Below are 57,671 nucleotides of genomic sequence, written 5' to 3' on the forward strand. Positions count from 1 at the left end.
GCGCAGGTCACCGCGGAGGCGGTGACCGAGGCCTTCGGCTTCAGCCGGCTGATCGGGGTCATGGCCGCGAGCGAGGGCAAGGACGTCAAGGGGGTCCTGGAGGCCTTCGAGCCGATCTTCGCGGAGATCGTCGTCACGGAGAACTCCAGCCACCGGGCGATGACCGCGGACGCGCTGGCGGCCGTGGCGGTCGAGGTCTTCGGGCCGGACCGGGTACAGGTGGAACCGCGGCTGGACGACGCCCTGGAGGCGGCGATCACCCTCGCGGAGGAAGAGGCCGAGTACGGAGGGGCCGGGGTCCTGGTGACCGGTTCCGTGATCACGGTGGGCGAGGCCCGCCTGCTGCTGAAGAGGGGCTGAGGGATGCGCACGCTGTGTGCTTCGACGCTGATCGGCGAGTTCTTCGTGATCGGTTTCGCGGGCCTGGTGGCCATGAAGAACCCGGATCTGACCCAGGCCACGGTGTGGACGGTCTGCGGGATCGCCATGCTGCTGTCGGTGCTGCTGTGCGGGATGCTGTCGCGTCCGGGCGCGGTCCAGATCGGCTGGGCGCTGCAGATCGGGCTGATCCTGAGCGGGTTCGTCGTCCCGATGATGTTCTTCCTCGGCGCGGTGTTCGCGGCGCTGTGGTGGTGCTCCGTGCACTACGGCGCCAAGATCGACGCGGTCAAGGCGCGCTGGGCGGCCCAGAACGAAGCCCAGGCCTGAGGCCGGTCCCGCCGCCCGCGGCCCCGGCCCGCGGCCCCGGCCGCCGGGGGCACGGGGCTCCGCGCAAGGGCCCCGCTGACTCCCTGTAGCCTCGTCGGACCGCACCCGTATGCCGCAAGGAGCCGCAACATGACCCAGCGCACGCTCGTCATCCTCAAGCCCGACGCCGTCCGTCGAGGCCTGATCGGCGAGATCATCGGCCGCATCGAGCGGAAGGCCGGCTGGACCGTTCCCGCACTGGAGCTGCGCACGCTGGACCAGGAGACCCTGGAGGCGCACTACGGCGAGCACAAGGGCAAGCCCTTCTACGAGCCCCTCATGGGCTTCATGGCGAGCGGCCCGGTCGTGGTCCTCGTGGTGGAAGGGGAACGCGTGATCGAGGGTGTCCGCCAGTTGGCCGGACCCACTGACCCGATCGCCGCAGCGCCCGGCTCCATCCGGGGGGATTTCGGCACCATCACCCGGGAGAACCTGATCCACGCCTCGGACTCCGAGGAGTCCGCCGAGCGCGAGCTGAAGCTGTTCTTCCCCTCGCTCTGATGAGTCCTTCCTGACGCAACATCAGCCGAATAGCGCTCATGACCTGGGGCGACCGAAGTAATTTCGGTCGCCCCTCGGTATTACCGGGCGCGAGCGGGAACGCATGTGCAGGACACGTCGTCACCACTAGGGGGCGGGTTTCCGTTCCGGCGGGATTGCCGGAGTCCCGTCGCGCGGTGTTCATACTTGCGGCACTACGATGGGGCCTCCACCCACACACCCACCTCGCCGACCTGACAGCAGCCGCTATCAACTGGAAGGCCAGACGCTCCTCATGGGGAACAAGGGGAACAACATGTCGTTCATCGGCCGTGACATGGCGATCGACCTCGGGACCGCCAACACGCTGGTGTACGTGAGGGGCCGGGGGATCGTCCTGAACGAGCCGTCCGTGGTCGCCATCAACACGAACACCGGCGGCATCCTGGCGGTCGGCTCCGAGGCGAAGAAGATGATCGGCCGGACGCCCGGCAACATCGTCGCCGTACGGCCCCTCAAGGACGGCGTGATCGCCGACTTCGAGATCACGGAGCGTATGCTCCGGTACTTCATCCTCAAGATCCACAAGCGCCGCTACCTGGCCCGTCCGCGCGTCGTGGTCTGCGTCCCCTCCGGCATCACCGGAGTGGAGCGCCGCGCCGTCATCGAGGCGTCCACGCAGGCCGGCGCCCGCCAGGTGCACATCATCGAAGAGCCCATGGCCGCCGCCATCGGCTCGGGCCTGCCCGTCCACGAGGCCACCGGCAACATGGTCGTGGACATCGGCGGCGGCACCACCGAGGTCGCCGTCATCTCCCTCGGCGGAATCGTCACGGCACAGTCCATCCGGGTGGCCGGCGACGAGCTCGACAACGCGATCATCCAGCACATCAAGAAGGAGTACTCGCTCCTCCTCGGTGAGCGCACCGCCGAGCAGATCAAGATCACCATCGGGTCGGCGTACGACCTCGACAAGGACGAGCACACCGAGATCCGCGGCCGGGACCTGGTCTCCGGCCTCCCGAAGACGGTCGTGATCTCCGCCGCCGAGGTCCGCAAGGCGATCGAAGAGCCGGTCAACGCCATTGTCGACGCGGTCAAGACGACCCTCGACAAGTGCCCGCCCGAGCTCTCCGGCGACATCATGGACCGCGGCATCGTGCTGACCGGCGGCGGCGCCCTGCTGCGCGGCCTCGACGAGCGGCTGCGCCGCGAGACGGGCATGCCGATCCACATCGCCGAGGATCCGCTCGACTCCGTCGCCCTCGGCTCCGGCAAGTGCGTGGAGGAGTTCGAGGCGCTCCAGCAGGTTCTGGACGCCCAGCCCCGGCGCTGATACAGACCCCCGCCAGGGGGCCATGCGGAACACAAGGATCCGCCGTATGGGTGCTGCCGCGCCCGTGCGGCGGATCGTTGATATACAGACCAAGACCCGGTGTAAGCACCGGCTCCACCGGAGCCGGCTTCGCCGGCACGACACACGGGAAGGCACGGCCGCCGCACGTGAGGGACACACGAGAAAGCCGGCTGCTCCTGGTGCTCCTGATCGCCATCGCGTTCGCATTGATCACGGTGGACATCAGGGCAGGCGAGGAGTCTCCGGTCGACGGCGCCCGGCAGGCCGCCGCAGCGGTCTTCGGCCCGGTCGAGAAGAGCGTCGCGACCGCGGTCGATCCCGTCGCCAACGCCATAGGGGCCGTACGGGACTCCGGCGAACGGCACAACCGCATTGCCACGCTGGAGCGCGAGAACGCCGCCCTGAAGGCGAAGCTGGGCAGCGACGACCAGACCCGCAGCCGGATCCACGAGCTCGACGAGATGCTCAAGCGGGCCGGCGCCGGACAGTACGGCATCAAGGGCGCCGAGGTCATCGCCATAGGAGCGGCCCAGGGCTTCTCCTGGACCGTCACCATCGACGCCGGCAGCAAGGACGGCATCGAGCGCGACATGACCGTGCTCAACGGGGAGGGACTCGTCGGCCGGGTCGCCACCGTGGGCCCCGACACCGCCACGGTCGTCCTCGCCAACGACCCCGACTTCACCGTGGGCACCCGCCTGGAGAAGACCGGCGAGCTCGGCTTCGCCACCGGACAGGGCGACCGCGCCCTGTCCGTCCAGATGCTCAACGGCAAGGCCAAGGTCAGCCCCGGCGACCGGCTCGTCACCTTCGGCTCCCGCGGCAACAAGCCGTTCGTGCCCGGAGTCCCGATCGGCGAGGTCGTCAAGGTCGACCCCTCGCGCGGCGACCTGACCCGCACCATCTGGGTCCGCCCGTTCGTCGGCTTCTCGCGCCTGGACATCGTCGGCGTCGTCGTCATGCCTCCGCGCGAGGACCCCCGAGACGCCGTACTGCCCCCCAAGCCCGAGGTGAAGCCCACCCCGACGGTCACGGTCACGGTCACCCCGTCCCCGTCCGCCAGCGTGCCCGGCAAGCCGGCCGACGAGTAGGAGCTGACCGTCATGCGTTTCAACCGGATCCTGCTCTCGGCCACGCTCGTCGTGGTCGCCCTCGTCGTCCAGGTCTCCGTCCTGGGCCGGCTGCAACTGCCCGGCGCCGTACCCGACCTGGTCCTGCTCACCGTCGTCGCCCTCGCCCTCGTGTACGGGCACCTCAGCGGCGCGCTCATCGGCTTCGCCGCCGGACTCCTCGCCGACCTGGCCCCGCCCGCCGACCACGCCGCCGGGCGGTACGCGCTCGTGCTCTGCGTCATCGGATACGCCGCCGGGCTGGCCCGCCCCGACTCCGGGCGGTTCCGCTCCGCCTGGGGCCCGATGCTGACCGTCGTCGCCGCCGCGATCGGCTCCACCCTGCTCTACGCGAGCGTGGGCGCCCTGGTCGGCGACACCGCCGCCCGCCACGTGGGCCTCACCGGGCTGCTGTTCACCGCGACCCTCTACGACCTGCTGCTCGCCCCGTTCACCGTGCCGTTCATCATGGCGCTGGCCCGGCGCGCCGAGAACGACCCGATGGCCGTCGAGGCGGGCGGCGGCGGCCCGGCCAAGGCCGCCGACGTCTCCTCCGGCTGGCTCGCCGGCGGCACGGGCCTGCGCATCGGCAGCCAGCGCGGCGGCCTGCGGCGCGGGCTCGCGCGCGGCCGCGCCAACAAGGCGGGCCGGATAAAGGGGGTCAAGGCGATCAAGAGTGTGAAGAGCGTCAAGAAGCTGTGAGGGAGGAGCAGGCGTGACCAACAATCCGGAGACCGGCCGCACCCCGCGGGTGCACATCCGGCTGATGATGATCCAGGTCCTCGTCTTCTCCACGCTGTTCACCCTCGGCGGCCGGCTCTGGTTCCTCCAGATCCGCGACGGCGCGGAGTACTACCACGAGGCGAAGAGCAACCACGTCCAGCGGGTCGTCCAGCCGGCCGTGCGCGGTTCGATCCTCGACGCCCGCGGGGTCCCGCTCGCCGACAACGAGACCCGCCTGGTCGTCTCCGCCAGCCGCACCAAGCTCATGAAGATGAAGGACAGGGGCAAGGACGTCATGACCCGCCTCGCCGACGTCCTGGACATGAGCCCCAAGGAGGTCATGGAGAAGGTCCGGCTCTGCGACTCCCAGACCCCCGCGCCCTGCTGGAACGGATCCCCGTACCAGCCGATTCCGGTCACCCTCGAAGCCACCACGCAGCAGGCGCTGCAGCTGCGCGAACGCCCCGAGGAGTTCCCCGGCATCACCGCGGAGCCCACCGCCGTCCGCCGCTACCCGGCCCCCGGCGGGGCCCGCACCGCGCAGGTGCTCGGCTACCTCTCACCGGTCACCGACGACGAGATTCAGAAGGCCAAACACACCGACTCGCCGCATCTGCGCTCCGATCAGGTCGGCCGCTCCGGGATCGAACGCACCTATGACAAGCAGTTGCGCGGCAAGGCGGAAGTCACCTCGTACGAAGTCGACAACCTCGGCCGGGTCATGGGCCAGACCAAGTCCGACCCGGGCGTGGCCGGGGCCACCCTCATCACCAGCATCGACGCGCGGGTCCAGGCCGTCGCCGAGTACGAGCTCCAGCAGGCGATGAAGACCGTCCGCAACGAGACCGACAACATCACCGGCCGCAAGTACGAGGCCGACTCGGGCGCCGTCGTCGTCATGGAGGCCAAGACCGGCCGGGTCGTCGCGATGGCCTCCCAGCCCGACTACGACCCCAACGCCTGGGTCGGCGGCATTTCCGGCAAGGACTACGCCAGGCTCACCAGCAAGAACTCCAACTACCCGCTGCTGAACCGGGCCATCCAGGGCCAGGCCCCCGCCGGCTCAATCTTCAAGGTGGTGTCGGCGAGCGCGGCCGTGCGGGCCGGCTACGACTTCGACGGCAAGTACAACTGCAGCGCTTCCTACAACATGGGCGGCCGGAGCTTCGCGAACTTCGAGTCCAAGGGGCACGGCCCCATCACCCTGGGCGAAGCTCTCAAGTTCTCCTGCAACACCGTCTTCTACGCCCTCGGGCACAAGGAGTGGCAGCGCGACGGCGGCCTCAAGCCGAAGAAGGACGCCCACGACTGGTTCTACCGGACCGCCCGGGAGTTCGGACTCGGCGCCGAGACCCACATCGACCTGCCGAACGAGGTCACCGGCCGTATCCCCGACCGCAGGTGGAAGCAGAGCTTCTGGAAGGCCAACAAGGACTCCTGGTGCAAGCAGGGGAAGAAGGGCGGCACCTACGTCGAGCAGATCGCCTACGAGAGCTGCCTCGAAGGCAATCAGCTGAAGGCCTACGACAGCATCAACTTCGCCATCGGGCAGGGTGACGTACTCGTCACCCCCATCCAGATGGCCACCATCTACGCCGCGATCAGCAACGGGGGCACCCTTTACGACCCCACGGTCGGCAAGGCCCTGATCAGTCCTGACGGCAAGCGCATCGAGATGATCAAGCCGCAGTCCCACGGCAGGCTGCCGGTCGACGCCAAGACCATCGGCGACCTCGACAAGGGCCTGCGCTCCGTCGCCGAGCCGGGTGGCACCGCCGCCTGGCGGTTCATCGGCTGGCCGATGGACAAGATCCCGATGCACGCCAAGACCGGCACCGCCCAGGTATACGGCAAGCAGACCACGTCCTGGCTGGCGACCTACACCAAGGACTTCACGATCGTCATGACGATCTCCCAGGGCGGCACCGGCTCCGGAGCCTCCGGCCCCGCGGTCCGCAACCTCTACAACGCCATCTACGGTCTCGACATGGAGGGCAAGCAGGACCTGAAGAAGGCCCTGCTGCTGGGACCGGAGACCACACTGCCCAAGATCGACCCCGACGGCTCCATCGAATCCCCCGAGATCCGGCCGTACGTGCCAGCGTCGCCGGAGGAGCCGGCCCCCGCGCTCGCCGGGCCGCCCGCCGCGTCCCCCGTACGGCCCGACTGAGGACCGAGAACCGACATGCAGACCGCGAACAAATTCTCCGTATCCCGATACACGCCCGAGCGCGGCGCGATGGCCAAGCTGACCTCGCGCGACTCGGTGCTGCGCCGGCTCGACTGGCCGATACTCCTCTCGGCGCTCGCCCTGTCCTTCATCGGCGCCCTGCTGGTGTGGTCGGCGACCCGCAACCGCACCCAGCTCAACCAGGGCGACCCGTACTACTTCCTGGTCCGGCACGCCCTGAACACCGGCATCGGCCTCGTGCTGATGATCGGCACCGTCTGGCTCGGCCACCGCACCCTGCGCGGCGCCGTGCCGGTCCTGTACGGGCTCTCCCTGGTCCTGATCCTCGCCGTGCTCACCCCGCTCGGCGCCACCATCAACGGCGCCCACGCGTGGATCGTCATCGGCGGCGGGTTCTCGCTCCAGCCCTCGGAGTTCGTGAAGATCACGATCATCCTGGTCATGGCCATGCTGCTGGCCACCCGGGTGGACGCGGGCGACCTCGTCCACCCCGACCACCGCACCGTGGTCAAGGCGCTGTGCCTGGCCGCCGCGCCGATGGGCATCGTCATGCTGATGCCCGACCTCGGCTCCGTCATGGTCATGGTCGTCATCGTGCTGGGCGTCCTGCTCGCCTCCGGCGCCTCCAACCGCTGGGTGGTGGGGCTGATGGGCTCCGGCGCGGCCGGCGCCGTCCTGATCTGGCAGCTCGGCGTGCTCGACGAGTACCAGATCAACCGCTTCGCGGCCTTCGCCAACCCCGAGCTCGATCCCGCCGGCGTCGGCTACAACACCAACCAGGCGCGGATCGCGATCGGCTCCGGCGGCCTGACCGGCTCCGGGCTCTTCAAGGGCTCGCAGACCACCGGCCAGTTCGTGCCCGAGCAGCAGACCGACTTCGTCTTCACGGTGGCGGGGGAGGAGCTGGGCTTCCTCGGCGCCGGGCTGATCCTGGTCCTGCTCGGCATCATCCTCTGGCGGGCCTGCATGATCGCCCGGGAGACCACCGAGCTGTACGGGACGATCGTGTGCGCCGGGATCATCGCCTGGTTCTCCTTCCAGGCCTTCGAGAACATCGGGATGACCCTCGGGATCATGCCGGTGGCGGGACTCCCACTACCGTTCGTCTCCTACGGAGGCTCGTCCATGTTCGCGGTGTGGGTGGCGGTCGGACTGCTGCAGTCGATCAGGGTGCAACGGCCGATGTCGGCCTAGCGGGGCCGATCTTCGGCCGGTTCCGCCGTCGATTCCCCGTTCACCCTGCCGTGGTGATCCGTTCAGGACTAAGTTCAATGCATGGCGGACACGAAACGCGAGATCGAGCGCAAATTCGAGTTCACGACGAGCAAGGCCGCGCGCCGCGGAGTCCCGGACCTGACCGGCACGGCCGCGATCGCGGCCGTCTCCGACCAGGGCACCGTCGACCTCGACGCGGTCTACTACGACACCCACGACCAGCGGCTCGCCGCCGACGGCCTCACCCTCCGGCGGCGCACCGGCGGCGCGGACGCCGGCTGGCACCTCAAACTGCCCGTCTCCCCGGGCGTCCGCGACGAGGTCACCGCCCCCCTCAGCGACACCGTCCCGCGCGCCCTCGCCGCCCTCGTCCGCTCCCGCGTCCGTGACCTCGCCCTGGAACCCCAGGTCCGGCTGGTCTCCTCCCGCCACGTGACCCACCTCCTCGACGCCGAGGGCGCCCTCCTCGCGGAGCTCTCCGCCGACGCCGTCCGCGCCGAACGGGACGAGGCCGCCGCGGCCTGGACCGAGGTCGAGGTCGAACTCGCCGACGGCGTCGACCCCGCGCTCCTCGACGCCGTCGAGAAGAAGTTCCGCAAGGCCGGGCTCAAGGTCTCCGACGCCCCCTCGAAGCTCGCCCGTGCCCTCACCGAGACGGGAACCGAGCCGCCGGCCCGGCCCGGGCCCGCCGCCGCCGAGGGCACCGCGGGCGCGCTGGTCCTCTCGTACCTGCGCGAACAGCGCGACGCGCTCGTCGCCCAGGACCCCGCCGTCCGGCGCAACCTCCCCGACTCCGTCCACCAGATGCGGGTCGCCTGCCGCCGGATGCGCAGCGCCTTCAAGACGTACCGCAAGGTCCTCGACCGCGGCGCCACCGACCCGCTCGGCGAGGAGCTCCGCTGGCTGGCCGCCGAGCTCGGTCTCGACCGGGACCAGGAAGTCCTGTTCGACCGCATCCAGAACCACGTCACCGAGCTCCCCCGCACCCTCGTGGTCGGGCCCGTCCGCGGCCGCCTGCGGACGTGGAACAACGCCCGCCGCTCGGCGACCCGGCGCCGCGCGCTCGCCGCCCTCGACGCCAAGCGGTACGCGGCCCTGCTCGACGCCCTCGACGCACTGCTGGCCGACCCGCCCCTGCTCCCCGGCGCGGCCGAGCCGGCCGCCCGGGCCCTGCCCAAGGCCGTCCTCAAGGACTACGAACGGCTCGCCACCCGGGTCGCCGGCGCCCTGGACCTGGACCCGGGCGAATCCCGCGACCTGGCCCTCCACGAGGCCCGCAAGGCCGCCAAACGCGCCCGCTACGCGGCGGAGGCGGCCACCCCCGAGCTCGGCAAACCGGCAAAACACCTGGCCAAGGCCATGAAGTCGGTCCAGAGCCTGCTCGGTGACCACCAGGACAGCGTCGTCGCGCGCGAAGCCCTGCGCGGCCTCGGCGTCCAGGCGGCCGGAGCCGGAGAGTCCGCTTTCACCTGGGGCGTGCTCTACGCCCGCGAGGAAGCCCTGGCCGCACGGGGTGAGCAGGAGCTTCCGGACGTATGGGGGCAAGCCGCGGACCCCGCCCTCCGGGCCGGGCTCCGCTCCTAGGCGGCGATCATGGCGGCAGGAGGCGGCTGCGCCTCGGGTTACGCTTGAGAGTCGCCCCCTGCCCGCTTCACGAAAGTCGCGTGATGTCCGAGTCGGTCTTCCCACAGCTCGAAGCTCTGCTCCCGCATGTGCAGAAGCCCATCCAGTACGTCGGCGGTGAACTCAACTCCACCGTCAAGCCGTGGGATTCGTGTGACGTCCGCTGGGCGCTCATGTACCCGGACGCGTACGAGGTCGGGCTGCCCAACCAGGGCGTCATGATCCTGTACGAGGTGCTGAACGAGCGCGAGGGCGTGCTCGCGGAGCGCACCTACAGCGTGTGGCCGGACCTCGAAGAACTGATGCGCGAGCACAAGGTGCCGCAGTTCACCGTGGACAGCCACCGCCCCGTGGGCGCCTTCGACGTGTTCGGCCTGTCCTTCTCCACGGAGCTGGGCTACACGAACATGCTCACGGCGCTGGACCTGGCGGGCATCCCGCTGGAGGCCAGGAACCGCACGGTCGACCACCCCATCGTCCTCGCGGGCGGCCACGCGGCCTTCAACCCCGAGCCGATCGCGGAGTTCATCGACTGCGCGGTCATCGGCGACGGCGAGCAGGCCGTCCTCGACATGACCGAGATCATCCGCACGTGGAAGGCCGAGGGCCGTCCGGGCGGGCGCGAAGAGGTCCTCTTCCGCCTGGCCAAGACCGGCCAGGTCTACGTGCCGGGCTTCTACGACGTCGACTACCTGCCCGACGGGCGCATCGCGCGCGTCGCGCCGAACAAGTCGGGCGTCCCGTACCGCGTGTCCAAGCACACGGTCATGGACCTCGACGAGTGGCCGTACCCGAAGCAGCCGCTGGTCCCGCTCGCCGAGACCGTCCACGAGCGGATGTCCGTCGAGATCTTCCGCGGCTGCACCCGCGGCTGCCGTTTCTGCCAGGCCGGCATGATCACGCGCCCCGTGCGGGAGCGAAGCATCACCGGCATCGGCGAGATGGTGGAGAAGGGCCTCAAGGCGACGGGCTTCGAGGAGGTCGGCCTCCTCTCGCTGTCCTCCGCGGACCACACCGAGATCGCCGAGATCGCCAAGGGCCTCGCGGACCGCTACACGGACGATAAGGTGGGCCTGTCCCTGCCGTCGACCCGCGTGGACGCGTTCAACGTGGACCTGGCGAACGAGCTGACCCGCAACGGGCGCCGCTCCGGTCTGACCTTCGCCCCCGAGGGCGGCTCCGAGCGCATGCGCAAGGTCATCAACAAGATGGTCTCGGAAGAGGACCTGATCCGGACGGTGGCCACCGCGTACGGCAACGGCTGGCGCCAGGTGAAGCTGTACTTCATGTGCGGCCTGCCGACCGAGACCGACGAGGACGTGCTCCAGATCGGCGACATGGCGGTCAACGTCATCGCCAAGGGCCGCGAGGTCTCCGGCCAGAACGACATCCGCTGCACGGTGTCGATCGGCGGATTCGTGCCGAAGCCGCACACCCCGTTCCAGTGGGCGCCGCAGCTGTCGGCCGAGGAGACGGACGCGCGCCTGACGAAGCTGCGCGACAAGATCCGCGGTGACAAGAAGTACGGCCGCTCGATCGGCTTCCGCTACCACGACGGCAAGCCGGGCATCGTCGAGGGCCTCCTCTCGCGCGGCGACCGCCGCATCGGCGACGTCATCCGCGCCGTGTACGAGTCGGGCGGCCGTTTCGACGGCTGGCGCGAGCACTTCTCGTACGACCGCTGGATGGAGGCCGCGGAGAAGACGCTGCCGGCCTACGGCGTGGACGTGGCCTGGTACACCACCCGCGAGCGCACGTACGAGGAGGTCCTGCCCTGGGACCACCTGGACTCCGGTCTCGACAAGGACTGGCTCTGGGAGGACTGGCAGGACGCCCTCGACGAGACCGAGGTCGACGACTGCCGCTGGACCCCGTGCTTCGACTGCGGCGTCTGCCCCCAGATGGACACCCAGATCCAGATCGGCCCCACGGGCAAGAAGCTCCTCCCTCTGACCGTGGTGAAGTAACCACCGCCCGAACTGGACCCCCCGCCGCAACGGTCGGGGGGTTTCGGGTGTCCTTAGGGGTATGGAACTCGACAAGCGGCAGCCCGCGGACGGCGGCGAGGGGTGCCTCGTGGGCGTCATCCGGGTGCCCGTCAAGATCGTGGCGCTGATCGTCGTACTGCCCGTACGGGTGGTTTGGGATCTGCTCGTCGCGTTCGGGCAGGCCGTTCGGCGGCACGTGCTGGGCCCCTTCTCCGTGTACGTCCTCCAGCCCCTGCTGCGCGGGATCGGCCTGGTGCTGACGGTGCTGCTCAAGCTGGTGTTCGTCTGGCCCTGGGTCGGGCTGTGGCGGTACCTGGTCCAGCCGGTGCACGCGTACCTCCTCGCCCCCGTCGGGCGGTTCGTGTACGCGTACCTGCTGCGTCCGCTCGGCGAGGCGCTGGCCTGGGCCGGGCGCGGGGGGATGCGGTACCTGCTCGCACCGCTCGCCAAGGGCGTGATGTGGACCCTGTGGGCGCTCTGCATGAGCCTGTTCGTCTGGCCCTGGGTGGGGCTGTGGCGGTACGTGCTCGCGCCCGTCGGGCGGGGGCTGGCGTGGGTCGGCGGGCTGCTCCACCGGTACGTACTCACCCCGCTCGGGCAGGCACTGGCGTGGACCGCGGCCTTCGTCCACCGGTATCTGCTGCGGCCGGTCGGGCTGGGGCTGTGGCGGTACGTGCTCGCGCCGCTCGGGCAGGCGCTCGTCTGGGCCTGGCACGTCGCCGGGCGGATCGTGCGGGCCGTGTGGCGCGGAGTCCGGCTGGTCGGGTGGGTGCTCGTCGGATGGCCCGCGGCGCAGGTGTACCGGCACGTACTGACACCCGTCGGACATGTCGTACGGGACGTGTGGCGCACCGTCCGCACCACCGTCCGCGAGGTCCGCGCCGAGGTGCGAAAGGTGCTGTTCGGGGGCCCCGGCCGGGAACCGGCGAGGTCACGGGCGCGTACTCTGGGTAGTACGACAGCCGTGAGCAACCCGCCCGCCCCCGAGCGCTCCCTGCACAAGCAGGGGTGAGCCGGAGGGCACGGCGTGGCCCGCCGGCTCACCGGACCTCAGGGCGACGCGCGAGCCGCGGAGCCCCGCACAAGGAGAAGAACCACTGGGCAAGCGACAGCCCGAAGGCCCGCCCCCCGCACCGGTGGTGCAGCGCATCCGACTGCGCTACACCAAGCGCGGCCGCCTCCGGTTCACCAGCCACCGAGACTTCCAGCGCGCGTTCGAGCGGGCCCTGCGCCGCGCCGAGGTGCCCATGGCGTACTCGGCGGGCTTCACCCCGCACCCCCGCGTGTCGTACGCGAACGCCGCGCCGACCGGTACCGGCAGCGAGGCCGAGTACCTGGAGATCGCCCTCGCCGAGCCGCGCGACCCCGAGAAGCTCCGCGAGCTGCTCGACGAGTCGATGCCGCTCGGCCTCGACATCACCGAGGCCGTCGAGGCCCGTACCTCCGGACTCGCCGACCGGCTGACCGCCTCCGTGTGGGAGCTGCGGCTGGAGGGCGTGGAGGGCGCCGACGCCCAGCGGGCGGTCGAGGCCTTCCTCGCCGCCGAGGCGGTGGAGGTGCAGCGCCGCACCAAGAACGGCATGCGCACCTTCGACACCCGCGGCGCCGTGGTCAGCCTCGAAGCGGTTCCTGCTCCTGCTGATAGGACGCCGGACAATGCCTGTGCGATACTGCGGCTGGTTGTTCGGCATCTGACACCTGCCGTGCGACCCGACGACGTCCTGTCCGGTCTCCAAGCTGTGGCCGACCTGGCGCCGCCGGTCCCCGCAGCGGTGACCAGGCTGGCGCAGGGGCTCTTCGACGAGGAGTCCGGCACGGTGACCGACCCGCTCGCGCCCGACCGCGAGGCTGTCACGGCCGCCCCACCCACGGCCGCCGTAGCAGCCGACGCGAAGGCGCCGGAAGGTCCCGCCGCGTAGGGATCGTCGTCGTCGCGCAGCCCTGGCACTCGGAGCCACCTGGGTCGGGCCGCGCACAGACCTGAAGACTTCCGCCAGGCCGTACGGACAAGACGTACGGAACCGGCGGCCATGGACTAGAGCTCCCGTGTGGCGAACGCGCCCCGGAGGCCGGATCCGCGCTGATGCGCGAAGCCGTGCCGGACCGGAAGTCAGCCGCGGCGCCCGGGAGCGTGACGGGAGAACCGCCCGCATGCTCAACAACGAAACCAACAACACCACCGGTGGCGCCGACAGCGGCAGCCCGAGCGACAACCTGCCTCCGCGCAGGCGTCGCCGTGCCGCGTCGCGACCCGCCGGACCGCCCGGTGCGACGGCCGCCGCCGCACCCGCCGCCGAGGTGACCGAGGCCGCCCCCGCCGCCGAGGAGGCCGCCCCGGCCGCCGCCCCGGCCCGTACCCGCCGCCGCGCGACCCGCGCCGTGGCCGCCCCGGAGGCTCCGGCTGCCGCCGAGGTCGTCGTGGAGGCCGCTGCTCCGGTTGCCGAGGAGTCCGCCGCTCCGGCGCCGCGTGCCCGCCGCCGTGCCACCCGCGCCGTCGCCGCGCCTGAGGCTCCGGCCGCCGCCGAGGCCGTCGTAGAGGCCGCTGCTCCGGTTGCCGAGGAGCCCGCTGCTCCGGCGCCGCGTGCCCGTCGCCGCGCGACCCGCGCCGTGGCTGCTCCGGAGACCCCGGCTGCCGCCGAGGTCGTCGTGGAGGCCGCCGCCCCGGCCGCTCCGGTTGCCGAGGAGTCCGCCGCTCCGGCGCCGCGTGCCCGTCGTCGCGCCACCCGCGCCGTGGCTGCTCCGGAGGCTCCGGCTGCGGCCGAGGTCGTCGTGGAGGCCGCCGCCACGGCCGCTCCGGTTGCTCCGGTTGCCGAGGAGCCCGCTGCTCCCGCGCCGCGTGCCCGCCGCCGTGCCACCCGCGCCGTCACCGCTCCCGAGGCGCCCGCCGCCGAGGCCGTCGTGGAGGAGCCCGCGCCGAAGGCCACGGTCACCGTCGCCGACGCCGTGGACTCCCCGAAGCGCGGCGGCCGCCGCCGCGCCACCCGTTCCACCGCGTCCGCCGCCCCGGCGGCCCCGGCCGCCGCGCCGGTGCAGCCCGCCGCGGAAGAGCCCGCCGCTCCGGCTCGCGGCCGCCGCGCCGTGCGCCCCGCCGTCGCCGTCTTCCAGGCGCCGGTGTTCGCCGAGCCGATGTTCCAGACCCCCGAGACCGCCGCCATGGCCGCAGCGGCCGCCGCAGCGGCCGTCGAGGCGGAAGAGGTCGAGGAAGAGGAAGAGCTCGCAGCAGAGGCCGAGGCCGTCCAGGCCCCCGCCGCGCAGCCGGCCGGCCGTCGCCGTCGCCGTGGCCGCGGTGCGGTCGAGGCCGCCCCGGTCGCCGAGTCCGCGCCGGTGTCCCTGGCCGACGTGGAGCGCGTCGAGGACGAGGCCGAGGCCGCCGAGCTCGACGAAGAGGGCGCCGAGTTCGAAGAGGGCGACGAGACGGGCGAGCGCCCGTCCCGCCGCCGCCGTCGCGGTGGCCGTCGCCGCCGCCGCGGTGAGGCCGCCGACCTCGACGAGTCCGCCGAGGAAGAGGCCGAGGCCGCCGAGCAGGAGGCGGACGAAGAGGACTCCGCCGAGGAGGACGACGAGGAGACCGGGGCCCTGGGCTCCAGCTCCAGCCGTCGCCGCCGTCGCCGTCGCCGCCGCAGCGGTGACAGCGGTGCCGAGGGCGAAGCGGGCGAGGACGACGGCGTACGCACCGTCGTCAAGGTCCGCGAGCCGCGCCCGGCCCGTGAGAAGGCCGAGCCGTCCGACGAGGTGCAGTCCATCAAGGGCTCGACCCGTCTGGAGGCGAAGAAGCAGCGCCGCCGCGAGGGCCGCGAGCAGGGCCGCCGCCGCGTCCCGATCATCACCGAGGCCGAGTTCCTGGCCCGCCGCGAGGCCGTCGAGCGCGTGATGGTCGTCCGCCAGGCCGGTGAGCGCACCCAGATCGGCGTCCTCGAGGACAACGTGCTCGTCGAGCACTACGTCAACAAGGAAGAAGCCACCTCGTACGTCGGCAACGTCTACCTGGGCAAGGTCCAGAACGTGCTGCCGTCGATGGAGGCCGCCTTCATCGACATCGGCAAGGGCCGCAACGCGGTCCTGTACGCCGGTGAGGTCAACTTCGAGGCGCTCGGCATGGCCAACGGGCCGCGCCGCATCGAGTCCGCCCTCAAGTCCGGCCAGTCGGTCCTGGTGCAGGTCACCAAGGACCCGATCGGCCACAAGGGCGCCCGCCTGACCAGCCAGGTCTCGCTGCCCGGCCGCTACCTGGTCTACGTGCCCGAGGGCTCGATGACCGGCATCAGCCGCAAGCTGCCCGACACCGAGCGCGCGCGCCTGAAGACCATCCTCAAGAAGATCGTCCCCGAGGACGCGGGCGTCATCGTGCGCACCGCCGCCGAGGGCGCGAGCGAGGACGAGCTGCGCCGCGACGTCGAGCGTCTGCAGGCCCAGTGGGAGGACATCCAGAAGAAGTCGAAGCAGATCTCGACCTCTTCGCCGAGCCTGCTGTACGGCGAGCCGGACATGACCGTCCGCGTCGTGCGCGACATCTTCAACGAGGACTTCTCGAAGGTCATCGTCAGCGGTGACACCGCCTGGGAGACCATCCACGGCTACGTGAACCACGTGGCCCCGGACCTGGCCGACCGGCTGTCGCGCTGGACCTCCGAGGTCGACGTCTTCGCGACGTACCGGATCGACGAGCAGCTCGCCAAGGCGCTCGACCGCAAGGTGTGGCTGCCCTCGGGCGGCTCCCTCGTGATCGACAAGACCGAGGCGATGATCGTCATCGACGTCAACACCGGCAAGTTCACCGGTCAGGGCGGCAACCTCGAAGAGACCGTCACCAGGAACAACCTGGAGGCGGCCGAGGAGATCGTGCGCCAGCTGCGGCTGCGCGACCTCGGCGGCATCGTCGTCATCGACTTCATCGACATGGTCCTGGAGTCCAACCGCGACCTGGTCCTGCGGCGGATGCTGGAGTGCCTGGGCCGTGACCGTACGAAGCACCAGGTCGCCGAGGTGACCTCGCTGGGCCTGGTCCAGATGACCCGCAAGCGGGTGGGCCAGGGTCTGCTGGAGTCCTTCTCCGAGACCTGTGTCCACTGCAACGGGCGCGGCGTGATCGTGCACATGGAGACGCCGACCGTGGTCGGCGGCGGTGGCAACGGCAAGCGCGCCAAGCGTCGCGGCGGCCGCGGTCACGAGCACGACCACGAGATCGAGGGCGTCGAGACCGTCGAGGTCCTCGAATCCGAGACCGAGACCGAGGCCGAGGTGGCCGCCGAGCTCGCGGCGCCCGTGGCGCTGCCCGAGCCGGCGTTCGTCGCGGACGAGGAGCTCTACAGCAGCCCGGCGGAGGCGGAGGCCGCGGCCGGCCTGAGCGGCCGCCGCAACCGCCGCCGTGCCACCCGCAAGGCGACCGCTCCGGCGGGCGCCCCGCGCGGTGCGGCCGCCCCGGCGCCGGCCCCCGTGGCCGAGCCCGTGGAGGCGGTCGCCGAGCCCGTCGTCGAGACCGAGCCGGTGACCGAGCCGGCCGACACGGTGCTGGAGCCGGCCACCGAGGTCGTCGCGGAGGCCGTGGAGGCCGCCGAGACGGTCGAGGCCGCGCCCAAGGGCCGGACCCGTCGCCGGGCCACCCGCAAGGCCACGGCCCCGGCCCCGGTGGCCGAGGCTCCCGCCGAGCCGGAGTCCGCACCGGAGCCCGAGGCCGTCGTGGAGGCCCCGGTCGCCGAGGCCCCGGTCGCCGAGGCGCCGGTCGAGGAGGCCCCCGCGGCCGAGGCCGCACCGGCCCGCCCCCGCCGGCGTGCCACCCGTAAGGCCACCGCACCCGCCGGCTCCCCGGCCGGCGCGGCGGAGGCCGCCGTCGTGGTCGTCGAGACCCCCGCCGCCGAGTCCGAGGCCGCCGCGGCCCCGGCCGAGGCAGCGGAGGCCCCCGAGGCCGAGGAGGCCGCCCCGGCGGCCAAGAAGGCGGTCCGCAAGACGGCCGCCAAGAAGGCCCCGGCGAAGAAGGCCACCGCAGCCAAGAAGGCGACGGCGGCCAAGAAGACCGTCGCGAAGAAGGCGACGGCCAAGAAGACCGTGGCGAAGCGGGCGACGAAGAAGACCGCGGCGGCCGAGCAGCAGTCGCTGCCCTCCGTCTCGGCTCCGACCGAAGCCTGATCCGCCGCACGGCCGTGGACCCCGCCCAGCGGCGGGGCCCACGGCCTGCGCGGGGCCCGGTTTGACCCTCCGGAACCGGCCCCGTAACCTAGACCGTCGGCATGTCCTAGATGATTACGTCTAGTGCGCGTCGCGCTCCTGAGCACCTTCCTCCGGCCGGGCCCCGCCCGCAGGAGAGGCCGCTCGTCCAATCCGGATCAGTTCGGTCCCCCCGCAAGAGGGGACTGCCTGAGCGGCTGGCTTCAGGAGCATCCGTCCCGAGTGAGAGAGAGATCCGCGTGTACGCCATCGTGCGCAGCGGTGGTCGCCAGCACAAGGTTGCTGTTGGTGACATCGTTGAGGTTGACAAGATTTCCACTGCCAAGGTTGGCGACACGGTCGAGCTCTCGACCCTGCTCGTTGTCGACGGCGACGCCGTGACCAGCGACCCGTGGGTGCTGGCCGGGATCAAGGTCCAGGCCGAGATCGTGGACCACCACAAGGGCGCCAAGATCGACATCCTGCGCTACAAGAACAAGACCGGCTACCGCCGTCGCCAGGGTCACCGCCAGCAGTACACGGCGATCAAGGTCACCGGTATCCCCACGGCTGCGAAGTAAGAGGGACTGAGACATGGCACACAAGAAGGGCGCATCGTCCACCCGGAACGGGCGCGATTCCAACGCTCAGCGGCTCGGCGTGAAGCGCTTCGGCGGTCAGGTCGTTTCCGCCGGCGAGATCCTCGTCCGCCAGCGCGGCACCCACTTCCACCCGGGTTCGGGTGTCGGTCGTGGTGGCGACGACACGCTGTTCGCGCTGCAGGCCGGTGCCGTGCAGTTCGGCACGCACCGTGGCCGCAAGGTCGTCAACATCGTTCCGGCCGCCTGATCCAGCTCCTGCTGATCAGCGGTACGTAACTTCCCGAGGGCGGATCTCAGCTCTTTCCGGCGCAAGCCGGGAAGAGAGGTCCGCCCTCGGTGCGTTGGCACATAGGAACGCTTAGGCACGTTTAATGGGCAGCAAGGCCTGCCCGGGACATTCCCGTATGTATCTGGAGGAACAACCATGACCACCTTCGTGGACCGCGTCGAGCTGCATGTCGCCGCGGGTAACGGGGGCCACGGCTGCGCCTCCGTTCACCGGGAGAAGTTCAAGCCGCTCGGCGGCCCCGACGGCGGAAACGGCGGCCGTGGCGGCGACGTCATCCTGGTGGTGGAGCAGGCGATCACCACCCTGCTGGACTACCACCACAGCCCCCACCGCAAGGCCACCAACGGCAAGCCCGGCGAGGGCGGCAACCGCTCCGGCAAGGACGGCCAGGACCTGGTCCTGCCCGTGCCGGACGGCACCGTCGTCCTCGACAAGGAGGGCAACGTCCTCGCCGACCTCGTCGGCCAGGGCACCACGTTCGTGGCCGCCGAGGGCGGCCGCGGCGGCCTCGGCAACGCCGCGCTGTCCTCCGCCCGCCGCAAGGCCCCCGGCTTCGCGCTCCTCGGCGTCCCCGGCACCACCGGCGACATCGTCCTGGAGCTCAAGACCGTCGCCGACGTGGCCCTCGTCGGCTTCCCGAGTGCCGGCAAGTCCTCGCTGATCTCGGTGCTCTCCGCAGCCAAGCCGAAGATCGCGGACTACCCCTTCACCACCCTTGTCCCGAACCTGGGCGTCGTCACCGCCGGCTCGACCGTCTACACGATCGCCGACGTCCCCGGCCTGATCCCGGGCGCCAGCCAGGGCAAGGGCCTCGGCCTGGAGTTCCTGCGCCACGTCGAGCGCTGCTCGGTCCTCGTGCACGTCCTGGACACCGCCACCCTGGAGTCCGACCGCGACCCGGTGGCCGACCTCGACGTGATCGAGGAGGAGCTCAAGATCTACGGCGGCGGCCTGGAGAAGCGCCCGCGCCTCGTCGTCCTCAACAAGGTCGACATCCCCGACGGCCAGGACCTCGCCGACATGGTCCGCCCGGACCTGGAGGCCCGCGGCTACAAGGTCTTCGAGGTCTCCGCGGTCGCCCGTACGGGCCTCAAGGAGCTCTCGTACTTCCTCGCCGAGGTCGTCGCCAAGGCGCGCGCCCGCAAGCCGAAGGAGGAGGCGACCCGCATCGTCATCCGCCCGAAGGCCGTGGACGACGCCGGCTTCACCGTCACCTATGACGAGGTCGAGGACGTCTACACGGTGCGCGGCGAGAAGCCGGAGCGCTGGGTCCGCCAGACGGACTTCAACAACGACGAGGCCGTGGGCTACCTGGCCGACCGCCTCAACCGCCTCGGTGTCGAGGACGCGCTGAAGAAGGCCGGCGCCCGCGCCGGCGACGGCGTGGCCATCGGCTCCGACGAGAACGCGGTCGTCTTCGACTGGGAGCCGACCGTGATGGCCGGCGCCGAGATGCTGGGCCGCCGCGGCGAGGACCACCGTCTGGACGCCCCGCGTCCGGCCACCACCCGCCGCAAGGACAAGGAAGCGCAGCGCGGGGACTCGGCGCAGAAGGAGTACGACGAGTTCCGCCCGTTCTGATCTGCCGCTTTGCCGCGCCTTTGCCCCGGACGGCGGAGTTGAAGTGATGTTTACCCCGGTCGCCTAGGATCCACGGGTGAGCAGCACCAACACTCCCAGCGTTTCCGTCGTGGTGATCGCGTACAACGACGCCGTGCTCGTGGGCGAGGCCGTTTCCTCGGCCCTCGCCCAGGGCCCGGTCGTCGCCGAGGTGATCGCCGTGAACGACGCCTCGGCCGACGGCACCGCGCGGGTGCTGGACGAGCTGGCCGCGGTCCACCCCCGCCTGAAGGTCGTGCACCGTACGGAGAACAGCGGCGGCTGCGGTACTCCGCGCAACGACGGGATCGCGGCCGCGAGCTCCCCGTACGTGCTCTTCCTCGACAGCGACGACGTGCTGCCCCCGGGAGCGGCCGACGCCCTCGTGCGCGCCGCCGAGGAGCACCGCGCGCCGGTGACCGTCGGCGCGTGCGTACGCCGTGAGCTGCCCCAGCACCACGACGTGCCGTGGATGCCCGGGCTGTACACCGCGGGCGACGTGATCGAGCGGCCCGCCGACCGTCCCGAACTGGTCCGCGACACCCTCTGCGTCAACAAGCTGTACGAGCGGGCCTTCCTCGACGAGCACGCGATCCGCTTCCCCGACGGCCGGTTCATCTACGAGGACTTCGTCTTCACCGCGCGCGTGCTGGCCGCGGCCCCGCGCATCGCCGTCATCGGCGACCTCGTCTACGTCTGGCACGTGCGCCGCAGCGCCGCCCAGGTGTCGATCTCCCTGGACCGCAAGGACGTCGGCAACTGGCGCTCCCGGATCGAGGCCCACCGCGCGGCCCGCCGGATCATCACCGAGTCCTCCCCGGAACTGGGCCTCGCCTGCCAGGTGAAGTTCCTGGAGTACGACCTGCGCATGTACCTGCGCGAGCTCGGCAAGGACCCCGAGTACCAGGCCGCGTGGTGGACGCTGACCCGTGACTACGTCGCCGGGTTCGACGAGGCCGCCGTCGAGGCCGCCGGGGCGCACGCCCGCTGGATCGTCCGCCTGCTGCGGGCCGGCGCGAACCCGCCCGCCGACGTCGAGCGGCTCACCCGCTTCGCCGCCGAGCCGCCCCGGCTGCTGCCCCCGTACGCGACCGATCCGCAGGGGCAGCCCGTGTGGAGCGAGGAGCTCCCGGTCGTCCTGGACGGGCTGGCCGGGCTGCCGGTGGCCGAACTGCCCGTCAGCATCGACGCCGAACCGCTGGGCGCGGGCCGGCTCCGGATCCGGGTGCGCGACCTGTACGGGCGCCTCGCCGAAGCCGGGCCGCGCACCGCCCGGCTGAGCTTCGTCCCCCGCTCGGGCGGGCAGCCGGTCCAGGACCGGCCGGTGGAGCTGCGCCCCGCCGCCGACGGCGACGGCTGGACCGCCGAACTGCCCTTCCGGCTCACCGGCGTGGCCTCCGCGGGGCGCCGCCAGGGCCGCCGCGGCATGCAGGCGTGGGGCGTCCAGGTGGGCGTGGAGTTCGCCGACGGGAGCTCCCTGCTCACCTCCCCGCGCCCCCTCGACGAGCTCCTGCGCCGCCGCGCCCTGCCGAGCAGCAGGTACGGTGTTCTGCTGGCGCAGCCGTTCCGTACGGGCGGAGGATCACTGGCCCTGCGGCTCGCGCCGGGTGCCGCGGGCGCGCTGAGCCTCGTACGCAACCGTCTCCACCGGGCCCGGGCAGGCCGCGGATCGGAGTGAAGACAGCCGGCGACCGTCAGGCCGCCTGAGATTTCGGACAGGACCCCGGACCCGCTCCGGGGACCCCAGGGAGATACGCATGACTTTTCTGATCACTGGTGGCGCCGGCTACATCGGCTCCCACGTCGTCCGCGCGATGCTCGCCGCCGGGGAGGAGGTCGTCGTCTTCGACGACCTGTCCACGGGCAACGAGGACCGCGTCCCGCAGGGCGTCCCGCTGGTGATCGGCTCGGTCCTGGACCGGCTGACCCTGGACGAGACCATCCGCGCGCACCAGATCACCGGCGTGGTGCACCTCGCGGGCAAGAAGCAGGTCGGCGAGTCCGTCGAGAAGCCGCTGTACTACTACCACGAGAACGTGGAGGGCCTTCAGGTCCTGCTGGGCGCGGTGGCCGCGGCCGGCGTCCGCAACTTCCTCTTCTCCTCCTCCGCCTCCGTGTACGGCATGCCCGACGTGGAGCTCGTCACCGAGGAGACCCCGTGCGCGCCGCTGAGCCCGTACGGCGAGACGAAGCTGGCCGGCGAGTGGCTGGTCCGCTCCGCCGGCAAGGCGCACGGCATCTCCACCGCCTGCCTGCGCTACTTCAACGTGGCGGGCGCGGCCGCCCCCGAGCTCGCGGACACCGGGGTCTTCAACCTGGTCCCGATGGTCTTCGAGCGGTTCGACAAGGGTGAGGGCGCCCGGATCTTCGGCGACGACTACCCGACCCCCGACGGCACCTGCATCCGCGACTACATCCACGTCGAGGACCTCGCCGAGGCCCACGTGGTGGCGGCCCGCAAGCTCGTCGAGTGGGGCGCGACCGGGGACTACAAGGACCTCACCGTCAACATCGGCCGCGGCGAGGGCGTCTCCGTACGGGAGATGGCGGAGCTGCTGAACGAGGGCACCGGGCACACGTACGAGCCCGTCGTCGTCCCGCGGCGCCCCGGCGACCCGGCGAAGGTCGTGGCCTCGGCCGACAAGATCGCGGCGGAGCTGGGCTGGAAGGCCAAGCACGACGTCCGCGAGATGATCACCTCGGCCTGGGCGGGCTGGGAGGCCAACCGCAAGGGCGCCGTGCCCCACGTCGCGCGCTGATCCGCCGCACGCACCCCGTACGAAGCCGCCCGCCCCGGACGCGTTCCGGGGCGGGCGGCTTCGGCGTGTCAGGAGCTCAGCGCTCCAGGGCTCAGCGCTCCAAAAACGTGAACAGCTCTTCCCAGCGGTCGGTGATCTCTGCACTGGAGTAGCGCTGCACGCTGCGGAAGGCGTTGTCGCCGAGCCGGTCGCGCAGTTCGCGGTCCGACATCAGCACGTCGAGGTGCCCGGCCAGCTCCATCGTGTTGCCCAGCCGGGCCAGCAGCCCGTCCTCGCCGTGCGACACGATCTCCCGCACGCCCGGCGCGCAGTCGAACGCGGCCACCGGCACGCCCGCGGCCATCGCCTCCAGCAGCGTGATCGGGAAGCCCTCGGCCCGCGAGGCCTGCGCGAACACCGAGGCCCCGCGCAGTGCGCCCAGCACGTCGTCGGTGCTGCCCATCCACTCCACGGAGTCGGTCAGCCCGAGCGTGGCGGCGTGCGCCCGCAGCGCCGGCTCCTCGACGCCCGCCCCGTAGATCCGCAGGACCCAGTCGGGGTGGTGCGGGGCGGCGTCGGCCCACGCGTCGAGCAGCAGGTCCACGCCCTTCTCGAAGGCGAGGCGGCCGACACTGGCGACGACCTTCTCCGCGCGCGGCGCGGGGGAGCCGGGCATGAACGGCAGCGGGTTCGGCATGCTGCCCACGTTCTCCATGCCGGCCCGGATCCACAGGTCCGCGTCCTCCGGGGTCAGCACGAGCAGCCGGTCGACCTCCCCGTAGTGGCGGCGGACCCGCTCACCGCGGGTGGACTTCTGGCTGGCCTCGAACGACTCGTGGCTCATGCCGATGACGCTGAGCCCCTTGGTGTCGGCGAGCGCCACCCACTCCATCGCCCAGACCTGCGTGACGATCACGACCGCCCCGGGGCCGGCCGCGCGCAGCAGCTCGTTCAGCTGCTCCGCCTTGTCCCGCATCTTCGCCCGCCTGGCCGCCTGGCGGCGCCGCTCGGGGGCGTTCAGCCTGCCCTTGATCCCGCGCAGGCGGCGCGCCTTCGGCGGGTGGGCGTCGTACAGGGTGGTCATCTCGTACGGCAGGTCCTGCGGCAGCTTCTGCCGGATCTCCTCGGCGACCGGGGCGATGCCGACGATGTGCACCCGGTGCCCGCGGTCCGTGAACAGCCGGGCCATCTGGTGCGACCAGGTCGTCACCCCGCCGAGCTCGTCGACGCTGTTGGAGACGATGAAGATGTCCCGGTTCACTTGCCGCTCCCGGTGAAGAACTTCTCTACGATCTGGCGGGCCGCGTCCCCGCGGTCGTACTCGCCGAACTCGGTGAGGAAACGCTGCCGCGCCTCCGCGTACTTGGCGTCCGCCTCGTCGAAGGCGGCGAGCGCCTGGAGGAGCTCGTCGGCCGTGGCCACCACGGGACCGGGCGCCTTCTCCTTCAGGTCGAAGTACGTGCCGCGGATGTCGGTCGCGTACTTCTCGTAGTCGTACGCGAAGAACAGCATCGGCCGGTCCAGGACCGAGTAGTCGAACATCACGGACGAGTAGTCGGTGATCAGTCCGTCGGCGAGCGCCAGCAGCGGGGTGATGTCGTGGTGCCGGGAGACGTCGATGACCCGGCCCGCGACCGACGGCGGCAGCGAGACGCTGTTGAGGTAGTGGGTGCGCACCAGCAGCGTGAAGCGGTCGCCGAGCCGCTCGGCGAACTCCTCCACGTCGAAGGGGAACTCGAAGCCCTCCACCGCGCCGTCCGCGGTCGCCCGGAAGGTCGGCGCGTACAGCAGCACCTTCTTCTCCGGGTCGATGCCCAGCTCGGCCGCGAGCGGTCCGCGCACCCGCTCCCCGCTCTGCGCCTCGGCGCGGTGCGCCTCGACCAGGGCGTCGTTGCGCGGGTAGCCGGTGCGCAGCAGCACCTCGTCGCGCAGCCGGAAGCCCTTGGCGAGGGTGCGGGCGTCGTGCTCGGAGCGGATCAGGAAGTGGTCGAAGCGGTTGACGGCCGCCTGGAACTTGTCCTGGCCGGCCTTGCCCTGCGCCTTGGTGCGGGGCTCGTGGAAGCCCATGCGCTTGAGCGCGGAGCCGTGCCAGGTCTGGATGTACGTGGTTCCCTCGCGCTTGGCCAGGGCCAGGGGGAAGCCCTGGTTGTCGACCCAGAACTCGGCCTGCGCCAGCGCGCGCAGGTAGGGCCAGCTCCAGCGGCGCACCAGGGTGGCGTCCTTGGGGAAGCCGGTGGGCTTGGCGCCCGCGTACGACCAGATCGCCTCGAACGGGACGCCCTGGCGGACCATCTCCTCGTGGATCGCCTTCGGGCTGTCGCTGTACTGCTTGCCCATGTGGCTCTCGAAGACGACCGTGCCCTTCTTGATCGGCAGCTTCGAGAAGACCTCGTGGTAGACCTTCACCTTCTGCTCGCCCGAGCCGAGGTTGCGGCGGGCCCGCAGGGCCTTGCGCAGGCCCCGCTTGACCACACCGGCGGCCTTGCCGTGCATCGCGCTGGTGATCAGCGTCTGCGTGCGGACGGAGGCGGCGCCCTCGGCGGTCAGGACGTAGGAGAGGTTCCCCTTCTTGGTGACCTCCGGCGTGAAGCGGTCGGAGACCAGCCGCGTCAGTCGCGGGCGCACGCGCAGGCGGGCCGCCGAATCCAGGTCGACCCCGCCGACGGAGACGCGGGTGGTGAGGCGGTCACCGCCCGCGGTCAGCTTCAGGCGGACGTCCCAGACGGCGTCGATGATGCCCAGGGGGCGCACGGTGCTGCCGATGTCGGCCGTGGCGGTCCACTCGATCGTGTGCCCGGCGTGCCGCACGGTTGCCACCGGGAAGCTGAACGACCGTACGCCGATCTGCCGGCGGGCCCGGAACTCCAGCGTGGCCGTCAGCTCCTTTTCCGGGCTGATCCGGCCCAGCGGGTTCACCACGGAGCCCGAGAGCGTGACGGTGCCGCGCCCGTCGTCCTCGTACGAGGTCAGACGGTTGCCCAGCGCGAGCGAGGAGAGCGGGGTGGTGTGGAAGCCCTGCTCGGTGACGTCCAGTATCCGGCGGGCCTCGTCGCCCTCGCCCTCGCCCTCGTCGTCGATGTGCGCCGCACACCAGTAGACGCGGCCGTCGCGCTCGGCGAGCGGCGAGGACAGCCGGCCCTTGTTGGTCATGGCGTCGGCGGCCGGGAGCAGGTTGTCCCAGTCCTCCTTGCCCAGCAGGTAGGCGCAGATCGCCTGGAGGTACGTGACGTTCTCGTACGCGGCCGGGTCGATGCCGGCCAGGTAGCCGTTGGCGAGGCGGGCGAACTCCTGGCGGTAGGCGTCGCCCAGCAGGGGCAGGTCGCGCAGGTGCAGCACCAGGTCGTGCTTGAGGAACTTGGCGTCCTTCGCGGACTTGATGGCCGTGTGCCCCTTGGCGGCCAGCAGCTCGTCGACGCGGCGGTGGATCTCCATCCGGTGGACGAAGTTCGCGATCTCGTGGCGCCGGTTGCTGATCGACTTCGCCGCGGCCTTCTCGACCACGTTCCAGTAGTAGACGTGGTTCGGGATCAGCGTGATGCGGCGTGCGGCCACGTAGGCCTGCGCCGAGAAGAGCAGGTCCTCGTAGTGGATGCCGACCGGGAACTCCAGGCCCTGCTCCAGCAGGAACGCGCGCCGGTAGCACTTGTTCGTGGAGAGGGTGTCGTAGACCAGGAGATCCGGGTCCTCGGTGATCGACTCCAGCGTGCGGGTGCGCGAGTAGATCCACGGGTACCACTCGGTGGTCTTGCCCCACCGGTTGTCGAGGTGCACGCGCACGCACATGCCGGAGACCAGGTCGGACCCGGTCCGCTCGGCCGCGGCCAGCATGTTCCGGCAGGCGTTCCGTTCCAGCACGTCGTCGCTGTCCAGGAACATGACGTACGTGCCGGTCGCCTGCCGGATGCCGTGGTTGCGCGGGGCACCGCAGCCGCCGCTGTTCTCCGGCAGCCGGAAGGCGCGCACTCTCCCGGGGTGCGCTGCCTCCAGCTCCTGGGCGACCGCGTATGACCGGTCCTTGCTGCAATCGTCGACGATCACGACTTCGACCCCGTGCAGGGTCTGGTCCAAAACCGACTGGACGGCTGTCGGCAGACGCTCTGCGTCGTTGTAGACGATGACGACCACGGAGACGTCAGGCACGTGCACCTCGATCCCTTTGTTCCATTCCGCTTAACCCGTCAAAGCTACCGTGTGCCGCGTGCGGATCCGGCAGACCGACCCCCGGCGTGCATACTTCTGAGGTAGAGGTGTGTGGCGGGTCCGGTCGCCGACAATCACCCGTTCGGACCCAGCAGGAAGTGTTCATGACGAAGCTGTCCGTAGTAGTCCCTTGCTACAACGAAGAAGCCGTGATCGACCGCTTCGACCTGGAGATCCGCAGGGTCCTGGACTCCCTGCCCGTCGAGTACGAGGTCTGCTACGTCGACGACGGCAGCCGTGACGGAACTCTCGTCAAGCTCCGCAAGATCGCCGCCGAGCACGGGGACCGCACCCGGTACGTCTCCTTCAGCCGCAACTTCGGCAAGGAGGCCGGTATGCTCGCCGGCCTGCGCGAGGCCACCGGCGACGCGGTCGTGATCATGGACGCCGACCTCCAGCACCCGCCGGAGCTCATCGCCACCATGCTCGACTACTACCGGCAGGGCCACGACCAGATCATCGCCCGCCGCACCCGCGAAGGCGACAAGAAGGTCCGCTCCGCGCTCAGCCGCCTCTACTACCGCGGCGTCAACCGCTGGGTCGACGTGGAGCTCACCGACGGCGTCGGGGACTTCCGCCTGCTGTCCCGGCCGGCCGTGGACGCGCTGCTGTCCCTGCCGGAGTACAACCGCTTCTCCAAGGGGCTCTTCTCCTGGATCGGCTTCGACACCGTCCACTTCGACTACCGCAACGCCCAGCGCGAGGCCGGCGAGACGAAGTGGAAGTTCGGCTCCCTGCTGAACTACGCCATGGACGGGCTGATCTCCTTCAACAACCGGCCCCTGCGGATCGGAATCTGGGCGGGCGTGTCGCTGGTGGCGCTGACCGTCCTGTACGCCGTGTACGTCGCCATCAGCGCGATGACCAACGGCATCGACGCACCCGGTTACGTCACCCTCGTCGCGATCATCACCGGCATCGGCGGCGTTCAGATGATCATGCTGGGGCTGATCGGCGAGTACATCGGCCGCATCTACTACGAGACCAAGCGCCGCCCGCACTTCCTGGTGAAGGAGGCGCACGGCGCGGACCCGCAGGCCCGGCCCGACGCCGCCGGGGTCCAGCCCGACGCCCGCGAGCGCGGAGGCCTGTCCGCCGCGCGCCCGACGGTCTCGGCCGAGCGCGAGGTGCGCTGAACCATGCGCAGCCAGCTCGGCCAGATCCTCCGCTTCGGCCTCGTCGGCGCCGTCAACACCGGCACCTTCTTCGTCATCTACCTGCTGCTGCACCCGTGGATGCCGTACTTCCTGGCCTACACCCTGGCCTTCCTGCTGGCGATGGTCGGTTCGTTCTTCATGAACACGTACTTCACCTACAGGACCAAGCCCACCTGGAAGAAGTTCCTGCTCTTCCCGCTGACGAACATCACGAACTACGTGATCCAGTCCGTCGGGCTCTACGCCCTGGTCACCTGGGCCGGGCTCGACACCCGGATCGCCCCGCTCGTCGCCGCGGTCGTGGCCATCCCGTTCACGTACCTGCTCTCGCGCAAGATCCTCGTCCCGGGCGCGGCCGCCGCGGCCGAGGACCCGGAGCCGGCCCGCAGCGGCTCCGGGGCTTGAGTCCACCGTCTGAAACCCCTGCGCGGGCGCGGCGCACCACCCCGTAGATTGAGGTGGCAGACGTACCGGCAAGGGGCAAGGGGACAGACGTGTCAGCGGCTAGGCAAGGTGTCGTGGACGCCCGCAGGATCGTGGTCAAGGTCGGTTCCTCCTCCCTGACCACCGCGGCCGGCGGACTCGACGCCGACCGGGTCGACGCCCTGGTCGACGTACTGGCCAAGGCGCGCAGCGGCGGCGAGAAGGAGATCGTCCTCGTCTCCAGCGGAGCCATCGCCGCCGGCCTCTCCCCGCTCGGCCTGCGCCGCCGCCCCACGGACCTGGCCCGGCAGCAGGCCGCCGCCAGCGTCGGTCAGGGCCTGCTGGTCGCCCGTTACACGGCCTCCTTCGCGCGGTACGGGGTCCGCGTCGGGCAGGTGCTGCTGACCAGCGACGACACCAGCCGCCGCGCCCACTACCGCAACGCGTACCGGACCCTGGACCAGCTCCTGGCCATGGGCGCCCTGCCGGTGGTCAACGAGAACGACACCGTCGCCACGGACGAGATCCGCTTCGGCGACAACGACCGGCTCGCCGCCCTCGTCGCCCACCTGGTCCGCGCCGACCTCCTCGTGCTCCTGTCCGACGTGGACGGCCTCTACGACGGCGACCCGTCGCTGCCCGGCACCACCCGCATCGACGAGGTGCGCGGCCCCGAGGACATCGCGCACGTCTCGATCGGCAGCGCCGGCAAGGCGGGCGTCGGCACCGGCGGCATGGTCACCAAGGTCGAGGCGGCGCGGATCGCGGCCGCGGCCGGCATCCCGGTCGTCCTCACCTCGGCGAGCCAGGCGGCCGACGCCCTGGCGGGCCGGCTCACCGGTACGCACTTCCACGCCACCGGCCGGCGTTCGGCGGACCGGCTGCTGTGGCTCCAGCACGCCTCGACCCCGCAGGGGCACCTGGTCCTGGACGAGGGCGCCGTACGCGCGGTGACCGAGCGCGGCAGCTCCCTGCTGCCCGCCGGGATCGCGGCCGTCGAAGGCGACTTCGTCGCCGGCGACCCGGTGGAACTGCGCGGGCCCGACGGCCGCGCCGTGGCCCGCGGGCTGGTCAACTTCGACGCCAAGGAACTCCCGCAGCTGCTCGGCCGCTCCACCAGGGAGCTGGCGAAGGAACTCGGCCCGGCGTACGAGCGCGAGGTCGTACACCGCGACGATCTGGTCCTGCTGGAGGGCTGAGGTTCGGTAAAACCGCCGCGCGGCGGGCCGGGGACTGGTCAACTGTGAGGGGCGGACAGGCATGGCGCAGACAGGAGGCGGGCTGGTGAGACGAGCGCTGACCAGCATCAGCGGCGGCGGGGACGACGAGCAGGGCGAAGCCTCCCGTCTCTGGCACGTCACCCTGAGCGTCTCCGGCAAGCCGGCGCCGCTGTCGGAGGTCCGGCGCGGCCTGGAACAGCTGGCGCACGACCACCCCTTCCTCCTGACCAGCCGGTACGCCGACGACCACGCGGAGATCCGGTACTGGGAAGAGGCCCGCGACCTCCACGACGCCGCGGCCGTCGCCCTGCGCCTGTGGGGCGAACACCGCTCCTCGGCACAGCTCCCGCCGTGGGAGATCGTCGGCCTGGAGGTCATCGACCGCGCGACCTACCACCTCCGGGTGGCGGAGGGCTACGGGCCGCCCCCGGCGCACCCGGTGGGCGTGCACCCGTACTGATTCAGCCGCGCCGGCGTTCGAGGCGCCGGGGGTCCGGGTGGCGGAGCCCCCGGGTCTCAGGGTCCGGGGCGGAGCCTCGGGGAACGGGGGAGGGCGGGTAGGGGACCAAACCCCGCAGGGCCCCACCACCCGGCACCCGGCCGCACCGGTCGAGAGGGGCGTCTCGCGGGGTGGAAGGGCCGGCCGGACCCGGCGGGCCGGGGACTACCCTGGGCGGCATGACCTCGCTCGATGCCCCCGCCTCGCCCGTGATCGCCACCGCGCGAGCCGCCCGTACCGCCGCCGCAGCCATCGCCCCCCTCCCGCGGTCCGCCAAGGACGCCGCGCTGCTGGCCATCGCGGACGCGCTGGTGGCCCGTACGGCCGAGATCGTCGAGGCCAACGCCGTCGACATCGCCAAGGCCCGCGAAGCCGGCACGAGCGAGACCGTCATCGACCGCCTCACCCTCACCCCCGACCGCGTCGCGGCCATCGCCTCCGACGTCCGGGACGTCGCCGCCCTCCCCGATCCCGTCGGCGAGGTGGTCCGCGGCTCGACCCTCCCCAACGGGATCGACCTCCGCCAGATCCGCGTCCCGCTCGGCGTCGTCGGCATCATCTACGAGGCCCGCCCCAACGTCACCGTCGACGCCGCCGCCCTCTGCCTCAAGTCCGGCAACGCGGTCCTGCTGCGCGGCAGCTCCTCCGCCTACGCCTCCAACACGGCCCTCGTCGCCATCCTCCGGGACGCCGTCGAGGGCGCCGGCCTGCCCGCCGACGCGATCCAGCTCGTCCCCGGCGAGTCCCGCGACTCCGTCCGCGAGCTGATGCGCGCCCGCGGTCTCGTCGACGTCCTGATCCCGCGCGGCGGCGCCTCCCTCATCAAGACCGTCGTCGAGGAGTCCATCGTCCCGGTCATCGAGACCGGTACCGGCAACTGCCACGTCTACGTGGACGCCCAGGCCGACCTCGGCATGGCCGTGGACATCCTCGTCAACTCCAAGGCCCAGCGGCCCTCGGTCTGCAACTCCGCCGAGACCCTCCTCGTCCACCGCGACATCGCCGACGCCTTCCTGCCGCTCGCCCTCGACGCCCTCGCCGACGCCGGCGTCACCGTCCACGGCGACGCCCGGGTCCTCGCGGCCGCCGAGCACTCCAAGGCCACCGCGCTGCCCGCCACCGACGAGGACTGGGCCGCCGAGTACCTCTCGTACGACATCGCCGCCGGGGTCGTGGACTCCCTCGACGACGCCGTCGCCCACATCCGCCGCTGGACCTCCGGCCACACCGAGGCGATCGTCACCACCTCGCAGGCCGCCGCCCGCCGCTTCACCCAGCTGGTCGACTCGACCACGGTCGCCGTAAACGCGTCCACCCGGTTCACGGACGGTGGCCAGTTCGGCTTCGGCGCCGAGATCGGGATCTCCACCCAGAAGCTGCACGCCCGGGGCCCGATGGGCCTTCCGGAACTGACCTCCACCAAGTACATCGTCACGGGCGACGGTCACGTCCGGTAGTCGGACCCCGCACACCGGGTGGCCGGAATTCGGCTGACACCCTGCCCAAAGCGGTTCCCCCGGTCTACGCTGGTGCCGTGCCGGACGACGTGGGGGGCAAGTTCCCGGACGACGGGGAGCCCGACAACGACGACCGCGGAGGCGCGGATCAGGACTTCGCCTCCGTGGTGTTCGACGAGGACTTCGTCCGGAACGCCGAGATCCATGAGCCGAGCGCCGCGGAACGCCAGCGGGCCGCCGACCGGGCGCGCGCGGAGGCGGAAGCCGCCCGCGCCGTCGCCGGCGGCTGGACCTCCGACGAGGACTATGACGGCTACTACGGGCGCCCCGACGGCTACGGCATCGACGAACCCGGCTGGGAACACGGCCCCGGCTACGCGGAGGGCCCGTACGGGGCCTACGGCGGCGCGCTGCGGCCCTACCGGGGCCGCTCTCCCTGGCTGCGCCCGGTCGCCTGGGTGCTCGCCTTCGTGATGGGCCTCGGCATGGTCGCCCTGGCCTTCAGCGCCGTCTACCGCAGCGCGTCGAGCGACGCGGACCACACGCCCGCGCCCGCCACCACCCCGCTCACGGAAGTCAGCGGCGCCGGAGCGTTTACGTACCCCGTCGGCCGCCAACCCTGAAGGTACGACCCCACTCGCGTTCACCGGAGCCGGGGGCTTCTCTGAAGCGGGGACAGCGGGGAGAAGCAATGGCCGTGCCAGGAGATCCACCCGACGGCACCCCCGAGGGCATCGGCGGGGGCGACGAGGAATTCCGGTCGGACGAGTACCGGTCGGTGGTGTTCGACGAGGACTTCGTCCGGGCTGCCCGGCTCCAGGAGTTCTCCGCCCAGGAGCGCATGGGCGAACACGCACGGGCCGTACGCAGCCGGTCCATCTGGTCCGGCGGCGGCTCCTCCGGGCCCAGGACCAGTACGCCCGGCCGCGGCGCCCGCCAGGGCATGCTGCTCGTGCTGCTCATCGCCACGGCCTTCGCCGTGGCCGTCTACATGGGCCTGAGCAACCCGACCATGCCCCTGGCCACCGGCCGCGCCGATCCGCTGACCAGCACGATCGTGCCGCTCGCGCCCGCCGCCGCCGTACCCGGCGGACGTCCCGTCGACCTGTACGTGAGCAGCCCGGCGGCCGACTACCGCGTCGGGGCGGCCGGGATCAGCCTGCCCGCCGCGCGCCGCACCCACCACTTCACCGAGGGGCAGGTCATCACCGCGCTGTCCATCGCCAAGGACTACCTCGTGCAGTCCTCGCTGGACCCCGACGTGCTCGCCGGGGCCGCCACCCGGCCCGTGCGGGTCCTGCTCGACCCCGATCAGCTGGCGCAGTTCGACCGCAGCATGACCTCGCCCGCCGGCGACGGCCGGCACGCCGCCACCGGCTGGCTGGTCCGCTTCGACCCGGGCACGGCCGCCGTGGCCGACACCCGGGTCCGGGTCAGCGGAACCCTCGCCTTCGAGGAGATCTCCGCGGACGTCCTCGAAGTGACCACCGACCACACCTTCGTGTACGCCGTGCGCCCGGCCACCGGATCCCCCGCCGCCGCCGACGGAGCCTCGCTCTTCACCGTCCGGCGCGAGCTGCGGATGCGCTTCGACGCGGAAGACCTCACGACCCGCCGCGCCGAGCTGCTCTCGGCCTACGTGATGGCCGGGCCGCAGGACTGCTCCACCGAGCCCGCCGAAGGCTTCCGCCCGGTCCTGGCCGGGGCCGGACCGACCACGGTCGGCCCGGCCGCGAGCGACCCGTACGCCAGCGGCACCCCGAGGCGCACCGCCGGGCTGTGCGGCGTACTGGCGCCGCCCACGCCCGCCGGGACCGCTCCCGTCAGCCCTGCTCCGTAGCCCCGCCCTTGGACTCGCCGTTCCCGTTCGAACCCCCGCCGGCCGCGCCCGTGAACTTGTCGCGCAGCTTGCCGCCGACATCGGCCGCCCCGCCCGCGATGTCGCCGACCAGCTTGAACAGCGGGTCCTTGCTGCTGCGCACCGCGTCCGCGTAGTGCGAGGCCGACTCCCGGAAGGAGTCCTTCACCGAGGCGTCCTTGTCCTCCTCGCGCCGCGGGTAGTGGCCGTCCATGATCCGCTGGTAGTCCCGGTTCTGCGACCACTTCTTCAGCTCGGCCGCCCGCACGGTGGTGAAGGGGTGCGTCCGCGGCAGCATGTTGAGGATCTTCAGCACGGAGTCGCGCAGGTCACCGCCCGCCTCGTACTCCTCGGCCTGGGCCAGGAAGGAGTCCACGTTCATCTCGTGGAGGTGGTTGCCGCCCGCGAGCTTCATCAGGCCGCGCATCGAGGCGGTCACGTCCTGCCCGACCAGCAGCCCCGCCCGGTCCGCCGACAGCTCCGACTTGCGGAACCACTCGCGCAGCGCGGTCACGATGGCCATGATCGCCACATTGCCCAGCGGGATCCACGCCACCTTCAGCGACAGGGTCGTCAGGAACAGCAGGATCGTGCGGTACACCGCGTGCCCCGACAGGGCGTGGCCCACCTCGTGGCCCACGACCGCCCGCATCTCCTCCTCGTCGAGCAGCTCGACCAGGGCCGTCGTCACCACGATGATCGGCTCGTCCAGCCCGATGCACATCGCGTTCGGCCTCGGGTCCTGCTGCACGTACATCTGCGGGACCTTCTCCAGGTCCAGGATGTAACAGGCGTCGCGCAGCATCGCGTACAGGTGCGGGAACTGGGTCTCGCCCACCCGGACGGAATCCGAGAGGAAGAGCAGGCGCAGGCTCCGCTCCGGAAGCAGTCCGCTCAGCGCCTTGAACACGGTGTCGAACCCGGTCAGCTTGCGCAGCGCCACCAGCGCCGAGCGGTCCGCCGGGTGCTCGTACGCGCGCGAGGAAATACCGGGGAACCTCCTGCGGTCCCTCGCCGGCACCTTCTCGAACCCGGTCTCCGTCATAACGCCCTCCCCCTTGATCGGCCTGAGTGCTCCTGCGTCTATCCTCTCCAACGCCTGAGTCGGCGTGAGCGTGCCCCAGGCCCCCGCATACGATGTGAGCGAAGTCTCCGCTCGCTCCCCGACTCGATAGGTATCTGCCTGATGAGCCTCTCCTCCACCGCCCACAACCTGGTCGTTCTCGCGTCGGAGGGCGCCGAGCAGCACGGCGGCAACCACGACAGCCTGAACCCGTACCTGACCGGCGGCGGCGCGCTGTTCATCCTGCTCCTGATGCTCTGGGTGACCACGCGCCTGAACCGCGACCGCTGAACCGGTCGTCACGCACCCGCCCGATCGCGGGTCGGCACCGCTCCGCCGGGCCAGTAGGCTCTGCGCTCATGGGAGAGCAGGAGATGCCTACCGGCCCGGTCAAGCGCCGGCTCGGCGTGATGGGCGGGACATTCGACCCGATCCACCACGGACACCTGGTGGCCGCCAGCGAGGTGGCCGCCCTGTTCCACCTCGACGAGGTGGTGTTCGTACCGACCGGCCAGCCGTGGCAGAAGTCGCAGCGCGCCGTGTCCCCCGCCGAGGACCGCTATCTGATGACGGTCATCGCGACGGCCTCGAACCCCCAGTTCTCGGTGAGCCGCATCGACCTCGACCGCGGCGGGCCGACGTACACGATCGACACCCTGCGCGACCTGAGCGCCCTCAACGAAGACGCCGACCTCTTCTTCATCACCGGTGCCGACGCCCTCGCCCAGATCCTGACCTGGCGCAACGCCGACGAGCTCTTCTCGCTCGCCCACTTCATCGGGGTCACCCGGCCGGGCCACGTGCTCACCGACGACGGGCTCCCCGAGGACGGCGTCTCCCTGGTGCAGGTGCCCGCGCTGGCGATTTCGTCCACGGACTGCCGCACCCGGGTCGCCCAGGGGGATCCTGTCTGGTACCTGGTGCCCGACGGTGTGGTGCGCTACATCGACAAGCGTGAGCTGTACCGGGGAGCCTGAGCTTCCGGAGAGAGGGGCCCCGCGGTGAACGACCGACAGGATCAGTACGACCGGTACGATCCGCACGCAGCCCAGGAGCAGCAGCTCATCGGCTACGACCCGTACGGGCGGCCGGTGTACGGCCAGGTGCCCGCGCAGCCCGCCCCCGGGCAGCAGTACGAGCAGGCGTACGAGCAGCAGCAGTACGGCTACGACCCCCAGGGCTACGGTCAGCAGGCGCAGCAGGCGTACTACCAGCAGCCGCAGCAGCCGGCCGCCCCGGAGTACGGGCAGCAGGAGTACCCCCAGGCACCCGCCTACGGGTACGACGCGCAGCAGGCCGAGCAGTGGATCCCGCAGCAGGCCGCCCCCGAGCCCCCCGCTCCCGCCCCGGCCCCCGCGGCCGAGCCGGAGCCGCCGCGCCCCGACCGGGTCCCCGAACCCCGCCGGCCCGAGGGCGGGCCGTCCGACCCGGACTACCGCACCGAGCAGTTCGCGTTCATCGACCAGCCGGACGAGGACTCCGAGGACGTCATCGACTGGCTCAAGTTCACCGAGAGCCGGACCGAGCGCCGCGAGGAGGCCCGCCGCCGCGGCCGCAACCGGGTGGTCGCCCTGATCGTCGTCCTCGCCCTCTTCGTCGTCGCGGGCGCCGGCTACCTCTGGTACGCGGGCAAGCTGCCGTTCCTCGACGGCCCCGGCCAGAAGAAGGGTGCGGCGGCCGCCGCCGGACCGCAGAAGCGCGACATGATCGTCGTCCACCTGCACAACACCAAGAAGGGCGGCACCTCCACGGCGCTGCTCGTCGACAACGTCACCACCAAGAAGGGCGCCACCGTCCTGCTGCCGAACACCCTCGGCGTCGCGAAGGACGACGGCACCGGCACGGCCCTCGGCAAGGCGGTCGAAGAGGGGGGCGTGGGCGTCAAGGACTCCCTCGACTCGGTGCTCGGCACCCACATCGGCGGCACCTGGCGCCTGGACACCCCCTTCCTGGAGAACCTGGTCGAGCTGGTCGGCGGCATCGAGACCGACACCGACGTCGCGGTCCCGGCCGACGACGCCGCCAAGATCCCGGCCGTGGGGCAGGGCCCGAAGCAGCACCTCAGCGGTGCGATGGCCGTCGCGTACGCCACGTACCGCGGCCAGGGCGAGCCCGAGGCCAAGCAGCTGGACCGGCTCGGCAAGGTGCTCTACGGGGTGCTGCGCAAGGTTCCCGGCGACGCGAAGTCGGCGACCGTCACCGTCGAGAGCATGGGCCAGATCCTCGACCCCTCCCTGAACGCCCAGACCCTCGGCGCCCTGCTGGCCAGGCTGGGCGAGCACGCCAAGGAGGGTGCGTACCGCACGGACGTCCTCGCGGTGAAGCCGGACGGCGCGCTCAGCGACGACGCCAACAAGAACGTCGTCAAGGAGGTGCTCGGCGGCAGCTTCACGGCGGCCCAGGCCGGCGCCGCGCCGCGCGTCGGCCTGAAGGACGCCACCGGCGACGACAAGACGCAGATCGCGGCGAAGGCGGCGCTGCTGAACGGCGGCTACACCTTCGTGGACGGCGGCAAGGCCGACAAGACCCAGGCCGCCACGCAGATCACGTACCAGGACGACGCGCAGCGGACCAAGGCGGTCGACGTCGCCAAGACGCTGGGCCTGCCGGAGACCGTCGTGAAGAAGGGCGAGAACGCGGTGAACGCCGACGTCGTGGTGACCCTGGGCAAGGACTACAAACCGTCCTGACCAGGACCGGGCCGGGCCTGACCCGGCCCTCGGCGGGTGCCCCGGCCCGCGCGGGACGTTCCGCGCGGGCGGGGTCGGCGGTACATGAGACCCTTGTATGGATCTGCCCGCCAACCCGAAAGCATGGCCAGTGACCGCCACGGACCGCTCCATCGAGCTCATCACCGCCGCCGCCCAGGCCGCGGCCGACCGGCTCGCGCACGACATCATCGCGTACGACGTCAGCGACGTGCTGTCGATCACCGACGCCTTCCTGCTCGCCTCGGCGCCCAACGACCGCCAGGTCAAGTCGATCGTCGACGAGATCGAGGAGCGCCTGCTCAAGGACCTCGGCGCCAAGCCGGTGCGCCGCGAGGGCGACCGCGACGCCCGCTGGATCCTGCTCGACTACATCGACATCGTCGTCCACGTGCAGCACAGCGAGGAGCGGGTCTTCTACGCGCTGGAGCGCCTGTGGAAGGACTGCCCCGAGATCGAGCTGCCCGAGGACGCCAAGCTCACCAAGGGCAAGGCGGAGGAGCACGCCAAGCTGCGCGAGGCGGCGGGCGACGAGGACCTGGACGGTGATCTGTTCTGAGCGCGACCGCCACCCGCAAGACGGGCCGGAAGATCGTTCTGTGGCGCCACGGCCAGACCTCGTGGAACCTGGAGCGCCGCTTCCAGGGCTCCACGGACATCGAGCTGACCGAGACGGGTGTGGCGCAGGCGCGCCGCGCCGCCCGGCTGCTCGCCTCCCTGAAGCCGGCCGCCATCGTCGCCTCGGACCTGCGGCGGGCCTCCGCCACGGCCGCCGAGCTGGCCGCCGTCACGGGCCTGCCCGTGACGCACGACGCCGCGCTGCGCGAGACGTACGCCGGTGAGTGGCAGGGCCTCACGCACGAAGAGATCATCGCGAAGTACGGCGAGCAGTACGCGGCGTGGAAGCGCGGCGAGCCCGTGCGCCGCGGCGGCGGCGAGCTGGAGACCGAGGTCGCCGACCGGGCGGCGCCGGTGGTGCTGGAGCACGCCGACAGGCTGCCGGAGGGCGGCACGCTCGTCGTGGTCAGCCACGGCGGAACCATCCGTACGACGATCGGCCGCCTGCTGGGCCTGGACGCGTACGACTGGGAGGGCCTGGGCGGGCTCTCCAACTGCTGCTGGTCGGTCCTCGGCGAGGGCGCCCGCGGCTGGCGTCTGATGGAGCACAACGCCGGCACGCTGCCGGAACCGGTGCTCGGCGACGACGACTGAGCCCGCCTCAGGGCGGCTCCCACCCGGATTTCACTTTCCGGCTGGTCACAGGCTAGAGTTCTTCTTGTTCGCAGCGCGGAACACCGGAAACGGGGGGAGCGCCGCGGAGAGCGGGGCTATAGCTCAGTTGGTAGAGCGCCTGCATGGCATGCAGGAGGTCAGGAGTTCAATTCTCCTTAGCTCCACAATCAGGATCCCGTCCCCAACAGGGGGCGGGATCCTTCCGTTTGTTCCTTCGGTGCCTGCTGACCTGCCCCGTACCCGCGTGGCAGAATCGGGACCGCCGGAGGGGGAGTCGACGGCCCGACGTGGGAGGGAGTCGCTGACGGATGGGTGCACACCGGCGGCGGTGCGACTGGTGCAACAACGGCACGCCGATCGTGCGGGACATGGACCCGGTCAACCCCGACTACCAGTACTGGTGCGAGGAATGCGCGCGGGCGCTGATCATAAAAGGCGACCCGATCGAGACGTACCGCGAGCTGGAAGGGGAGCCGATCTACGGGCGGCTGCTCGACGAGCACTGCACGCTCAAGCGGTTCTACCAGTTCGCGAGAGCGTAGCGACGGGGCCCGGGCGGCGCGGAGCCGCAGCACGGAAGAGAGACGAACCGGGCGAAATCGAGCGCCTGGAAACCGATTTTTGGACCTGGGCCATGACCGTGTAATGTTCTCGATGTCGCCAGGGGGAACCGGCAAGGGAAACCGAGCAGGGGCCCGGCGGCAGAGAAGCAAGGGGCTATAGCTCAGTTGGTAGAGCGCCTGCATGGCATGCAGGAGGTCAGGAGTTCAATTCTCCTTAGCTCCACAGAAGAGAAGCGGGCCACCCGGATCGGGTGGCCCGCTTCTCGTTGTGCGGAACGGTCGAGCGCCGGTCTGGGCCGCTGCGGTACCCTGGCGCCATGCGTGCCGTACGCCTTCTGCTTACCGAGCCGCGCTGATCAGTACCGACCCTCCGAGACGGTCGGCATCGGCGCGGCGCCCCCTCCTGTGCGAGGGGTTTTTTCGTTTGGGCAGGCAGAGACGGCAGAGACGATCGATGGAGCTTCAGAAATCATGAGCGAGACGAACACCCCGGCCCCCGAGGCGGCCGAGGCGCACCGTTACACGGCTGCCATGGCCGCCGACATCGAGGCACGCTGGCAGGACGTATGGGACGCGCAGGGCACGTACGAGGCCCCGAACCCGACCGGTGACCTGGCCGGTGACGGGTCATCTCAGGCAGCGGCGCTCGTCGCGCGCCCCAAGAAGTTCATCATGGACATGTTCCCGTACCCGTCCGGTGCGGGCCTGCACGTCGGCCACCCGCTGGGGTACATCGCCACCGACGTCTTCGCCCGCCACCAGCGGATGAGCGGCCACAACGTCCTGCACACCCTGGGCTTCGACGCCTTCGGCCTGCCGGCCGAGCAGTACGCCGTGCAGACCGGCACGCACCCGCGCGTCTCCACCGAGGCGAACATCGAGAACATGAAGGTCCAGCTGCGCCGGCTGGGCCTGGGCCACGACAAGCGCCGCTCGTTCGCGACGATCGACCCGGACTACTACAAGTGGACCCAGTGGATCTTCCTGCAGATCTACAACTCCTGGTACGACGCGGACGCGGCCAAGGCCCGCCCGATCGCCGAGCTGGTCGCCGCCTTCGAGGACGGCTCCCGCGAGGTCCCCGGGGGCCGCTCCTGGGCCGCCCTGACCGCGGGCGAGCGGGCCGACGTGCTCAACGAGTACCGGCTGGCGTACGCCTCGGACGCGCCCGTCAACTGGTGCCCCGGGCTGGGCACCGTACTGGCCAACGAGGAGGTCACCGCGGACGGCCGCTCCGAGCGCGGCAACTTCCCGGTCTTCAAGGCCAAGCTGAGCCAGTGGAACATGCGGATCACCGCCTACGCGGACCGCCTGCTGGACGACCTGGACGCGCTGGACTGGCCCGAGGCCATCAAGCTGCAGCAGCGCAACTGGATCGGCCGCAGCGAGGGCGCGCGCGTCGACTTCGCGGTCGGCGACGACGCCATCACGGTGTTCACCACGCGCCCCGACACCCTGTTCGGCGCCACCTACATGGTGCTGGCGCCCGAGCACGGGCTGGTCGAGAAGATCGTCCCGGCCGCGTGGCCGGAGGGCACGCACCAGCTGTGGACCGGCGGCGCCGCGACCCCCGGCGAGGCCGTGGACGCGTACCGCAGGCAGGCCGCCGCGAAGTCGGACGTCGAGCGGCAGGCCGAGGCCAAGGACAAGACCGGTGTCTTCACCGGCGCGTACGCGGTCAACCCGGTCAGCGGCGACCTGGTCCCGGTCTTCATCGCGGACTACGTGCTGATGGGCTACGGCACCGGCGCCATCATGGCCGTCCCGGCGCACGACGGCCGCGACTTCGAGTTCGCGCGCGCCTTCGAGCTGCCGATGCGCTGCGTCGTGGAGCCCTCGGACGACCGCGACGCCGACCCGGCGGAGTGGGAGGACGCGTTCTCCTCCTACGACGGCACCATCGTGAACTCGACCGGCGAGGGCGTCTCCCTGGACGGCCTGGGCGTCGTCGAGGCGAAGGCCGCCATCACGGCCTGGCTGGCCGAGCGGGGCATCGGCGAGGGGACGGTCAACTTCCGGCTGCGCGACTGGCTGTTCAGCCGCCAGCGCTACTGGGGCGAGCCCTTCCCGATCGTCTACGACGAGGACGGCGTCGCGCACCCGCTGCCCGCCTCGATGCTGCCGCTGGAACTGCCCGAGGTCGAGGACTACTCGCCGCGCACCTTCGAGCCGGACGACGCCGCGTCGAAGCCGGAGACCCCGCTGTCGCGCAACGAAGAGTGGGTCAACGTCGAGCTGGACCTGGGTGACGGGCGCGGGGTGCGCCCGTACCGCCGCGAGACCAACACCATGCCCAACTGGGCCGGTTCCTGCTGGTACGAGCTGCGCTACCTGGACCCGAACAACGCCTCGGCGCTGGTGGACCCGGAGATCGAGCAGTACTGGATGGGTCCGCGCGAGGGCGCGCCGCACGGCGGCGTCGACCTGTACGTGGGTGGCGCCGAGCACGCCGTGCTGCACCTGCTGTACGCGCGCTTCTGGTCGAAGGTGCTGTTCGACCTGGGCCACGTCTCCTCGGCCGAGCCGTTCCACAAGCTGTTCAACCAGGGCATGATCCAGGCGTACGCCTACACCGACGCGCGCGGTGTGTACGTCCCGGCGGCCGAGGTCGAGGAGCGCGACGGCGGCTGGTTCTACCAGGGCGAGCCGGTCAAGCGCGAGCACGGCAAGATGGGCAAGTCCCTGAAGAACGCCGTCACGCCGGACGAGATCTGCGAGGAGTACGGCGCGGACACCCTGCGCCTGTACGAGATGGCGATGGGCCCGCTGGACGTCTCGCGTCCGTGGGACACCCGGGCCGTGGTGGGCCAGTACCGGCTGCTGCAGCGCCTGTGGCGCAACATCGTGGACGAGGAGTCCGGCGCGGTCACCGTCGTGGACGGCGAGCCGGGCGAGGACACCCTGCGCGCGCTGCACAAGGCCATCGACGGGGCCGGTGCGGACATGGCGGGGCTGCGGTTCAACACCGCCATCGCGAAGATCACCGAGCTGAACAACTTCCTGACCAAGGCCGGCCGCCCGCTGGAGCGCTCGGTCGCGGAGCGGCTGGTGCTGCTGATCGCCCCGCTGGCCCCGCACATCGCGGAGGAGCTGTGGCACCGCCTGGGCCACACCGACTCGGTGGTCCACCAGGACTTCCCGGTCGCGGACCCGGCGTACGTCGTGGACGAGAGCGTGACCTGCGTGGTCCAGATCAAGGGCAAGGTCAAGGCCCGCCTGGAGGTGCCGCCGGCGATCTCCGACGGTGACCTGGAGAAGCTGGCGCTGGCCGACGCGGCGGTCGTGGCGGCGCTGGGCGGAGCGGAGATCCGCAAGGTGATCGTGCGCGCGCCGAAGCTGGTGAACATCGTCGTGTGACGGCCGGGCGGCCGGTCGCGAGACAGGCCGTGTGACAGGCCGCGTGAAAGGCCGCGTGGCGGGCCATGCGGCGGGCCATGCGGCAGGTCGTGTGGCAGATCCGTGTCACGTATGACCCTGCCGGTCAGGGTCTAGGGGTTGTCCCGTACGGGCAGGTTGGGGGTTCGATTGGAACCCCCGGCCTGCCCGTGGCGTTTACCGTGGAGGGGACGGAGACGGCAGGGGAAGGGAGCCTCTTATGGAGGCGGGCGCGTTGATCATCATCTTTGCCCTGTTGGTGCTGTTCGCCTTCCTGGGGCTGGGTGCCTGGGCCACCGTGAAGGCGGTCGGAGCGGCGAAGCGCGGCGTGGACCGCACGATCACGCAGGCCCGCCGGACGGTGGAGGACACCGCGCTGAAGGCGAAGAGCTTCGGACAGGTGGGCGTGGCGGGGGCGCTGGCGCAGCTGCGGCTGGACCTGCGGACGTCGATGCGGGCCACGCAGCAGGCGCTGTACCAGGGGGTCCAGACGGATGCCTCGCTGAAGGAGTCGATCGGGCTGTTCGAGCGGCTGAGCGCGCACGGGCACGAGCTGGACGACGAGCTGAAGCGGCTGGAGCAGGAGCCGGACCGGGGACGGATCGGCGCGATGCTGCCCGAGCTGAAGGAACGGACCGCCAGGATCACGGAGGCGGCGGATTCGCTGCGGTGGGCCGCCCGTGACCGGGCGCGGCGCTTCGCGGAGGACGACCTGTCGGCGCTGTCGGCGCAGATCGAGGTCGAATCGGGGGCGCTGCGGGACTGGTCCCGGGAATCGGTGGACGATCTGGCGGCGGCGGCCGCGGCGTGGGACGCACAGCAGCCGCCCGCGGGGCCCGCGGGGCCCGCGGGGCGTTCCGGGTCCGCCGGGCGGGCTCCGGAGACCCCGGCGGCCCTGAACCCGACGCCGCCGAAGACCGCGTATCCGTGGCAGAAGGCGCCGCGGCCGGAAACGACGACCTGAGCCACGGGCACTGAGCGGCGGCGACGCGGCACCCTTCCCGTCCCCCTGGCCAGGGGTCGGGCTGCCGTCACGCCCCCACGGGCGGTAACCTCCGGCTCATGTCCCGCCATGTCGCGATCGTCACCGATTCCACGGCCTACCTGCCCCAACCGGCCATGACGCGGCACGGAATCACCTCCGTCCCGCTGACCGTGGTCCTCGGCGACGAGGCCCTCGAAGAGGGCACCGAGATCTCGGCCCGCAGCCTCGCCCTGGCGCTGCAGAAGCGCCGCCCGGTCACCACCTCCCGGCCCAGCCCGGAGGAGTTCGTACGGGCCTACCAGGCGGCCGCGGAGGCCGGCGCGACCGGCATCGTCAGCCTGCACCTGTCCGCGGAGTTCTCCGGCACCTACGACGCCGCCGTCGTCGCCGCCAAGACCGCCCCGGTGCCCGTCCGCGTCGTCGACACCGGCATGGTCGCGATGGCCCTCGGTTTCTGCGCCCTCGCCGCCGCCGAGGCGGCCGAAGCCGGCGGTTCCGTCGACGAGGCCGTGGCCGCCGCCGTGAAGCGGGCCGCCGACATGTCCGCGTATTTCTACGTCGACACCCTCGACTACCTGCGCCGCGGCGGCCGCATCGGAGCCGCCCAGGCCCTCCTCGGCTCGGCCCTCGCCGTCAAACCGCTGCTCACCCTCCAGGGCGGGCGGATCGAGATGCTGGAGAAGGTGCGTACGGCCTCCAAGGCCATCGCCCGCCTGGAGGAGCTGGCCGTGGAACGGGCCGGGGCGGGCAGCGTCGACGTGGCCGTGCACCACCTCGCGGCGCCCGAGCGGGCCGAAAAGCTCGCGCAGCGGCTGCGCGAACGCATCCCCGGCCTGGTCGAACTGCACGTCAGCGAGGTCGGAGCGGTGATCGGCGCGCACACGGGGCCGGGGCTGCTGGCGGCGGTCGTCTCGCCCCGCTGATCACCGGAACGAGTGGCGGAGTTATCCACAACGTCCGGGATTTCCACCGGAATTGATAAGTCCGAACTGGGGTCGGGATTCGCCCCTACCGTCGTGCCATGACTCTTCGCACAGGTACCTCGCCCTCCTCCGGATCCACCAGTGGCCCCGGCCGGTCCCGTCTCTCGGACGGGCGGCTGCGCCACCGCCGGGGGCGTCCGCGCCCGCACCAGCCCGAGCCCGCCGCGGTGCGCCGCCGGGCCGAAGCCCTGCTCGGCGGCGCCGGCGGGCCGCCGCCGTCGCCACCGCCCGAAGCGGTGCCGCAGGCGCCGCCGAGCCCGGGGCCCGTCATCCGGTCCGTGGCCGATCCGCCGCCCGGCGGGGCCGCGGTGGGGATCCCGCTGTCCGGGCAGGCCCCGCTGTCCGGGGGAGCCGCGTTGCGGCTCGCCGTGCGGGAGCGGCTGCCGGTGTGGCTGCAGTCCCGGTGTGCGGTGGAGCCGCGCACGGTGGCCGCCGTGGGGGTGGTGCTGGCCGCCGCCGTCGCCTTCGGGGCGCAGCAGTTCTGGACGGCCCGGCCGCAGCCGGTGACCGCGCCCTCCGTGGTCACCCCGGCGACGGCACCGGCCCCGGTCCCGGCGCCGAGCCCCGGGGGCCCCGCCACGGCTGCCGGAGGCGGCGGTGCGCGGATCGTGGTGGACGTCAGCGGCAAGGTGCGTGACCCCGGTGTACGGCGGCTGCCCGCCGGGTCGCGGGTGGAGGACGCGCTGGCCGCCGCGGGGGGAGTGCGGCCCGGTACGGACATCGGCGGGCTCAACCGGGCCCGGGTGCTGGTGGACGGCGAGCAGGTGGTCGTGGGCGCCCCGGCGCAGCCCGCCGTGGGCGGGCCGGGTTCCGGCGCCGGCCCGGGCGCGGGTGCCGGCGGAGCCGCCGGGCCGCTGAGTCTCGGCACGGCCACCGTGGAGCAGCTGGACGGCCTGCCCGGGGTCGGCCCGGTCCTGGCGCAGCACATCGTGGAGTTCCGGACCGCCCGCGGCGGCTTCCGTTCGGTGGAGGAGCTCCGGCAGGTCGACGGCATCGGCGAGCGGCGGTTCGCCGATCTGCGCAAGCTGGTCCGGCCGTGAAGCGCCCCGAGGATCCGGGCCCGCTGGATCTGCGCCTGGTCGTACCGGCGCTGGCCGCCTGGGCGGCGGCCGCCCTCGCCCTCGACGCCCCGGCCGGCTGGGCGGCCGCCGGGGCCGGGCTCGCGGTCCTCGGCGCGGGGCTGCTGCTCCTGGCCGCCTGCCGGCGCCCGGAGCCGCTGTGGCGGATCGGCACGGCCGCCGCGGCCGCCCTGCTCTGCGCGGCCGCCGGAGCCGGGGTGGCGGGCCTCCAGCGGGCCGAGGCGCGGGCCGGGCCGGTGGTGGGGCTCGCGGGGGAGCACGCCCGGGTCCTCGCCGAGCTCACCGTCGGCTCCGACCCGCGGTCCTCCCGCGGCGGGAGCGGCCCGCCCGTGGTGGTCCTGGACGCGGTGCTGACCCGGGTGACCGGGCCCGACGGCGCGCAGACCCGGGTCGAGACACCCGTACGGGTGCTGGCCGGGCATCCGCAGTGGGCCCGGCTGCAGCCCTCCACCCGGGTCGCGGTCGTCGCCCGGCTGGCCCCGGGCCGGCCCGGGGAGCGGGCCGTGGCGCTGCTGCGCCCCGCGGGGGACACCCCGCCGCGGGTGGCCGGCGGGCCCGACACCGTCCAGCGGATCGCCGGGAGGTTGCGGGCCGGGCTGCGCGAGGCCACCGAGGGGCTCGCCCCGGACGCCCGGGCCCTGCTGCCGGGGCTGGTCGTCGGGGACACCTCCCGGGTGCCGCCCGACCTGGACGAGGCGTTCCGGGCCACCGACCTGCTGCACCTGCTGGCCGTGTCCGGGTCCAACCTGACCGTGGTGCTGTTCCTGCTCATCGGCCCGCCCGCCGCCGCGCAGCGCACCGAGCGGGGCGGGCTGGCACCCCGCCTCGGGCTGTCCCTGCGGGCGACGGCCCTGTGCGGGACGGCGCTGACCCTGGCGTTCGTGGTGGTGTGCCGGCCGGAGCCGAGCGTGCTGCGGGCCGCGGCCTGCGGGGCGATCACCCTGCTGGCCATCGCCACCGGGCGGCGCAGATCCCTGATCCCCGCCCTGGCGGCCGCCGTCCTGCTGCTGGTGCTCTACGACCCGTGGCTCGCCCGCAGCCCCGGCTTCCTGCTCTCGGTCCTGGCCACCGGGTCCCTGCTCACGCTGGGCCCGCGCTGGAGCGAGGCCCTGCGGCGGCGCGGGATGCGGCCCCGTCTCGCCGAGATGCTCGGCGCCGCCGCGGCCGCCCAGGCCGTCTGCGCACCGGTGGTGGCCGTGCTCTCGGCCCGGGTGAGCCTGGTCGCGGTGCCCTGCAATCTGCTGGCCGAGCTCGCGGCGGGCCCGGCGACCGTGCTCGGCTTCGCGGCGCTCGCGGCGGCCCCGCTGTGCATGCCCGCCGCCGAGCTGCTCGCCCGGTGCGCGGGGGTTCCGGCGGGGTGGATCGCCGGTGTGGCCCGGGCCGGGGCGCGGCTGCCGGGCGCGGAGCTGGCCTGGCCGGGCGGGCTCACCGGGGGGCTGCTGCTGGCCGCCGCCACCCTGGCCGTCGTGGGGCTCGGCGCGCGGATCCGGCACCGGCCGTGGGTGTGCTCCGCACTGGCCGTGCTGCTGCTCCTGGCCGTACTGCGGCCGCCGCAGTTGACCCGTACGCTCACCCGCTGGCCGCCGCCCGACTGGAGCTACGTGCAGTGCGCGGTGGGCCAGGGCGACGCCGCGGTACTCGCCGTCGGGCCGGGCACGGCGGTCGTGGTGGACGCCGGCCCGGAACCGGGCCCGGTGGACGCGTGCCTGAACGCCCTCGGGGTGCGCCGGGTGCCGCTGCTCCTGTTGACGCACTTTCACGCCGACCACGTCGGCGGTCTGTCCGGGGTGCTGCGGGGCCGGGCCACGGGTGTGATTCAGACCACCACGCTGGAAGAGCCGGCGGCTCAGGCCGAGTTCGTCCGGCGGACCGCGGCGGCGGCGCGCGTACCCGTCGTGGCGGCCTCGGCGGGCGAGCGGCGGCGGGCCGGGCCGCTGGACTGGCAGGTGCTGTGGCCCTCGCCCGACGGCCCGCGGCCGGAGGGTCCCAACGACGCGAGCGTCGCCCTGCTGGTGCGCGCCGCGGGCCTGACCCTCCTCCTGCTCGGTGATCTCGAACCGCCTTCGCAGGAAGCCCTTTTGAGGGCCCATCCGGAACTGGGACCGGTCGACGTCCTCAAGGTCGCCCACCACGGTTCCGCCCATCAGGACCCCGCTCTCCAGGACCGGATCCGGCCCCGGCTCGCACTGGTCCCGGTCGGCGAGGGCAACCGGTACGGGCACCCCGCACCGGGCACGCTCGCCCGGCTGCGGGCCATGGGCGCGACCGTGCTGCGCACCGATACCGACGGTTCGATCGCCGTGGCCGGGAGCGGCCCGGGGATGCGGGCGTTCCCCTCACGCCGGCGACGGCGCCGACACGGGCATACCGGACACGGCCTTTCCGTTTGCCCGCAACCCGACAGCATGATCGAATGCGTCTTCGCCAGAGCGGTACAAGTCCACACAGCACGGGGGTGCATCAACCATGTTCAGTCGCCGAAGGGGGATGGAGACGGCCGGAAGCGCCGGTCAGAACACATCCGCGACACTGACGCTGCCTCATACGGCGCGGCTGCTCAGCTGTCGTGTCCTCGACACGGTCCACCAGCCGGTCAGACAGGCCAGGTTCGAGGTGACCGACCCGATCGGCCGGCGCGTCGTCAGCGGCGAGACCGACCCGTACGGCGGGTTCACCGCGGCCGTGCCGGAGGGCGAGTACCGGCTCTCCGTCACTGCCGAGGGCTACGCGCCGTTCCTGGGGGCGACGCTGGTGGGGGACCCGGCGCAGCCCGGCACCGGCGAGATCGTGCTCGACGCGGTGGAGCCGCCGCTGCTGCCGGCGCCGGGTCACTGGGAGCTCGACCCGGCGCATTCGTCCATCGCCTTCACCGCGCAGCACATCGGCTTCGCCCGGATCCGCGGCCGGTTCAACACCTTCGCCGGCGGGGTGCGGATAGCCGACCGCATGGAGGACTCCTCCATGCACGTGATCATCGACGCGGCGAGCATCGACACCGGCCTGCGGATGCGGGACGACCACCTGCGGTCCGCCGATTTCCTGGACGCGGCGCGGCATCCGACGGTCGAGTTCTACAGCGAGCGCTTCATCCACCGCAGCGGCAGCCGCTGGGCCGTCGCGGGCGCCCTGACCCTGCACGGGGTCAGCCGCTCGGTGACGCTGGACACCGAGTACCTGGGCCTCGGCACCGGATTGGAGGGCGAACCGCGCGCGGCCTGCCGGGCGACCGCCGAACTGCACCGCGAGGACTTCAGCCTGAACTGGCAGTCCGTACTGGCCCAGGGGATAGCGGCGATCGGTTCGAGCGTGGAAGTGGTGCTGGACGTCCAGATCGTGCACAAGGCCTAGGGGGACACCCCTGGGAGCGGCCCGTAGCGGGTTACGAGGGCTACGGGGTTTCCAGCCAGCCCTCGTACTCGGCGGCGAGGCCGTCCAGCACCGTGGCGTCGAGCCGTTCCTGCGGGTCCTCGACGACCACCAGCCACTGGGCGTCCTCGGCGTCGTCCTCACCGGCGAGGGCGTCGCGGAACAACTGCGGTTCCTCGGGGAGGCCGAAGCGGTCGACCGCCTCCTGGGCCACCTCTTCGGCGGCGTCGCGGTCGGGCAGCACCAGTACATGTCGCACGTTCACCCGGACATTCTCGGGGATGCCCCGGGGGAGGCCGCGGTGCGGGGGGCTGTCAGTGCGGCGTGGGATGCTGGACGCGATGGCCACCAGGAAGAACTCCACCGACGATCCGCTCGCCCCGCTCACCCTCGCGGTGGGGCAGGAGGACCTGCTGCTCGACCGCGTCGTACGGGAGGTGGTGGCGGCCGCCCGGGCCGCCGACGCCGACACGGACGTGCGCGACCTCGCACCCGAGCAGCTCCAGCCCGGCACGCTCGCCGAGCTGACCAGTCCCTCGCTCTTCTCGGAGCGCAAGGTGCTGGTCGTACGCAATGCTCAGGACCTGTCCGCGGACACGGTCAAGGAGGTCAAGGCGTACCTCGCGGCGCCGTTCGAGGAGATCATCCTCGTGCTCCTCCACGCGGGCGGGGTCAAGGGCAAGGGGCTGCTGGACGCGGCCCGCAAGGCCGGGGCCCGGGAGATCGCCTGCCCGAAGATGACGAAGGCCGCGGACCGGCTGGCGTTCGTGCGGGGCGAGTTCCGCACGCTGGGCCGGTCGGCGACCCCGGAGGCGTGCCAGACGCTGGTCGACGCGATCGGGAGCGATCTGCGGGAGCTGGCGAGCGCCGCCGCGCAGCTGTGCGCGGACGTCGAGGGCACGATCGACGAGTCCGTGGTCGGCCGGTACTACACGGGCCGGGCCGAGGCCTCCAGCTTCACGGTCGCCGACCGGGCGGTCGAGGGGCGGGCGGCGGAGGCCCTCGAAGCGTTGCGGTGGTCGCTGTCCACGGGCGTGGCGCCGGTGCTGATCACCAGTGCGCTCGCGCAGGCGGTGCGGGCCATCGGCAAGCTGGCCTCCGCCCCCCGCGGGGCGCGCCCGGGCGATCTCGCCCGGGACCTCGGTATGCCGCCGTGGAAGATCGACCGGGTCCGCCAGCAGATGCGGGGCTGGTCGGCGGACGGCGTCGCGGACGCCCTGCGGGCGGTGGCCGCGGCCGACGCCGGCGTCAAGGGCGGCGGCGACGACCCGGAGTACGCCCTGGAGAAGGCGGTCGTGGCCGTGGCGCGGGCAGCGCGCCCCCAGCGCCGGTAGCCGCCGGCCGCCCGACCGTCCCGTCTCGACCCGGGACGGGCCGGGCCGGGCCGGGCCGGGCCGGGCAAGACGAAGGCCCCGGGGGCCGCCCTGGGGAAGGGTGGCTCTCGGGGCCTTCGGTACTTCTTGGTGCGCCGCACCCGCGTGGCGAACGCTTCGTGTGCGGCGCGGGGGGCCGGTCAGGAGCGGGAGAGAGGGCCCGCTGGGTCCGTTCCGGCGATCACATCAGAGCTCAGCCCTGGAGGGTGGCAACCTTGGTGGCCAGCGCCGACTTCTTGTTGGCGGCGGCGTTCTTGTGGATGACACCCTTCGAGACAGCCTTGTCGAGCGCACGCGCGGCGGCGCGAGAAGCCACGGTGGCCTTCTCGACGTCACCCGCGGCCACGGCCTCGCGGGCCTTGCGGATCGCGGTCTTGAGCGAAGACTTGACGGCCTTGTTGCGCAGGCGCGCCTTCTCGTTCGTCTTGTTCCGCTTGATCTGGGACTTGATGTTCGCCACGAAAGAGCCTTTTCAGGTTCAGAGTTTGATCTTCGGATTGTGTCCCGACAGCTGAGAGGGCATACGAGACACAGCTGCCCAGGCTACCAGGCGCGCTCCGACCGGCCCAAACCGAGCGCATCGCCCCGTCCATGGGACCATGGGAACCTGCGTACAGATCCGACGAGAGCCGGAAACGCTTCCGACTGCGACCCGAGAATCAGGACACTGCGTGCCCGCGATCCCCAGCCACGTGCCCGAGCCGAGCCGTACCGACCCGGCGCTGATCCGCAATTTCTGCATCATCGCGCACATCGACCACGGCAAGTCGACGCTCGCCGACCGGATGCTCCAGCTCACCGGCGTCGTCGACCAGCGGCAGATGCGCGCCCAGTACCTCGACCGCATGGACATCGAGCGTGAGCGGGGCATCACGATCAAGTCCCAGGCGGTCCGGCTGCCCTGGGCGCCCACCGTGGGCGAGGGCGTGGGCAAGACGCACATCCTCAACATGATCGACACCCCCGGGCACGTCGACTTCACGTACGAGGTCTCGCGCTCCCTCGCCGCCTGCGAGGGCACGGTCCTCCTGGTGGACGCCGCACAGGGCATCGAGGCCCAGACCCTCGCCAACCTGTACCTGGCGATGGAGAACGACCTCGCGATCGTCCCGGTCCTGAACAAGATCGACCTGCCGGCCGCCCAGCCGGAGAAGTTCGCCGAGGAGCTCGCGAACCTGGTCGGCTGCCAGCCCGAGGACGTCCTGCGGGTCTCCGCGAAGACCGGCCTCGGCGTGGACGCCCTGCTCGACAAGGTCGTCGCCACCGTTCCGGCCCCGGTCGGCGTCAAGGACGCCCCCGCCCGCGCGATGATCTTCGACTCGGTCTACGACTCGTACCGCGGTGTCGTGACGTACGTCCGAGTGGTCGACGGCCAGCTCAACAAGCGCGAGCGCATCCGGATGATGTCCACCGGCGCCACCCACGAGCTGCTGGAGATCGGTGTCTCCTCCCCGGAGATGACCCCGGCCGACGGCATCGGCGTCGGCGAGGTGGGCTACATCATCACCGGCGTGAAGGACGTCCGTCAGTCCAAGGTCGGTGACACGATCACCAGCCTGCACAACGGCGCGACCGAGGCCCTCGGCGGCTACAAGGACCCGAAGCCGATGGTCTTCTCGGGCCTCTACCCGCTCGACGGCTCCGAGTACCCCGACCTGCGCGAGGCCCTGGACAAGCTCCAGCTCAACGACGCCGCGCTCGTCTACGAGCCGGAGACCTCGGCGGCGCTGGGCTTCGGCTTCCGCGTCGGCTTCCTCGGCCTGCTGCACCTGGACGTGGTCCGCGAGCGCCTGGAGCGCGAGTTCGGCCTCGACCTGATCGCCACCGCGCCGAACGTGGTCTACCGCGTCGTCCTGGAGGACGGCAAGGAAGTCCAGGTCACCAACCCGAGCGAGTTCCCCGAGGGCAAGATCTCGGACGTGTTCGAGCCGGTCGTCCGGGCCACCGTGCTCGCACCCACCGAGTTCATCGGCGCGATCATGGAGCTCTGCCAGACCCGCCGCGGCACGCTGCTCGGCATGGACTACCTCTCCGAGGACCGGGTCGAGATCCGCTACACCCTGCCCCTCGCGGAGATCGTCTTCGACTTCTTCGACCAGCTGAAGTCCAAGACACGCGGTTACGCGTCCCTCGACTACGAGCCCACGGGCGAGCAGTCCGGCAGCCTGGTCAAGGTCGACATCCTGCTGCACGGCGACAAGGTCGACGCCTTCTCCGCCGTCACCCACAAGGACGCCGCGTACGCGTACGGCGTGCGGCTCGTCGCCAAGCTGCGCGAGCTCATCCCGCGGCAGGCCTTCGAGGTGCCGATCCAGGCGGCCGTCGGCTCGCGCGTCATCGCCCGCGAGACCATCCGCGCCATCCGCAAGGACGTCCTCGCCAAGTGCTACGGCGGTGACATCTCCCGTAAGCGGAAGCTGCTGGAGAAGCAGAAGGAAGGCAAGAAGCGCATGAAGATGGTCGGCTCGGTGGAGGTGCCCCAGGAGGCCTTCATCGCCGTCCTCTCCAGCGACGAGTCCGCCGGCAAGAAGAAGTAGTCCGCGGCGGGCTCCGTCGAGCCACGCCGTGCGAAACAGGCCCCCGTGCAAGAGCGCGGGGGCCTGTTTCGTTATGAATCGGCCGCTCGCGGGCTCTTACGCCCTGGCCGGAGGACACCTAGTCTGATCACTGCTCGATGGTTACTCGCCAGTTACAAGCCCCTGAATGGCAGGCCCTGCCGCGTGGTCCGGAGGACGTCCGTGAGCGACACACAGACCTTGATCGAGAACCGCCCGCCCACCGTGGCGGCCCTCTTCCTTGAGCGTGTCGCCGCCACGCCGGACGCCGAGGCCTACCGGTTCCCGGTGCCGGCGGCCGGCGGCAGCGGCCCCGACGACTGGAAGTCGCTGAGCTGGGGACAGGCGGCCGAGCGGGTCTTCGCCATCGCCGCCGGTCTGCTGGACCTGGGCCTGCGGCCCGAGGACCGGGTCGCCCTCGCCTCCAACACCCGCGTCGAGTGGATCCTCGCGGACCTCGGCGTCATGTGCGCCGGCGGCGCGGTGACCACGATCTACCCCAGCACCAACGCCGAGGAGTCGGCGTTCATCCTCTCCGACTCGGCCAGCCGCGTGCTGATCGCCGAGGACGCCTCCCAGCTCGCCAAGGCCCGCGAGCGCCGCGCCGACCTGCCCGAGCTCGCCCACGTGGTGGTCCTGGAGGCGGCCGACGCGGTACCGGCCGCCGGCGATCCGGAGGGCTGGGTGCTCTCCCTCGCCGACCTGGAGGCGCGCGGCAACGAGTACCTCGCCAAGCACCCCGAGGCGGTCAAGGAGCGGATCGGGGCCATCACCGCCGAGCAGCTCGCCACGCTCATCTACACCTCGGGCACCACCGGCCGCCCCAAGGGCGTACGGCTCCCGCACGACAACTGGTCGTACATGGCCAAGGCCACCGTCGCCACCGGCATGATCTCCAGCACCGACGTCCAGTACCTGTGGCTGCCGCTCGCGCACGTCTTCGGCAAGGTCCTGACCTCCGGCCAGATCGAGGTCGGGCACGTCACCGCCGTCGACGGCCGCATCGACAAGATCATCGAGAACCTGCCGGTCGTCCAGCCCACCTACATGGCGGCCGTCCCCCGCATCTTCGAGAAGGTCTACAACGGGGTCGCCGCCAAGGCCCGGGCCGGCGGCGGCGCCAAGTACAAGATCTTCCAGTGGTCGGTCGGCGTGGCCCGCGAGTACGCCAAGACCACCCAGGACAACTACCGGCGCACCGGCAGCGCCGCGGTCCCCTTCGGCCTGGCCACCAAGCACAAGATCGCCGACGCGCTCGTCTACTCCAAGCTCCGCGAGGCCTTCGGCGGCCGGCTGCGCGCCGCCGTCTCCGGCGCCTCCGCCCTGGCCCCCGAGATCGGCTACTTCTTCGCGGGCGCCGGCATCAACATCCTGGAGGGCTACGGCCTCACCGAGTCCAGCGCGGCCTCCTTCGTCAACCCCGGCGAGGCCTACCGCACCGGCACCGTCGGCAAGCCGCTCCCCGGCACCGAGGTCCGCATCGCCGACGACGGCGAGATCCTGCTGCGCGGCCCCGGCATCATGCAGGGCTACCACCTCCAGCCCGAGAAGACCGCCGAGGTGCTGGAAGAGGACGGCTGGCTGCACACGGGCGACATCGGCGAGCTCTCGCCCGACGGCTACCTGCGCATCACGGACCGCAAGAAGGACCTGATCAAGACGTCGAACGGCAAGTACGTCGCCCCGGCCGAGATCGAGGGCCGGTTCAAGGCGATCTGCCCGTACGTGTCGAGCATCGTCGTGCACGGCGCCGACCGGAACTTCTGCGCCGCCCTGGTCGCGCTCGACGAGCCGTCGATCATGGTCTGGGCCGCCGAGAACGGGCTGGAGGGCAAGACGTACGCGCAGGTCCTGGCCGCGGCGGAGACGAACCGGCTGATCGAGACGTACGTCCAGACCCTCAACGAGGGTCTCCAGCGCTGGCAGACGATCAAGAAGTTCCGGATCCTGCCCCGCGACCTCGACGTGGAGCACGGCGACCTCACGCCCAGCCTCAAGCTGAAGCGGCCGGCCGTCGAGCGTGAGTTCAAGCACCTGATCGACGAGATGTACGAGGGCTCGCGCGAGGCGTAGCGCGGCGGCGGGCGACAGCGGGCGGTACGAGGGGCCCGGGGGACGGCGGCGAGCGGCCGGGCCCCCTGCCCGGGTGCGGGACAATGGGGCCATGCCTTCCGCACTGCCCGACGGTGAACCCATGCCCGAAGACGGCTCGCTGCCGTCGCATGCCCTGGCGGGTGCCGGGGACCGGCCGCTCGGGTTCTACCTGCACGTCCCGTACTGCGCCACGCGGTGCGGGTACTGCGACTTCAACACGTACACCGCGACCGAGCTGCGCGGCACCGGCGGCGTGCTCGCCTCCCGGGAGAACTACGCCGACACCCTGATCGACGAGGTCCGCCTCGCCCGCAAGGTGCTCGGCGACGACCCGCGGGCCGTGCGGACGGTGTTCGTGGGCGGTGGTACGCCGACGCTGCTTCCCGCCGCGGACCTCGTACGGATGCTCGCGGCGATCCGGGACGAGTTCGGGCTGGCCGAGGACGCCGAGGTCACCACGGAGGCCAATCCGGAGTCGGTGAACCCGCAGTACCTGGCGGAGCTGCGGGCCGGGGGCTTCAACCGGGTCTCCTTCGGCATGCAGAGCGCCAAGCAGCACGTCCTGAAGGTGCTCGACCGCACGCACACGCCGGGCCGGCCGGAGGCCTGCGTCGCGGAGGCGCGGGCGGCGGGTTTCGACCACGTGAACCTGGACCTGATCTACGGCACGCCCGGCGAGACCGACGAGGACTGGCGCGCCTCCCTGGCCGCCGCGCTCGGGGCCGGCCCGGACCACATCAGCGCGTACGCGCTGATCGTGGAGGAGGGCACCCAGCTGGCGCGCCGGATCCGTCGGGGCGAGGTCCCGATGACCGACGACGACGTGCACGCCGACCGGTACCTGATCGCCGACGAGGTGATGGCCGCGGCCGGGTACTCCTGGTACGAGGTCTCGAACTGGGCCACCTCGGAGGCCGGCCGCTGCCTGCACAACGAGCTGTACTGGCGCGGCGCCGACTGGTGGGGCGCGGGCCCCGGAGCCCACTCGCACGTGGGCGGGGTCCGCTGGTGGAACGTGAAGCACCCCGGCGCCTACGCCGCCGCCCTCGCGGAGGGCCGCTCCCCGGGCGCGGGCCGCGAACTCCTCTCCGAGGAGGACCGCCGGGTGGAGCGGATCCTGCTGGAGCTGCGCCTGGTGGACGGCGTCCCGCTGTCCCTGCTGGCCCCGGCCGGCCTCGCGGCCTCCCGCCGCGCCCTGTCCGACGGCCTCCTGGAGGCGGCCCCGTACGAGGCGGGCCGAGCGGTCCTGACCCTGCGCGGGCGGCTGCTGGCCGACGCGGTGGTCCGGGACCTGGTGGACTGACCACTCGGCGGAGTGAATCGACGCGGATACGGGCAGGTGCGGCCTGGCCTGTTCGTGGCCTTCTGTCGCATGCCCGGCGACAGAAGTGGAGGGCGCGGAGATGACCGCTGTGGACGATCGCCGGATGACCGAGTGCTTCGAGAGCTTCGAGGCTCCCGAGCACGTTCGGTGAGCCGCTGCCGCTCGACGTCCTCGGCGTCACGATCGACACCACGGAGTTCGGCACCCCGCCGCAGCCCGGGTCAGGGCGCCGTGACGAAATCGATCAGTTCCTCCACGCGGCCCAACAGGACCGGCTCCAGGTCCTTGTAGGACCGCACGCGGGACAGGATGTGCTGCCAGGCGGCCCCGGTGTTCTCCGGCCAGCCCAGCGCCCTGCAGACGCCCGTCTTCCAGTCCTGGCCCGGCGGGACCACCGGCCACGCCGTGATGCCCAGCACGGACGGCTTCACCGCCTGCCAGACGTCCACGTACGGGTGGCCGACGATCAGGACGTCCGACGAGGTCACCGAGGCCGCGATGCGGGACTCCTTCGAGCCCGGGACCAGGTGGTCCACCAGGACGCCCAGGCGGGCGTCGGCCGTCGGGGCGAAGTCCGCGACCACCGCGGGGAGGTCGTCGATGCCCTCCAGGTACTCCACCACCACGCCCTCGATCCGCAGGTCGTCGCCCCAGACCCGCTCCACGAGCTCGGCGTCGTGCCGGCCCTCCACGTAGATGCGCCCGGCGCGCGCCACGCGGGCGCGCGCCCCCGGGACCGCCACCGAGCCCGACGCCGTGCGCAGGGGCGCCGCAGGGGCCCTTGAGGGCCGGGTCAGGGTCACCACGGCGCCCTCCAGCAGGAACCCCCGCGGCTCCAGCGGGAACACCCGCCGCTTGCCGAAGCGGTCCTCCAGGGTCACCGTGCCCGCCTCGCAGGCCACCACCGCGCCGCAGAAGTCCGTACCCGCCACCTCGACCACCAGGTCGGTGTCCGCCGGCACCTCGGGCACCGGCTTGGGGCGCTTCCACTGCGGGGTCAGGTCGGGGGAGTACTCGCGCATCCGGCCGAGCGTAGGAGAGAGCGCGGGCTCACGGGCCCGACACGCCGAACCGCCGTGCCAGTGTGTCGCGTTGCTCACGGACGAAGCCCGCGGAGACCACCGCTCCGTGACCCGGCACGTACAGCGCGTCGTCCCCGCCCAGCGACAGCAGCCGGTCCAGCGCCGCCGGCCACTGCGCCGGCACCGCGTCGCTGCCCGCCTGCGGTTCGCCCGACTCCTCGACGAGGTCCCCGCAGAACACCGTCTCGCGCTCGCCCGGCACGCACACCGCCAGGTCGTACCGGGTGTGCCCGGGTCCGACGTTGGCCAGCAGCACCTGCACCCCGCCCAGC

47 protein-coding genes, 2 tRNA genes and 1 pseudogene (2 of these 50 cut by a window edge) are annotated in these 57,671 nt (G+C 71.8%); 43 read left to right on the forward strand and 7 right to left on the reverse strand.

Translation table 11 applies throughout. The features are described 5' to 3' along the window. The 18 genes from folC to galE form a co-directional block, all read left to right on the forward strand. A protein-coding gene (folC, locus tag ADK52_RS07660) for a bifunctional tetrahydrofolate synthase/dihydrofolate synthase (protein WP_053689013.1) crosses the window boundary here: on the forward strand, positions 1 to 360 show its final stretch. It extends 1,170 nt beyond the left edge of the window; 360 of the gene's 1,530 nt are visible here — the last part of the coding sequence; its start codon lies beyond the left edge, outside the window; it ends in the stop codon at positions 358 to 360. 3 nt (positions 361 to 363) lie between these two features. Beyond that, positions 364 to 708, forward strand: coding sequence for a DUF4233 domain-containing protein (locus ADK52_RS07665; RefSeq protein WP_053689014.1), 345 nt, complete (start codon positions 364 to 366; stop codon positions 706 to 708). A gap of 129 nt (positions 709 to 837) precedes the next feature. Continuing rightward, the gene (gene ndk / locus ADK52_RS07670) at positions 838 to 1,248 is read left to right on the forward strand and encodes a nucleoside-diphosphate kinase (protein WP_030159364.1); all 411 of its coding nucleotides are present in this window, start codon (positions 838 to 840) and stop codon (positions 1,246 to 1,248) included. Between the two features lie 295 nt (positions 1,249 to 1,543). Further along, the gene (locus tag ADK52_RS07675; protein ID WP_008738981.1) at positions 1,544 to 2,563 is read left to right on the forward strand and encodes a rod shape-determining protein; all 1,020 of its coding nucleotides are present in this window, start codon (positions 1,544 to 1,546) and stop codon (positions 2,561 to 2,563) included. A 167-nt stretch (positions 2,564 to 2,730) separates the two neighbouring features. Beyond that, positions 2,731 to 3,675 carry a rod shape-determining protein MreC gene (mreC, locus tag ADK52_RS07680; protein ID WP_053689015.1) on the forward strand — a complete coding sequence of 315 codons (945 nt, stop codon included), beginning with the start codon at positions 2,731 to 2,733 and terminating at the stop codon, positions 3,673 to 3,675. Between the two features lie 12 nt (positions 3,676 to 3,687). After that, the gene (gene mreD / locus ADK52_RS07685) at positions 3,688 to 4,395 is read left to right on the forward strand and encodes a rod shape-determining protein MreD (protein WP_053689016.1); all 708 of its coding nucleotides are present in this window, start codon (positions 3,688 to 3,690) and stop codon (positions 4,393 to 4,395) included. Positions 4,396 to 4,408: 13 nt separating this feature from the next. Beyond that, positions 4,409 to 6,586: a penicillin-binding protein 2 gene (mrdA, locus tag ADK52_RS07690; RefSeq protein WP_053689017.1), complete on the forward strand. Its 2,178-nt coding sequence runs from the start codon at positions 4,409 to 4,411 to the stop codon at positions 6,584 to 6,586. A gap of 15 nt (positions 6,587 to 6,601) precedes the next feature. Next, complete coding sequence (gene rodA / locus ADK52_RS07695; RefSeq protein WP_053689018.1) at positions 6,602 to 7,801, forward strand: rod shape-determining protein RodA; 1,200 nt, start codon at positions 6,602 to 6,604, stop codon at positions 7,799 to 7,801. An 81-nt stretch (positions 7,802 to 7,882) separates the two neighbouring features. Beyond that, positions 7,883 to 9,406 (forward strand): CYTH and CHAD domain-containing protein, encoded by a 1,524-nt coding sequence (locus ADK52_RS07700; protein WP_053689019.1) that lies wholly within the window; start codon positions 7,883 to 7,885, stop codon positions 9,404 to 9,406. An 80-nt stretch (positions 9,407 to 9,486) separates the two neighbouring features. Next, on the forward strand, positions 9,487 to 11,412 hold the full coding sequence (locus ADK52_RS07705) for a TIGR03960 family B12-binding radical SAM protein (RefSeq protein ID WP_182508652.1): 1,926 nt from the start codon (positions 9,487 to 9,489) through the stop codon (positions 11,410 to 11,412). A gap of 61 nt (positions 11,413 to 11,473) precedes the next feature. Continuing rightward, positions 11,474 to 12,445 (forward strand): hypothetical protein, encoded by a 972-nt coding sequence (locus ADK52_RS07710; RefSeq protein ID WP_053689021.1) that lies wholly within the window; start codon positions 11,474 to 11,476, stop codon positions 12,443 to 12,445. A gap of 127 nt (positions 12,446 to 12,572) precedes the next feature. Further along, positions 12,573 to 13,352: a TIGR03936 family radical SAM-associated protein gene (locus ADK52_RS07715; protein WP_053689058.1), complete on the forward strand. Its 780-nt coding sequence runs from the start codon at positions 12,573 to 12,575 to the stop codon at positions 13,350 to 13,352. Positions 13,353 to 13,584: 232 nt separating this feature from the next. After that, positions 13,585 to 17,556 carry an Rne/Rng family ribonuclease gene (locus ADK52_RS07720; RefSeq protein WP_053689022.1) on the forward strand — a complete coding sequence of 1,324 codons (3,972 nt, stop codon included), beginning with the start codon at positions 13,585 to 13,587 and terminating at the stop codon, positions 17,554 to 17,556. A 278-nt stretch (positions 17,557 to 17,834) separates the two neighbouring features. After that, positions 17,835 to 18,155: a 50S ribosomal protein L21 gene (rplU, locus tag ADK52_RS07725; RefSeq protein WP_030159347.1), complete on the forward strand. Its 321-nt coding sequence runs from the start codon at positions 17,835 to 17,837 to the stop codon at positions 18,153 to 18,155. A 13-nt stretch (positions 18,156 to 18,168) separates the two neighbouring features. Next, a complete protein-coding gene (gene rpmA, locus ADK52_RS07730) occupies positions 18,169 to 18,423 on the forward strand; it encodes a 50S ribosomal protein L27 (RefSeq protein WP_030027134.1) in 255 nt (84 codons plus the stop codon). A 177-nt stretch (positions 18,424 to 18,600) separates the two neighbouring features. Further along, complete coding sequence (obgE, locus tag ADK52_RS07735) at positions 18,601 to 20,046, forward strand: GTPase ObgE (protein WP_053689023.1); 1,446 nt, start codon at positions 18,601 to 18,603, stop codon at positions 20,044 to 20,046. Positions 20,047 to 20,122: 76 nt separating this feature from the next. After that, on the forward strand, positions 20,123 to 21,742 hold the full coding sequence (locus tag ADK52_RS07740; protein WP_053689024.1) for a glycosyltransferase family 2 protein: 1,620 nt from the start codon (positions 20,123 to 20,125) through the stop codon (positions 21,740 to 21,742). Positions 21,743 to 21,821: 79 nt separating this feature from the next. Continuing rightward, entirely contained in the window at positions 21,822 to 22,823 is a 1,002-nt protein-coding gene (galE, locus tag ADK52_RS07745) for a UDP-glucose 4-epimerase GalE (RefSeq protein ID WP_053689025.1), read from the forward strand. A 91-nt stretch (positions 22,824 to 22,914) separates the two neighbouring features. On the opposite strand, the gene ADK52_RS07750 is transcribed toward galE, so the two are convergent. Both ADK52_RS07750 and ADK52_RS07755 read right to left on the reverse strand, forming a co-directional pair. Beyond that, positions 22,915 to 24,063, reverse strand: coding sequence for a glycosyltransferase (locus tag ADK52_RS07750; RefSeq protein ID WP_053689026.1), 1,149 nt, complete (start codon positions 24,061 to 24,063; stop codon positions 22,915 to 22,917). After that, positions 24,060 to 26,948: a bifunctional glycosyltransferase/CDP-glycerol:glycerophosphate glycerophosphotransferase gene (locus ADK52_RS07755; protein ID WP_053689027.1), complete on the reverse strand. Its 2,889-nt coding sequence runs from the start codon at positions 26,946 to 26,948 to the stop codon at positions 24,060 to 24,062. The genes ADK52_RS07750 and ADK52_RS07755 overlap by 4 nt, the downstream gene beginning before the upstream one ends. Before the next feature lie 158 nt (positions 26,949 to 27,106). Here ADK52_RS07755 and ADK52_RS07760 point away from each other — a divergent pair, with 158 nt between their 5' ends. From ADK52_RS07760 to ADK52_RS07790, 7 genes are all read left to right on the forward strand, one after another. Then, complete coding sequence (locus tag ADK52_RS07760; RefSeq protein WP_078988070.1) at positions 27,107 to 28,138, forward strand: glycosyltransferase family 2 protein; 1,032 nt, start codon at positions 27,107 to 27,109, stop codon at positions 28,136 to 28,138. Between the two features lie 3 nt (positions 28,139 to 28,141). Further along, positions 28,142 to 28,564: a GtrA family protein gene (locus ADK52_RS07765; RefSeq protein ID WP_053689028.1), complete on the forward strand. Its 423-nt coding sequence runs from the start codon at positions 28,142 to 28,144 to the stop codon at positions 28,562 to 28,564. A gap of 89 nt (positions 28,565 to 28,653) precedes the next feature. Beyond that, positions 28,654 to 29,781 (forward strand): glutamate 5-kinase, encoded by a 1,128-nt coding sequence (gene proB, locus ADK52_RS07770; protein WP_053689029.1) that lies wholly within the window; start codon positions 28,654 to 28,656, stop codon positions 29,779 to 29,781. 61 nt (positions 29,782 to 29,842) lie between these two features. Continuing rightward, entirely contained in the window at positions 29,843 to 30,262 is a 420-nt protein-coding gene (locus ADK52_RS07775) for a hypothetical protein (protein WP_078988072.1), read from the forward strand. Positions 30,263 to 30,480: 218 nt separating this feature from the next. Then, positions 30,481 to 31,758 carry a glutamate-5-semialdehyde dehydrogenase gene (locus ADK52_RS07780; protein ID WP_053689030.1) on the forward strand — a complete coding sequence of 426 codons (1,278 nt, stop codon included), beginning with the start codon at positions 30,481 to 30,483 and terminating at the stop codon, positions 31,756 to 31,758. A 77-nt stretch (positions 31,759 to 31,835) separates the two neighbouring features. After that, positions 31,836 to 32,381 (forward strand): hypothetical protein, encoded by a 546-nt coding sequence (locus ADK52_RS07785; protein ID WP_053689031.1) that lies wholly within the window; start codon positions 31,836 to 31,838, stop codon positions 32,379 to 32,381. 68 nt (positions 32,382 to 32,449) lie between these two features. Further along, on the forward strand, positions 32,450 to 33,598 hold the full coding sequence (locus ADK52_RS07790; protein ID WP_053689032.1) for a hypothetical protein: 1,149 nt from the start codon (positions 32,450 to 32,452) through the stop codon (positions 33,596 to 33,598). On the opposite strand, the gene ADK52_RS07795 is transcribed toward ADK52_RS07790, so the two are convergent. Continuing rightward, positions 33,582 to 34,661, reverse strand: coding sequence for a M48 family metallopeptidase (locus ADK52_RS07795; protein ID WP_078988074.1), 1,080 nt, complete (start codon positions 34,659 to 34,661; stop codon positions 33,582 to 33,584). The two genes, ADK52_RS07790 and ADK52_RS07795, sit on opposite strands and share 17 nt — an antisense overlap. 141 nt (positions 34,662 to 34,802) lie before the next feature. Here ADK52_RS07795 and ADK52_RS42885 point away from each other — a divergent pair, with 141 nt between their 5' ends. From ADK52_RS42885 to ADK52_RS07860, 14 genes and pseudogenes are all read left to right on the forward strand, one after another. Continuing rightward, positions 34,803 to 34,970 carry a hypothetical protein gene (locus ADK52_RS42885; RefSeq protein ID WP_037836848.1) on the forward strand — a complete coding sequence of 56 codons (168 nt, stop codon included), beginning with the start codon at positions 34,803 to 34,805 and terminating at the stop codon, positions 34,968 to 34,970. 68 nt (positions 34,971 to 35,038) lie between these two features. After that, complete coding sequence (gene nadD, locus ADK52_RS07800) at positions 35,039 to 35,656, forward strand: nicotinate-nucleotide adenylyltransferase (protein ID WP_078988076.1); 618 nt, start codon at positions 35,039 to 35,041, stop codon at positions 35,654 to 35,656. A gap of 24 nt (positions 35,657 to 35,680) precedes the next feature. After that, positions 35,681 to 37,369: an LCP family protein gene (locus tag ADK52_RS07805; RefSeq protein WP_053689034.1), complete on the forward strand. Its 1,689-nt coding sequence runs from the start codon at positions 35,681 to 35,683 to the stop codon at positions 37,367 to 37,369. A gap of 130 nt (positions 37,370 to 37,499) precedes the next feature. After that, the gene (gene rsfS / locus ADK52_RS07810; RefSeq protein ID WP_053689035.1) at positions 37,500 to 37,946 is read left to right on the forward strand and encodes a ribosome silencing factor; all 447 of its coding nucleotides are present in this window, start codon (positions 37,500 to 37,502) and stop codon (positions 37,944 to 37,946) included. Continuing rightward, complete coding sequence (locus tag ADK52_RS07815; protein ID WP_053689036.1) at positions 37,943 to 38,599, forward strand: histidine phosphatase family protein; 657 nt, start codon at positions 37,943 to 37,945, stop codon at positions 38,597 to 38,599. The genes rsfS and ADK52_RS07815 overlap by 4 nt, the downstream gene beginning before the upstream one ends. A gap of 112 nt (positions 38,600 to 38,711) precedes the next feature. Continuing rightward, positions 38,712 to 38,784, forward strand: a tRNA-Ala gene (locus tag ADK52_RS07820). 144 nt (positions 38,785 to 38,928) lie between these two features. Continuing rightward, a complete protein-coding gene (locus tag ADK52_RS07825) occupies positions 38,929 to 39,162 on the forward strand; it encodes a hypothetical protein (RefSeq protein ID WP_008738908.1) in 234 nt (77 codons plus the stop codon). 171 nt (positions 39,163 to 39,333) lie between these two features. Further along, positions 39,334 to 39,406: transfer RNA gene (locus tag ADK52_RS07830), tRNA-Ala, on the forward strand. 248 nt (positions 39,407 to 39,654) lie between these two features. Further along, on the forward strand, positions 39,655 to 42,540 hold the full coding sequence (leuS, locus tag ADK52_RS07835) for a leucine--tRNA ligase (RefSeq protein ID WP_053689037.1): 2,886 nt from the start codon (positions 39,655 to 39,657) through the stop codon (positions 42,538 to 42,540). 238 nt (positions 42,541 to 42,778) lie between these two features. Further along, positions 42,779 to 43,522 (forward strand): hypothetical protein, encoded by a 744-nt coding sequence (locus tag ADK52_RS07840; RefSeq protein ID WP_053689038.1) that lies wholly within the window; start codon positions 42,779 to 42,781, stop codon positions 43,520 to 43,522. A 98-nt stretch (positions 43,523 to 43,620) separates the two neighbouring features. Further along, on the forward strand, positions 43,621 to 44,466 hold the full coding sequence (locus ADK52_RS07845) for a DegV family protein (protein ID WP_053689039.1): 846 nt from the start codon (positions 43,621 to 43,623) through the stop codon (positions 44,464 to 44,466). Between the two features lie 98 nt (positions 44,467 to 44,564). Continuing rightward, on the forward strand, positions 44,565 to 45,566 hold the full coding sequence (locus ADK52_RS07850; RefSeq protein ID WP_078988080.1) for a ComEA family DNA-binding protein: 1,002 nt from the start codon (positions 44,565 to 44,567) through the stop codon (positions 45,564 to 45,566). A gap of 713 nt (positions 45,567 to 46,279) precedes the next feature. Next, positions 46,280 to 47,686 (forward strand): annotated as a pseudogene (locus ADK52_RS44940) (ComEC/Rec2 family competence protein); the annotation flags it as partial. A 406-nt stretch (positions 47,687 to 48,092) separates the two neighbouring features. Continuing rightward, positions 48,093 to 48,953, forward strand: coding sequence for a YceI family protein (locus ADK52_RS07860; RefSeq protein WP_107089998.1), 861 nt, complete (start codon positions 48,093 to 48,095; stop codon positions 48,951 to 48,953). A gap of 40 nt (positions 48,954 to 48,993) precedes the next feature. On the opposite strand, the gene ADK52_RS07865 is transcribed toward ADK52_RS07860, so the two are convergent. Next, entirely contained in the window at positions 48,994 to 49,236 is a 243-nt protein-coding gene (locus ADK52_RS07865; RefSeq protein WP_037635347.1) for a hypothetical protein, read from the reverse strand. Positions 49,237 to 49,312: 76 nt separating this feature from the next. Here ADK52_RS07865 and holA point away from each other — a divergent pair, with 76 nt between their 5' ends. Next, on the forward strand, positions 49,313 to 50,305 hold the full coding sequence (gene holA, locus ADK52_RS07870) for a DNA polymerase III subunit delta (protein ID WP_182508653.1): 993 nt from the start codon (positions 49,313 to 49,315) through the stop codon (positions 50,303 to 50,305). Between the two features lie 232 nt (positions 50,306 to 50,537). Here the strand turns inward: holA and rpsT are convergent, their stop codons facing one another. Then, a complete protein-coding gene (gene rpsT / locus ADK52_RS07875) occupies positions 50,538 to 50,804 on the reverse strand; it encodes a 30S ribosomal protein S20 (protein ID WP_030159297.1) in 267 nt (88 codons plus the stop codon). A 211-nt stretch (positions 50,805 to 51,015) separates the two neighbouring features. Between rpsT and lepA the strand changes: the two genes are divergently transcribed. From lepA to hemW, 3 genes are all read left to right on the forward strand, one after another. Further along, positions 51,016 to 52,881 (forward strand): translation elongation factor 4, encoded by a 1,866-nt coding sequence (lepA, locus tag ADK52_RS07880; protein ID WP_053689041.1) that lies wholly within the window; start codon positions 51,016 to 51,018, stop codon positions 52,879 to 52,881. 201 nt (positions 52,882 to 53,082) lie between these two features. Then, positions 53,083 to 54,972 (forward strand): AMP-dependent synthetase/ligase, encoded by a 1,890-nt coding sequence (locus ADK52_RS07885; RefSeq protein WP_053689042.1) that lies wholly within the window; start codon positions 53,083 to 53,085, stop codon positions 54,970 to 54,972. A 91-nt stretch (positions 54,973 to 55,063) separates the two neighbouring features. Continuing rightward, positions 55,064 to 56,296: a radical SAM family heme chaperone HemW gene (gene hemW, locus ADK52_RS07890; RefSeq protein WP_053689043.1), complete on the forward strand. Its 1,233-nt coding sequence runs from the start codon at positions 55,064 to 55,066 to the stop codon at positions 56,294 to 56,296. Between the two features lie 242 nt (positions 56,297 to 56,538). Here the strand turns inward: hemW and ADK52_RS07895 are convergent, their stop codons facing one another. Together ADK52_RS07895 and ADK52_RS07900 are read right to left on the reverse strand one after the other, a co-directional pair. After that, positions 56,539 to 57,339, reverse strand: coding sequence for a DUF3097 domain-containing protein (locus ADK52_RS07895; protein WP_053689044.1), 801 nt, complete (start codon positions 57,337 to 57,339; stop codon positions 56,539 to 56,541). A gap of 28 nt (positions 57,340 to 57,367) precedes the next feature. Continuing rightward, positions 57,368 to 57,671 carry the end of an MBL fold metallo-hydrolase gene (locus ADK52_RS07900; protein WP_053689045.1) on the reverse strand. Its footprint extends 422 nt past the window's final position, so 304 of the gene's 726 nt are visible here — the last part of the coding sequence; its start codon lies off the right edge, out of view — the gene reads right to left on this strand; it ends in the stop codon at positions 57,368 to 57,370.

The sequence above is a fragment of the Streptomyces sp. WM6372 genome (genome assembly GCF_001279655.1).
Taxonomy (GTDB): Bacteria; Actinomycetota; Actinomycetes; order Streptomycetales; family Streptomycetaceae; genus Streptomyces.

Coding starts and splice junctions, on each gene's coding strand:
- ADK52_RS07665 (WP_053689014.1), top strand. CDS start 364: ATGCGCACGCTGTGTGCTTCGACGCTGATCGGCGAGTTCTTCGTGATC.
- ndk (WP_030159364.1), top strand. CDS start 838: ATGACCCAGCGCACGCTCGTCATCCTCAAGCCCGACGCCGTCCGTCGA.
- ADK52_RS07675 (WP_008738981.1), top strand. CDS start 1,544: ATGTCGTTCATCGGCCGTGACATGGCGATCGACCTCGGGACCGCCAAC.
- mreD (WP_053689016.1), top strand. CDS start 3,688: ATGCGTTTCAACCGGATCCTGCTCTCGGCCACGCTCGTCGTGGTCGCC.
- rodA (WP_053689018.1), top strand. CDS start 6,602: ATGCAGACCGCGAACAAATTCTCCGTATCCCGATACACGCCCGAGCGC.
- ADK52_RS07700 (WP_053689019.1), top strand. CDS start 7,883: ATGGCGGACACGAAACGCGAGATCGAGCGCAAATTCGAGTTCACGACG.
- ADK52_RS07710 (WP_053689021.1), top strand. CDS start 11,474: ATGGAACTCGACAAGCGGCAGCCCGCGGACGGCGGCGAGGGGTGCCTC.
- ADK52_RS07720 (WP_053689022.1), top strand. CDS start 13,585: ATGCTCAACAACGAAACCAACAACACCACCGGTGGCGCCGACAGCGGC.
- rpmA (WP_030027134.1), top strand. CDS start 18,169: ATGGCACACAAGAAGGGCGCATCGTCCACCCGGAACGGGCGCGATTCC.
- obgE (WP_053689023.1), top strand. CDS start 18,601: ATGACCACCTTCGTGGACCGCGTCGAGCTGCATGTCGCCGCGGGTAAC.
- galE (WP_053689025.1), top strand. CDS start 21,822: ATGACTTTTCTGATCACTGGTGGCGCCGGCTACATCGGCTCCCACGTC.
- ADK52_RS07760 (WP_078988070.1), top strand. CDS start 27,107: ATGACGAAGCTGTCCGTAGTAGTCCCTTGCTACAACGAAGAAGCCGTG.
- ADK52_RS07765 (WP_053689028.1), top strand. CDS start 28,142: ATGCGCAGCCAGCTCGGCCAGATCCTCCGCTTCGGCCTCGTCGGCGCC.
- ADK52_RS07775 (WP_078988072.1), top strand. CDS start 29,843: ATGGCGCAGACAGGAGGCGGGCTGGTGAGACGAGCGCTGACCAGCATC.
- ADK52_RS07780 (WP_053689030.1), top strand. CDS start 30,481: ATGACCTCGCTCGATGCCCCCGCCTCGCCCGTGATCGCCACCGCGCGA.
- ADK52_RS07790 (WP_053689032.1), top strand. CDS start 32,450: ATGGCCGTGCCAGGAGATCCACCCGACGGCACCCCCGAGGGCATCGGC.
- ADK52_RS07795 (WP_078988074.1), bottom strand. CDS start 34,661: ATGACGGAGACCGGGTTCGAGAAGGTGCCGGCGAGGGACCGCAGGAGG.
- ADK52_RS42885 (WP_037836848.1), top strand. CDS start 34,803: ATGAGCCTCTCCTCCACCGCCCACAACCTGGTCGTTCTCGCGTCGGAG.
- nadD (WP_078988076.1), top strand. CDS start 35,039: ATGGGAGAGCAGGAGATGCCTACCGGCCCGGTCAAGCGCCGGCTCGGC.
- ADK52_RS07825 (WP_008738908.1), top strand. CDS start 38,929: ATGGGTGCACACCGGCGGCGGTGCGACTGGTGCAACAACGGCACGCCG.
- leuS (WP_053689037.1), top strand. CDS start 39,655: ATGAGCGAGACGAACACCCCGGCCCCCGAGGCGGCCGAGGCGCACCGT.
- ADK52_RS07840 (WP_053689038.1), top strand. CDS start 42,779: ATGGAGGCGGGCGCGTTGATCATCATCTTTGCCCTGTTGGTGCTGTTC.
- ADK52_RS07845 (WP_053689039.1), top strand. CDS start 43,621: ATGTCCCGCCATGTCGCGATCGTCACCGATTCCACGGCCTACCTGCCC.
- ADK52_RS07850 (WP_078988080.1), top strand. CDS start 44,565: ATGACTCTTCGCACAGGTACCTCGCCCTCCTCCGGATCCACCAGTGGC.
- ADK52_RS07860 (WP_107089998.1), top strand. CDS start 48,093: ATGGAGACGGCCGGAAGCGCCGGTCAGAACACATCCGCGACACTGACG.
- holA (WP_182508653.1), top strand. CDS start 49,313: ATGGCCACCAGGAAGAACTCCACCGACGATCCGCTCGCCCCGCTCACC.
- hemW (WP_053689043.1), top strand. CDS start 55,064: ATGCCTTCCGCACTGCCCGACGGTGAACCCATGCCCGAAGACGGCTCG.
- ADK52_RS07895 (WP_053689044.1), bottom strand. CDS start 57,339: ATGCGCGAGTACTCCCCCGACCTGACCCCGCAGTGGAAGCGCCCCAAG.